Consider the following 57,153-nt stretch of genomic DNA (forward strand, 5'->3'; position numbering starts at 1 on the left):
GGGGTTGCTGCTACGTATGCAGTGACATGACCTTCCCGGTGGGGCTGCGGTGAAAAATGCAATCCGCGCTGTACTTGCTATGCTTTGTGAGTCAATAGCGTTGCATGTGTGGCGCTGGCGACGTTGTTGGCGGGATTGGGTATCTATGCCTGAGCGCTTGTGTCATGTCGCTAGGCAAGAGGTGTGGCCCGCCTATCTATACCGACAAGGAGACCATGATGGGTTTGATCCGGTATGGGCTGTTATTGAGCCTAGTGGCGCCTGCGATGGCAGAAGAGGCTTTGAAGGCTTACAACACCTATCAGTCACAGCCTTTTGTGGTGGGGCAAGGTGGCTTGGCGGCAGATGTGGTGTCTTACCTGAATGGCAAACTGAAGGGGCGGTATCAGTTCACGTTAAGCACTGTGCCGCGTGAGCGCCTGAATAGTACGGTAATCAATGACCCCAAATTCAAAGGGGTGGTGTTGTTCATGAGCCCGCAATTTGTAGGGGATGCGGACAAGACACGCTTCAGATGGTCTGCCGTACTGATGGAAGATGCCAACGGGGTGCTCTCGCACCCTGCGAAAAAGATTGAATACGTCAATCCGGATACGCTGAAGGGTAAGCGCTTTGCCGGCATACTGGGTAACAAGTATGCCGGTCTGGAGGAGCGCTTCGGCAAGGATATCTATCGTGACGACGTGGCTACCGAACTGGCCAATCTGCAGAAGGTTGCCTCAGGGCGTTCGGATGTAACCATCATGTCGCAGTCCATGTACCGCTACCTTATCAAGCACAATGGACTCGATGGCAAATTGCATGTTTCTGCTACGCCGCACATGAGTTTTAGCCGGCATATCTTTGCAGCCAAGGCAGAAGACAAGCTGGTGGCTGCGCTGGACGAAGTCATGGCCGCGAGTAAGTCAGACCCGGCCTGGAAGGCGCTGTTGGCTAAGTACAGCCTCAACTGATTTTTTTGGGGGGGGCTGTATGGCCCATGCCTTGCAGGCGCAATTATCTGGCCACACTGGGTAGCCAAGCTGGTTGCGGGCGTGGCACGGGCCTGTAGATCTGGTCGTGCTCAGCCTTGCTCGATACAGTGCTTGAGCTGCTGCAGGGATAGCTGTGATTCCCGTTCCACCCGCCGTCGTGCAATCAGGTAGTTGTAGAGCCGCCAACCGAGACCTGGCAGTCGATAGTCCAGTTTGCGCTCAAATACGGTGCGAGTGGGGTCGCCATGGGCTGGTGAGCAGTTATAAGCCAGATGCAGCGTCAAGCCATGGTCACCTTGCGCCTGAGCAGACCAATGTTCGCCAGGCTGGTGAGCGATTACCTGCCAGCGGAGTTTGCCACGTCGGCCGCCGGCATGAATGTCCTCATTGAAATGGCAGCCAGCGGCCAAGGGGCCTGGCGTCGCATATACCGCCAGCGAGGACGGGTGCCATTGCGGCCAAGCCGTGGCCGTCGAGGCATAGTTGAGTACAGCCATGGGCGAGGCCGCGACGTCGATGGTGTGTCGCATCCGAGTCAGGCCTGGCACGATCGCCGCGCCATTTTTTTCTTCCCGGTAGAGACTGCCATATAGCCAGTCCATCAAGGGGAACACGATATTCAGGTTGTGATCGCGCATCAGTCCGTGGCGATGGTGTAGGGCGTGCAGCTGGCGCATTGTGCGGATGCCAGGCAGGCGGGCCAGTACGTGGCTATCGGGCAGATGCTCACAAGCATGGGTAAACTCATAGAGCAGATAGCTACCCATCAGCATGCCTGCGAACAAGGCAGCAAAGTTGGCGCTGAGAGCATGCAGCAGTGCCCAGGCTGGTAGTGCCAGACCGGCACTGACCAGCACGATCAGCCAGGGTGGGAACAGGATCACTCGCCAGTCATGTGGGCTGTCGGGTTGCATTGCATGCTCAGCAAAGAAACTGTGGTGGTCGCCGGTGTGGCGTTTGTAGAAGAGCCTGCCTAGCCGTGTCTTATGGTGACCAAGGTGGCGGTGGATGGTGTATTCGCCCCAGTTGGCGAGCAGCAGCGCTATAGGCAGTGCCAGCCAATCGAGCGGACGCAGCGGCGCCTCAATACGGCTCCAGAAGAATGCCATGCACACCAGGCCATAGGTGAGTACGAAGCCGCCATGCAGCCAAGGCGAATAATGTGGCGAAATGCTTGCTCGATACCGCGCACGAAAATCGGCTACGTCATGGTCGAGGTGGCTGGGAGAAATAGCGCTAGCTGATGGCTGTGGAAGCATTTCTGGCATCCTCTGGTGTGGTGATGCCTAGACTAGCTGCGCTAAGATTATCTTTCTAATGGATATTCATGCGTACAATTATTCATGAACGTGAAATTACATCAGCTGGATTTGAACCTGCTCCGTGTGTTTGATGCATTGGTGTTGGAGCGTAACCTGACGCGTGCGGCGCTGCGGCTGCACATGAGCCAGCCTGCGGTCAGCAACGCCTTGGCACGGTTACGCCTGCAGCTGGGAGAACCGTTGTTTGTGCGCACCGCCCGTGGCATGACACCGACGCCAAGCGCCCAGTCGCTGCATGGGCCTATACGTGCGGCGTTGAAGCTACTGCAGGACAGCCTGGCTCCGCCGCCCGCTTTTGACCCCGCCAAGGCCGAACAAGGTTTTGCGCTGTCCATGAATGATTATGCCCAGTTCGCCTTGCTACCGCGCCTGTGGGCTCGCGTCCGTAGCCAGGCACCAGGGGTACGCCTGGGGGTGCAGCCTGATGTGGCTGATGAGTTGCCGGTGCGTCTGGCCGCGGGCAGCTTGGATCTGGCTATCGATTATCTGCATTTTGATGAGTCGGAACTGGCTTATATACCCTTGCTAGAGGAGCAACTGGTGGTGATCGCCCGGCGCGATCACCCTGCGCTGGCAGGGGGTAGTCTGGACATGGCCGCTTACGAGGCAGCCGAGCATGTGACCATACCCGCAAGGGCAGGCCGTGGTTCGCCGCTGGAAATTGTGCTCGGATCGGCCAAGGTCCGACGCCGCGTGGCACTCCATGTTCCCTTTTACATGAGCATACCGGCCGTGGTGGCGGGCTCTGAATTACTGGGTACTATGCCCTTACGCTTGGCCCAGCATTTCGCCACCTACCTGCCGATTACGCTACATCCCCTACCTATGTCGGTGCCACCCGTGCAGGTTAGCCTGATCTGGCACCGAAGCCGAGATGCGGATAGCGGCTTGCGCTGGCTGCGTAGGCAGATCACCGAAACCGTTGCGGTACTAGTTGAGGAGGGTGGTGAGTGAGGCGATGGCTGCAATTATCGCGGGAATCTTCGTATATGCAGAGTATGATTTGGCATGGGGTCGTTTCTGGTACGACACTTTTTGCATTGTCTGCTTCGTTTGGTTTGCTAGAATTTGCATCGTCGCAAGTAGTTCCGGGCTATTGCTGTTTTCACAATAGTGGCTAGATATATAGGTATTCATCATGCAAAGTAGGAGTCGGGGTAATATATGCCCTAACTGTGGCGTTGGGCTTGTCGAGAAGGGGCTTGTTTCTAAGCAGAGACGTATTTTGTTTTTTACGCTGAATAAGCCGTATTGTGCCAACTGTGGTATTGCTCTGCGGAGTAATTATCTTTCATTGCTTGTAGGTGCGGTTTTTGTGATTTCGGGCTCTTTGTTATTTGGCGGGGCTGATGTAGCGTGGCAACGTACTCTCGCCATTGTTATTATGGTCTTTGGTGGGGTGCTTGCCAAGATTTTGCACAAATACGTGATTGTCTCTGAGTCTTAGGCGTTAATTGCCTGAGCAAGAACTAGTTCGCCCTCGACTCAGATGCTCTGTTTGGGCTTTGTTGCACAACGCATCTGAAGGTTGAGTCTCCCCAAACCCCAGATGGATTTATGTAATGACCCGGCGAAACCTGCACAGGTTATGCGGCTAATGTATACATGGTGCACTCAGTCTTGCACTGGCCGGGTGTAGTGCCTTCGGCGGTTCTTGGATCGTAAGGTGTGATATGGTATATTTTTTAAGCAATTTACTCAGCGAGAATATAAGTGGTTTGGAGTTCCTGCTCCGGTCATTGGCTTTTTCATCTTTTACGGTGTTTCCAATGGCTCTGGTTCGCGGAAGGCTGAAGTGGTTGAATAAGATAACCTTTACGGCTTGTTGTGCTCAGGTGCTAGCGGCGGGTGTTTGTATTGGAGGTGGGGAGACCAACGGATGGGCATTCTTTGTTGTAATTGGAATTGGCGTGGTGCCGGTGGTGGGTGCGGTTCTTTTCAGGATGGAATCGTATATTGTTGAGCCTTTTTGGACCTTTCCGGTGATGTGGTTTAGTGCTTGGTTGATGCTGTTTAATGCGCTTGCGAGTAAGGCGGATGTGATAATACGTGCTCTGGGCGGCTAGGGGTGCAGATTCAAGGAATTAATATGCTAAATTGAATCTGCTTAGTTAAAGTCATGTGCTGCATTGCCTGGTTTTGACTGAGTGCCGGCATCATGGTTGATTACAGCATAACATGGTATGGTGTATTGCAATTGGCCAGTACTTTGCTTGTACCTCTTTTCGTTAATTTGGCCTTCTTTTTCAAGGTGGCTCTGTCTGCGCTGGTTGTATGCGCACACACCCTCTCAACTTCTATCGTGGAGGTCGAGCGCCAACTGTATTTTCTAATACTGTTCAGTTACAGTGGTGAATTTAACGGTTATTGGTTGTTTTAAAGGAGGTTGAATGGAAAAGAGTAAATTTTCTTTTATGAAATGTTTTTCGCGCGAAACATCTACGCTTTGGGTGGCGTGTATTATTATAGTAATAGTGTTCTTGCTGAGCTATGCAAAGGTGGGGCTGATTGAAGATGTTGCGGGGCTTCGATTTATTATGGATAACCCTTTTGTCAGCGCATTGCATATGGGGGCTTTTGCCGCTATTCCGATTTCATTGGGATTTTCCAAGGATGGTGGTGATCCTTATGTAAACTATTTGTGTGGAATGATGTTTGCGTTTGGCACGTGCTCGGCATTGTTTTTCAATATTGCCACCGGTTTGGTGTTGTTGCTTTCTTCGTCTCAAATTTTAATCAGGTTTGGAATTCCGTTTGATGATTAACGGAATTACCAATTATTTTTGGGTGCGGTGCGGTGCGGTGCGGTGCGGTGCGGTGCGGCAGCGCCGTGCACCCGTGCTCGTTAAGACATGCGTCCCCCAAGCGGTCATTGAAAGACTCGACATAGGCGCTCTGGTTCGCAGCCCAATCGGTGCCCAGCGCGCAAGGCGGGGGCTTCCCGCCTGACCTAAGTATTTACCTATCGAAAATCTAATCTCCATAATTTATCCACAATCTCTCCCTAATCTGCCGCCGTCAGCCGCAGTCGTGGCTGGTGCAATGCGACGTCATAAAGACACACAGACAAAGGAGAGAACAATGAAGAGGAATCTGTTGCAACTGAGCCTGGCCGGTTTGATCGCCGCAGGGCTGAGCGGTGGCTCGGCCTGGGCGGATGGTATAGGCGATTTCCAGCAGAGCTGGAGCGGCAAGGCGCTGTCGCTGCAGCGCTCGCTGGAGGTCTACTCGCCCCTGGCGGACAACAGCATGATGGGCACCCATAACAGCTTCAATTCCACTGTTTACGAGGCGTGCGATCTCAAGGTGGGGTGCCGCTACCAGGACCCGCAGCAAAAGCACTCGATCTACGACCAGTTGCGCATGGGTGCTCGTTTTATCGAGATGGATGCGCACTGGACCACCAAGATGGAAAGCCTGATCAGCTACCCCAAGCGTTTGCTGTTGTGCCATAACGGCGGCAAGGGGGTATGCAGCGTCAACGACAAATATCTGACCGAGGGCCTGGATGAGCTGAAGAAGTGGCTCAACAGCAGTGACAGCGATAACCAGGTGGTGATTCTCTATATCGAGGACCATATGGATGGGCGCCATCAGGATGCCTACAACCAGGTCAACCAGCGTATAGGCAACTGGGTCTACACCAGCAATGGCTGCGCGGCGATACCGGCTAGCCTGACCAAGGCTCAGGTGATGGCGGCCGGCAAGAAGGTGCTGATCTTCAGCGGCAAGAGCTGCAGCAGCAATGGATCGTGGGCCAATATGGTCTACACCGGCCTGGGCGATATTGGCCGTGTGTGGGAAGACAGGACCATGGTGGGTTCCTTGAACAGCTATGTGAGCGGCGGCAGTGTGGATCACCTCAATGCCAGCGAAGTGAGCACGGCATTGCGGGAGGGGGCCAATATCGTGGCGCTGGACAATATGGTGACCAGTGATGGCCGCTTGGCTGCGGGGGTGTGGAGCTGGGCTGAGGGCGAGCCCAATAACAACGGCGGTAACCAGGACTGTGCCGTGCAGTTTGGTAGCGGACGCTGGGATGACCGTGCCTGCAGCAACAGCCTGCCCTATGCCTGCCAGAACAGCACCGCTGGCTGGGTGGTGACCCGCGCCGCAGGTGCATTTGCGGGTGGCCAGGCGGCCTGCCAGGCCGAATATGGCAATGGCGCCAATTTCCGGGTGCCAGCCAATGCGCTGGACAACCAGAAGCTGAAGCTTGCCAGGGCAGCTGCAGGCCATGAGGCGGTGTGGCTCAACCATGACGATCAGGCGGATGAAGGCGACTGGCGGGTTAATGGCCTCAGCGGCGCCAACCCGGCGGGCTTGAGCAGCGAAGTGCAAGTTGCGGCGGGCGGCCTGACCCTGCGGGCCAATCAATCCATCAACACCCGTCGGCGCCAACTGGTGATGCAGGGCGATGGCAACCTGGTGTTGTATCGCCTGGATCGTGGCGTATTGGTGGGCGATGCGCTGTGGGCCAGCTCAACCCAGGGTAGCGGCAACTATGCCGTATTCCAGCAGGACGGCAATCTGGTGGTGTATAGCAGCGCCAACAAGGCCAAATGGGATAGCAATACCCACGGTAGCGGTACACGGCTGGTGTTGCAGTCTGATGGCAACCTGGTGATCTATGATGGCGCGGGCAGGGCCAAGTGGGATAGTGGTACCAACCGCTGAGCGGATGGCACACCGACAGCCCCTGTCTTTCTGGCAGGGGCTGTTTTACGTTTGCAGTTTATTGGGAAGTGCTGCGGACGCTATCGGCCACCGCTGACCTCGATAAAGCTGCCGGTGGTGTAGGAGGCGGCGTCGGATAGCAGCCAGAGTATGGCCTCGGCCACCTCTGCGGCCTGGCCGCCACGCTGCATGGGGATTTGCGGGGCGAGCCGGTCCACCCGGCCGGGCTCGCCGCCATCGGCATGCATGTCGGTATAGATAAAACCAGGGCGCACGGCATTGACCCGTATGCCCTCGGCGGCGACCTCGCGTGCCAGGCCCAAGGTCAGGGTGTCGATAGCCCCCTTGCAGGCTGCGTAGTCTATGTACTCGTTGGCTGAGCCCAAGCGTGCTGCGGCAGACGATACATTGACGATGGCGCCACCCTTGCCGCCATGGCGCGTGGACAGGCGTTTGACCGCTTCGCGCGCGCATAAAAGGCTGCCGATGACATTGGTGGCAAAGACCCGCTGCAGGCGGTCTGCCCCCATCTGGTCCAAGCGCATCTGGGTTTCCAGTGTGGCGGCGTTGTTGACCAGACCGCGCAAGGGCCCCAGCGTCTGTTCCGCCTGCTGGAAAAGCCGCAGTACCTCGTTCTCTTGTGCGATATCGGCCTGGATGGCTTTAGCCTTGCCCCCTGCCGTACAAATCTGCGCAACAAGCGCTTCGGCCACTGCCTGCTGGCGCAGGTAGTTCACCGCAACGGCATAGCCGTGGCGAGCGGCCAGCAAGGCGGTGGCTGCGCCTATGCCTCGGCTGGCGCCGGTAATGATGACGGTATGGCCCATGCGCTTCCTTGCTGTCAGGGCAGATATGAAAAACGGCCCCGCAGGGCCGTTGGTCTTGGCTGTATCAGGCCAGCTTGTCCACGCCGCCCATATAGGGGCGCAGCGCCTGCGGTACAGTTACCGTGCCGTCGGCATTCTGGTAGTTCTCCAGCACTGCAACCAGGGTACGGCCTACTGCCAGGCCCGAGCCGTTGAGCGTATGCACCAGCTCGTTCTTGCCCGCTTCGTTCTTGACGCGGGTCTGCATGCGGCGCGCCTGGAAGGCTTCGCAGTTCGATACCGAGCTGATCTCGCGGTAGGTGTTCTGTGCCGGCAGCCAGACTTCCAGATCGTAGGTCTTGGTGGCACCAAAACCCATGTCGCCGGTACACAGGGTGACGACGCGGTAGGGTAGCTCAAGCTTTTGCAGGATAGCCTCGGCATGGCCGCGCATCTGCTCCAGCGCTTGATACGACTGCTCGGGCGCCACGATCTGCACCATCTCCACCTTGTCGAACTGATGCTGGCGGATCAGGCCACGGGTATCGCGGCCGTAGCTGCCGGCCTCCGAGCGGAAGCAAGGCGAGTGGGCAGTGAGCCTGATGGGCAGTTCGTCGGCCTTCAGCACGCTGTCGCGCACGGTATTGGTCAGCGAAATCTCCGAGGTCGAGATCAGGTACTGGGTCTGGCCGTCTTCGCCGCCGCGCTCAACCCGGAACATATCATCGGCAAACTTGGGTAGCTGGCCGGTGCCGAACAGGACTTCCGGGTTGACGATGTAGGGGGTGTAGACCTCGGTATAGCCATGCTCGTCGGTCTGGGTGTCGATCATGAACTGCGCCAGGGCACGGTGCAACTTGGCGATCTGGCCCTTGAGCACGGTAAAGCGTGCACCCGACAGCTTGGCGCCGGTCTCGAAATCCAGGCCCAGCGGCGTACCGATATCCACATGGTCTTTGACTTCAAAGTCAAAGCTGCGTGGCGTGCCCCAGCGTAGCAGTTCCACGTTGCCGCTTTCATCCTTGCCCACCGGTACCGACTCGTGCGGCAGGTTGGGGATGTGCAGCAGCATGTCGTTGAGTTTGTCTTGCAGCGCCGCCAGGCTTTGCTCGGCCGCTTTCAGCTCGTCGCCCAGATTGGCCACGCTGGCCATGATGGGAGCGACATCCTCGCCGCGCGACTTGGCTTGGCCTATGGCCTTCGATTTGGCATTGCGCTCGGCCTGCAGGTCTTGGGTGCGGGTCTGCAGGGCTTTGCGCTCGTGTTCCAGGGCAGCAAAGGCTGCGGTATCGAGCGCGTAGCCGCGCTGGGCCAGGCGTGCTGCGACGCCGTCGAGATCGTTACGGAGTTGTTGTATGTCTAGCATGACGAGCCTGTTCTGTATTCGGTATGCAATAAACGGCAAATAGCGGGTTTGGGGCGGATTCTAACCGCCAGCGCGCCGGGCATGAATGATTTTCAACGCTTTACATGGCCGGACGGCCAGAAAGGTGGGACAGCGTGGCATCCGGCATACGCCAGGTGCTTACACGCCGTCCTTGCTAGATCGCGCCACTTGATCGCGTTGGCGCAGGTGGGCCAGTTTCTCGCTGATCTTGGCTTCCAGACCCCGCGCTACGGGCTGATACCAACCAGGTTCGGCCATGCCGTCCGGCAGGTAGCGCTCGCCTGCGGCGTAACCATCGTCCTCGTCATGGGCGTAGCGGTACTCGGCGCCATAGCCCAGCTGCTTCATCAGCTTGGTTGGGGCATTGCGCAGGTGCTCCGGCACGGGCTGTGATTGATCCTTGGCCACAAAGGCCCGGGCGGCCTTGTAAGCCATGTAGCCGGCGTTGCTCTTGGGGGCCACGGCCAGGTAGATCACTGCCTGGGCGAGCGCCAACTCACCCTCGGGCGAACCCAATCGCTCGTAGGTGTCGGCTGCCTGCAGGGTGATCTGTGCTGCGCGTGGATCGGCCAAGCCGATGTCCTCCCATGCCATGCGTATGATGCGACGGGCCAGGTAGCGTGGGTCAGTGCCGCCATCCAGCATGCGGCAGAACCAGTACAGGGCACCATCCGGGTTCGAGCCCCGCACCGATTTGTGCAGCGCGGAGATCTGATCGTAAAAAGCATCGCCGCCTTTGTCAAAGCGTCGTGTGTTCAGGCTTAGGGCATTCTGCAGAAACTCGCCGTCGATCTGGCTGACACCCGCTGTGCTGGCCGCCGTATCGGTCTGCTCCAGCAGGTTGAGCAGGCGGCGTGCGTCGCCATCGGCGTAGCCCACCAGGGTGGCCAGCGCGGTATCGTCAAATTGCAGATGGCCCAGCGACTTGTTTTGCGCACGTGCCACCAGTAGACGCAACTCGGCTTCGGTCAGGGCTTTGAGTACATAGACCTGGGCGCGTGACAGCAGGGCTGAATTGACCTCGAACGAGGGATTCTCGGTGGTGGCGCCGATAAAGGTGATCAGGCCGGACTCCACAAACGGGAGAAAGGCATCTTGCTGGCTTTTGTTGAAGCGATGGACTTCATCGACAAACAAGATGGTGGATCTGCCGCGCTGCAGGTAGCGCTCAGCCTCATCCATGGCCGCCCGTATATCCTTCACGCCGGAGAAAACCGCCGACAGCGGAATGAATTCGGCGTCAAAACCCGAGGCCATCAACCTTGCCAGGGTGGTTTTCCCTACCCCTGGCGGGCCCCACAGGATCATGGAGTGTGGCTTGCCTGCATCAAATGCGAGCCGCAGCGGCTTGCCTGCGCCCAGCAGATGGGTCTGGCCTATCACCTCTGCCAGGGTGGCTGGCCGCAAGGATTCGGCCAGGGGAGGGCGCGGGGTCTGGGTAAACAGGTCTGACATGGGTGCTGCTTGGTTTCCCGATGAGGTAGGGGCTGGTTCGAAACGCGATCTGCAATGTTTTGCCAGGCACTATGGCCTCAACGAGCCATGGACGTTGTCTGCTTCCCCGCACCCGCCGCCTGCACCGTCCTGGTGTCGTGGCGCTTGAGAGAGGCCAGCAGGGTTTGATCAATCAGCCGCCACCACATCCGCGCCCTTGGGCGGCACGAAGTTGAAGCGGTTGGCGTCCAGCTTGGGGTTGCGGCTGATATTGCTGAAGCGTATCAGGGTAGTCTGGCCAAAGCTGTCAGCCAGTTCCATGGCCATGGGTTGGGCATCCTTGAAGCCCATGCGCACCTTCTCGAAGCCACTGTCGCGGTTCTTGGGGGTGGCTTCTATCCATTCCAGCCCGTCGCGGCTGCCCATATCGGTCAGCTTGTAGGATTTTTCTAGATCGTTGCTGCCGGCCAGCAGGGCGGCCGGGCTGTCGCCCAGGGCTTGGTCCAGGCGTTTGCGGGTGACCTGGTTGAGGTCGGGGTCGTAGATCCACAGCTGCTTGCCATCACCAACGACACGCTGCTCGTACGGCTTGACGTAGTTCCAGTCAAAGCGACCAGGCCGCTGGATGGCCATGGTGCCGCTGGCTTGCTGCTGCTTGCCGCTTTTCTGGCTGACAGTTTGCTGGAAGCTGGCGGTAAAGGCCTGGGTCTGGGACAAAAAGCCCTTGAGCTGTTCCAGGCCACCGGCGAAGGCGGGCAGGGTCAGCAATAGCAGTAGTAAGGGGCGCATGGGTGGCCTGATGGCGAGCTGATAACAGGCTGCCAGTCTACCACGGGTGCCTGAACCGGCCTTGAATGCCCCTGTGGGCAGCGCTGTGGCAGAAAAGACAAAGCCCCGCACGAGGCGGGGCTTGGCGCTACAGTAGGCTAAGGCTTACTGTTGAACGGTTGCGTAGATTTCGACTTCCACGCGACGGTCAGGTGCGTAGCACTCAACCAGCTTCTTCTTGTTCTTCAGCACCTTCTTGCAATCTTCAGGCTGGGTAACCGGGCTGGATTCGCCCTTGCCTTCGGAGGTGATCATGCCTTCAGGAATACCCTTTTCAACCAGGTGGGCACGGGCGGAGGCAGCGCGCTCTTCCGACAGCTTCTGGTTGTACTCATCCTTGCCGATGCGGTCGGTGTGACCCACGACATTGATGCGAGTCTTGCTGGCATCGTACTTGCGCTCAAGCAGCACGCCGGCAACAGCGTCCAGTGCCTGCTTGCCTTCGTCCTTCAGGGTGGCCTTGTTCAGATCGAACAGGGCGGCGGCGTTCAGGGTCAGGCTTTCCATCTTCACCGGAACGGCGGGCTTGGGGGCCTCAACCACAGGTGCTACGGGTGCCGGAGCAGGGGCGACCACTTCCTTCTTGGGCATCAGATCGGCATCGCACTCTTCGATGGCCTTGTCCTTGCTCCAGGAACTGGTGCGCCAGCATTCGCCATAGTTGTTCTTTACAACGGCGGCACGCGGGTCGGTGGCATAGCCATCCTTGCCAGCGTAAGCCGAAACGGCGATTGCGCTCATAGCGAGGGCGACCAGGGTACGCTTCATCTTCTGCATAGTTATTCTCCGTTAAGACAGGATGGAATTTAGCGACGGTCATACGAACCGAACCGACGTCGGGGCCGAGTTTACTTGACGCTGCAAGCGCGCCGCAATCAGGAGAATATGACAATTGACGCCAAATTGGAGACGGATAGCTGCGCGTGGTAAAATTTTTGCTTAATTCGCCCGCCCTAGACGCCCAAAAATGACCGATTTGCAACAATTTGCCAAAGAAACCATCCCGGTAAGCCTCGAAGAGGAAATGCGTCGCTCCTATCTCGACTACGCCATGAGCGTCATCGTGGGGCGGGCGTTGCCTGATGTGAGGGATGGCCTCAAGCCCGTACACCGCCGCGTGCTGTTCGCCATGCAGGAGGCCAACAACGTCTGGAACCGGCCTTATGTGAAGTGCGCCCGTATCGTCGGTGACGTCATGGGTAAGTATCACCCGCACGGCGATACGGCCATCTACGACACCCTGGTGCGTATGGCCCAGGACTTCTCGTTGCGCTACACGCTGGTGGATGGCCAGGGTAACTTCGGCTCCATTGATGGCGATAACGCGGCAGCCATGCGTTACACCGAGTGCCGCATGGAGAAGATCTCGGTCGAACTGATGGCCGATATCGACAAGGAAACCGTCGACTTCGTCCCCAACTATGACGGCAAGGAGCTGGAGCCTTCGGTTCTGCCCACCCGTCTGCCCAATTTGCTGGTCAACGGCTCCACCGGTATCGCCGTGGGCATGGCCACCAATATCCCGCCCCATAACCTGGGCGAGGTGATCAATGGTGCGCTGGCGCTGCTGCATAACAGCGACATGAGCATAGACGAGCTGATCGATCTGATCCCGGCGCCGGATTTCCCCACCGCTGGCATTATTTACGGCATTGCCGGGGTGCGCGAAGGCTACCGCACCGGCCGTGGCCGTGTGGTGATGCGTGCCCGTACCCATATCGAGGAAGTCAGCCGCGACAAGCAGGCCATCATTGTCGATGAGCTGCCTTACCAGGTGAACAAGAAGACCCTGATCGAGAAGATTGCGGACCTGGTGCGCAATAAGCAGATCGAGGGGATTTCCGATCTGCGCGATGAGTCCGACAAGTCGGGCATGCGTATCTATATCGAACTCAAGCGCAACGAGATGCCCGAGGTGGTGCTGAACCATCTCTACAAGCAGACCGAGCTGCAATCGAGCTTTGGTATGAATATGGTGGCCTTGGTCGATGGCCAGCCGCGCTTGCTGAACCTGAAGCAGATACTGGAAGCCTTCCTGCGCCACCGCCGTGAAGTGGTAACCCGCCGTACCGTGTACGAGCTGAAGAAGGCCCGCGAGCGTGCACACACCCTGGAGGGCCTGGCTGTTGCGCTGTCCAATGTGGATGAGGTGATCGCGCTGATCAAGGCTGCCGCTACGCCGCCAGAGGCCAAGGTTGCGCTGATGAGCCGCGAGTGGCGCTCCACCCTGGTGGAAGAATTGCTCTCCCGCGTTGCCAGCGACGAGGCCAGGCCAGAATGGCTGTCGGCCGAGTTTGGCCTGAAGGCCAATGGCTATCGTCTGTCTGAGGCCCAGGCTCAGGCCATCCTGGACATGCGCCTGCAGCGCCTGACTGGGCTGGAGCAGGACAAGCTGGAAGCCGAATACCGCGAGATCATGGAAAAGATCGTCGACCTGCTCGATATCCTGGCCAAGTCCGAGCGGATTACCGACATCATTGCCAATGAGCTGAACGAGCTGAAGACCCAATTTGGTGACGGCCGCAAGTCCGAGATCGTGCCGTTTGGCGAGGATATCAGCCTGGAAGACCTGATCACACCGCAAGAAATGGTAGTGACCCTGTCGCATACAGGCTACATGAAGGCACAGCCGTTGGATGAATACCGCGCTCAGAAGCGCGGTGGCCGTGGCAAGCAGGCGACGGCGACCAAGGACGATGATTTCATCGACAACCTGTTCGTGGCCAATACCCACGACTATGTGCTCTGCTTCTCCTCGCTGGGACGGGTTTACTGGCTCAAGGTCTACGATGTGCCGCAAGGCGGCCGTGCCTCGCGCGGGCGCCCCATCGTCAACCTGCTGCCGCTGCAGGACGGTGAGAAGATCAATGCCATCCTGCCGGTAAAAGCCTTTACCGACGACCATTATGTGTTCATGGCGACCCAGTGCGGTACTGTGAAGAAGACGCCGTTGTCGGCCTTCTCCAACCCGCGCAAGCTGGGCATCATCGCGGTCAACCTTGATGAGGGTGACCAACTGGTTGGGGTGGCTATTACCTCGGGCAGTCATCAGGTCATGCTGTTCTCCGACGGCGGCAAGGCCGTGCGCTTCGACGAGGATGATGTACGCCCGATGGGCCGTGATACCCGTGGTGTGCGTGGCATGTCGCTGGCGGAGGATCAGAAGGTGATCTCGCTGCTGGTGGCCGATTCGGAAGACTGGCAAGTGCTGACCGCCAGCGACGGCGGCTATGGTAAGCGCACGGCGATTGCCGAGTTCCGCCATACCAGCCGTGGTACCCAGGGTGTGATCGCCATGGACCTGACCGAGAAAACCGGCTTCAAGCTGGTGGCCGCCAGCTTGGTTACCGAGACCGATGGCCTGATGCTGATCACCACCGGCGGCGTGCTGATACGCACCTCGGTGGCCGAAGTACGCGAGACTGGCCGCAGCGCCCAGGGTGTGCGCCTGATCAATCTGGACGAGGGTGAGAAGCTCTCGGGTATTGAAAAAGTAGTAGAAACAGAAGAAGAAGCCGAAGAAGAAGGCATGGAGGATCTGGGTACAGACGTGGGTGGCGAAACCGCTGCTGGCGACGAGGCCTGATCTTGTAATCGGGGTGCCGCGAGGGCGGGTGATGGCTATGCTTGATGCAAGGCCAGCCCGCCGTGCCCACCCTGTGGAGCTTTCTGATGCAAAACCTGCCCCTGCCGGTACTCAATCCGGCATTGTTCGAGGATGTGGCCAACTGGTTCTGCCAGATACCGCACTCGGCCACCATAGGCCTTGAATTCGTCATGGGCGAACGGGGCCATGCGACCTTGCGCGTACCCTACAACACTGCACTGGTGGGTAACCCGCGCTCGGGCGTATTGCACGGCGGGGTGATGACTTCGCTGATCGATACCACCAGTGCGCTGTCGGTGTTCTCCATGCTCAATGAGCGTGAGGCCATTGCCACCCTGGACCTGCGCATCGACTACCTGCGCGGCGCCACACCGGGCCAGCCGGTGTACTGCACGGCCGAATGCTACCGCTTGGGCCGGCAGATTGCCTTTACCCGGGCTACGGCCTACCAGGAAGGCAACGACCAGCCCATCGCCCACGGTGTGGCAACGTTTATGCGTGAATCCAGCCAGGCCCAACTGGGCAGCAAGAAGGAAGGGGCCTGACCATGGTGCAACTGGAAATCCTGCATGCCGCCAAGGAAAGCGGTAACTACGACAGCATCATCGACCAGATACCCTATGCCAAGCTGCTGGGTGTGGTGATGCGTGAAGAAAACGGCCAGCCCTTGTTTGAGCTGCCTTTCAGTGACCACAATATCGGCAATGTGCATCTGCCGGCGCTGCATGGCGGCGCTATAGGCGGCTTTATGGAAAATGCCGCACTGCTGCATCTGGTTTGGGCGCGCGAGTCGGCCGAAGTGCCACGTACCATTGATTTCTCGCTGGACTTCCTGCGCTCGGGCAAGGCCCAGAGCCTGTATGCCCGTTGCGATATCACCAAGCAGGGCAAGCGTGTTGCCAATGTGCGCATGACAGCCTGGCAGGAAGATGAAAACAAGCCAGTAGCGGTGGCGCGTGCGCATTTCCTGCTGTCTTGAAGCCTGTGATGAACCCGGTCGCTGCTGGCGGGGACGGACTGAGCCTGTGTCGGGGACGGCCTGGCGCTAGACATCAGCGTAGCCTGGCGTCCTTCCCCCCGTTGGCTTCTTGAGAGAACCTGGGCCGACGGGTGTGGGTTGGCTGGCAGGCCGGCACCCAGCAGGGTGATGCGCTGTATCTTTCAGGAAGGGCTGCTGCATGCTGCAGAGGCCTGGTGCTGCAACATGATGAGGCTGGCTCCTGGTTGTACACGATAGCTTGCCTCGCGGTTAAACTCGGCTGCCTTTGGGCAGTCTGAATATGGTCCCCACTTTCTGGAGCATTCATGTCCCCTGTCTTCAATTTCAGCGCCGGTCCTGCCGTTTTGCCACGTGAAGTCCTGCTAGAAGTGCAGGGAGAACTGCTCAACTGGCACGGTAGCGGCATGTCGGTGATGGAGATGAGCCATCGTGGCAAGGAATTCATGCAGATCGCGGCCGAGGCCGAGGAAGACCTGCGCGCTGTCATGGGTATCCCTGCCAACTACAAGGTGCTGTTCCTGCAAGGCGGGGCCACCACCCAGTTCGCCATGGTGCCGATGAATCTGATACGTGGTCACACCAGCATCGATTTTGTCGACACCGGCCATTGGTCCAAGCTGGCCATGAAGGAAGCACGCAAGTTCGGGGTGAGCACCCATGTGGTCGCCAGTGCCGAAGACCGTGGCTATTGCTACGTGCCGGCACAGGATAGCTGGCAGCGCGACCCGCAGGCCGCCTATCTGCACTACACCTCCAACGAGACCCTGGGTGGCGTGGAATTCCCCTTCATTCCTGATAGCGATGGCGTGCCGCTGGTCTGCGATATGTCGTCCAACTTCCTGTCGCGGCCGACAGATGTCAGCCGCTTCGGGCTGATCTATGGCGGCGCCCAGAAGAACATCGGCCCGGCCGGCCTGACCATCGTCATCGTGCGCGAAGATTTGCTTGGGCAGACCGTACCCGGTACCCCCACCATGTTTGATTACAAGATCCAGGCGGAGGGCGACTCGATGTATAACACGCCCCCCACCTTCGCCATCTATGTGGCGGGCCTGGTGTTCAAGTGGATGCAGCGCCAGGGCGGGCTCAAGGCCATAGAGCAGCGCAATATCGAAAAAGCAGCGCTACTGTATGAAACCATCGACACCTCGAATGGCTTCTACCACTGCCCGGTGGAAAAGACCTATCGCTCACGCATGAATGTGCCGTTCAAGCTGGCAGAAGAACGGCTGGATGAGGACTTCATCAAGGAGGCTCGTGCCCGCAACCTGCTGCAGCTCAAGGGCCACCGCTCGACCGGCGGTATGCGTGCCAGCATCTACAACGCCATGCCGCTGGAAGGCGTGAAAGCGCTGACGGCTTTCATGCAGGACTTTGCCCGGCATCACGGTTGAACGAACGTCAGTCTTCCCCAACAACAAAGCCGGCATTGCCGGCTTTGTTGTTGGAGGAGGTGGGGCGAGAGGATAGCGCTATGGAGTGCGAATCCTTGAACAAGCTATCAGGCGATGTTACGCATGAATCGCTCCCGATAAGCCTGTGGCGCAACACCAAACTGGCGCATGAAGGCTCGACGCAGGGCTTGTTCGTCGCCGAAGCCGCAGAGGGCCGCGATGGTCTTGATGGGCTGCGGGCCGGCTGCGAGTGCCTGGCTGGCGGCTTCCAGTCGCATGGCGGCGACGGCCTTGGCGGGGGAGAGGCCCACTTTTTCGCTGTAGTGGCGAGCGAAGCTGCGGGGGCTCATGCTGGCGCGGCGTGCCAGGCTGGGAACGCTCAGGTCGGCCTGCAGATTGGCCGCCATCCAGCCATGCAGATCGGCCAGCCGGCCATCCAGTGTCTGTATGCGCAGTGGCGTGCTGAACTGCGATTGCCCACCGGGACGCTTGAGGAATACCACCAGCCTTTGCGCCACCTGCATGGCGGCCTGATGGCCCAGGTCGGCCTCCAGCAAGGCCAGGGCCAGGTCTATGCCAGACGACACGCCGGCCGCTGTCCAGAACTTGCCATCCTGTACAAACAAGGCGTTCTCCTCCAGCTGTATGGTGGCATCCAGCTTGAGCAAGGCCTCGCCTGCCAGCCAATGGGTGGTTGCCCGGCGGCCAGAGAGCAAGCCGGTGGCGGCCAGTGTGAAGGCGCCGGTACAGGTGGAGCAGATGCGGCGTATCTGTGGGGCGTGCATGCTGATCCAGTCGACCATGGTTTGCGGGGCAAACGGGACAAAGCCTGCGCCGCCACCGGGCAAGATCAAGGTATCAATGTCGTCCAGCGGGATCTCGCTGATCGCAGTGGTATCCAGCCGCACCCCGGCCGAGGTGGTGATAAGGCCGCCTTTAAGCGAGGCAACGCTGATGTGGTAGGGCGGGGTGTCGGGATGGATGCGATTGGGTTGCGACAGGACTTCCAGCGGGCCGGTGATGTCGAGCAGATTCATCCTGTCGCACAGCAGGAAGAGTATGTGGCGGGGCGGGCGTGGCATGCTGACGACTCCCGAAGGACAAGGTGGGTTTCGCGGCGCTTAGTACTTTGAACGGGCGCTAACATCCTGCCGCATGCCAGCGTGGCATGAATGCCAATCTACCATCACTTTCTGCCAAACAGGTGGGCCGGGCTGCTGTGATGGTGTATTTGCGCTGTGCTGTCTCTTGGCGAGCCGGCGGCTTAGGCGCACATTGCAGCCATTCCAATGGGAGTCATACCATGTTCAATGGCACCGCCCGCCGGGTGCTGATCTGCGCCGGCATCATCGTCTCCCTCTCCATGGGCATACGCCATGGCTTTGGTTTCTTCCTGCAGCCCATCACCCAGGATTTTGGCTGGAACCGCGAGGTGTTTGCACTGGCGCTGGGTCTGCAGAACCTGGTATGGGGGGCGGCCCAACCCTTCACCGGCGCCCTGGCTGACCGCTACGGCGCGATGCGGGTGCTGGTGGTCGGCGCCTTGCTCTATGCCGCAGGGCTGGCCTTGATGACGGTATCGAGCAGCGGCTGGATGTTCTCTGGTTCTGCCGGTGTGCTGCTGGGGCTGGCTTTGTCGGGCTCGACCTATAGCATCGTCTTTGGGGTGATTGGTCGCGCCGTGCCCGAGTCGCAGCGCTCGCAAGCCATGGGCATCGCCTCGGCGGCAGGCAGTTTTGGCCAGTTCATGATGGTGCCGGTGGAGCAGCAACTGATCTCCGGCCTAGGCTGGATACCGACCCTGTTGATCCTGTCCGCCATGTCGCTGTTGATCATCCCAGCCGCCAGGGGCTTGAAGGAAGAGGCACCTGCGGCAGGGCATGGTACCGGGCAAAGCGTTTGGGCGGCCGCGCGGGAGGCTTTTCGCTATCCCAGCTTCCAGATGCTGATGGCAGGGTATTTTGTCTGTGGTTTCCAGGTGGTGTTCATCGGCGTGCATCTGCCGGCTTATCTGAAGGATTTTGGCCTGCCGGGCAGTGTGGCGGCGGTCGCCTTGGCCTTGATTGGCTTGTTCAATGTGTTTGGCACCTATACCGCCGGGCAGTTGGGCGCGCGTTTCAGTAAAAAGTATCTGCTGTCGATGATCTATCTTGCGCGGGCGGTGGCTATCTCGGTGTTCCTGCTGGCGCCGCTGACGGCCTGGAGCGTCTGGATATTTGCTGCCGTCATCGGTTTTCTGTGGCTCTCCACCGTGCCGCTGACCAATGGCGTGATTGCCACCATCTTTGGCGTCAAGCACCTGGGGATGCTGTCGGGCTTTGTCTTCTTCTCGCACCAGATAGGCAGCTTTCTTGGCGTGTGGCTGGGCGGCTGGCTGTATGACCACACAGGCTCCTACAACCTGGTCTGGTACATCTCTATCGGCCTGGGCATCGGTGCGGCCCTGATCAACTGGCCCATACGCGAGCAGGCCATAGGCCGGCCGACGGCCATGGCAGCTACATGAGACCCTGGATGCGCTGGTGCCTGGTGGTGGCCGTGCTGGCGGCGGTGTTTGCGGCCTATATCCGGCCCGAATCCCAGGTGGTGCTGGCCAATCTATGGGCCATGTGCGGTTTTTGAGCAGATGGCAGGGGCGAAGCACAGTAACGCCTTATAGGCCCAGCCGGCATAAAGCAGCACCGCCGAGGCATGCTATGCTCATCCGTCCCGCACCACCCTATGCTTGGTGCGCTTTCGCCAAGGTGCAGCATGTCTGATGAACAACTCAAATCCCACCGCGACGCCATCGATGCACTCGATACCCGCATTCTTGAACTGCTGAACGAGCGCGCCAGCCATGCCCGTGCCATAGGCGAGATCAAGGGCGGCGGGCTGGTCTACCGGCCCGAGCGTGAGGCGCAGGTGCTGTCGCGCATCAAAGCGACCAATCGGGGGCCGCTGCCGGATGAATCGGTCGCCAAGCTGTTCCGCGAAATCATGTCGGCCTGCCTCAGCATAGAGCGGCCGCTGACTATCGCCTATCTGGGCCCCGAGGGTACATTCAGCCAGTCTGCCGCCATCAAGCATTTTGGCCATGCTGCCGTTACCCAGGCCTGTGCCAGCATAGACGAAGCCTTCCGGGTGGTAGAGGCGCGTAGTGCCGACTACGTGGTGGCGCCGGTCGAGAATTCTACCGAGGGGGCGGTGGGCCGTACCCTGGATCTGATGGTGAATACCCCCTTGCAGGTCTGTGGTGAAGTGGTGCTACGCATCCACCACCACCTCTTGCGCAAGGACCCAAGCTTTGACGGCATACGCCGGGTTTATTCGCATGCCCAATCACTGGCCCAATGCCATGAGTGGCTGAACAAGAACCTGCCCGCCGAGGTGGAGCGCATCTCGGTGTCATCCAACGCCGAAGCCGCACGCCTGGCCAGCCTGGACGCCCAATGTGCTGCCATTGCCGGCGATGCTGCAGCGGAGAAGTTCGGCATGCTCAAACTGGCCGAGAATATCGAAGACGAGCCCAATAACACCACCCGATTCCTGGTGCTGGGTTACCACCATACGACGGCCAGTGGCCGCGACAAGACCAGCCTGGTGATGTCCGCCCAGAACAAGCCTGGCGCGGTCCACCAATTGCTGAGCCCCCTGGCCGAGCATGGCGTCTCCATGACCAAGTTCGAGTCGCGCCCGTCGCGTACCGGCTTGTGGGAATACGTCTTCTTTGTCGACATCGAAGGCCATACCGGTGAAGCACGGGTGCAGCAGACGCTGGATGCCTTGCGTGAACGTGCGGCCTTCGTGAAGGTGCTGGGCGCCTATCCGGTGGCGGTGCTCTGATAGCCAGCACAAGCGGCAGGGCTCGGCCGGCAGGCTAGTCGCTGGATTCTTCGCTCGCATAGACACAGGCCTCCCATGCGCTGCTGCGTTATGGGGCTGGTCAAGACGGCGCCACAACCGAGGCGGCCGGCTATGCCGCATTGCCGCTTGGCCTGTACGGCGGGTCTCGCGGATGCAGGTTTTCAAGGTGGCGGCAGATGCGCTCGCCACGCTTCCCCAATTAGACAGAGAGTCATGAAATGAAGTCGGTTTGCGTATTCTGTGGTTCATCGTTCGGCAAGCGGCCTGCCTATCGCGAGGCGGCCAGCCTGCTGGGGCAGACATTGGCCGAGCAGGCATTAACGCTGGTATGGGGTGGGGGAAGAGTCGGCTTGATGGGCACGGTTGCCGATGCCGTATTGGCTGCAGGCGGCGAGACGGTGGGGGTGATACCGGGGTTTATGGTGGCCAAGGAGCTGGCGCACCCGGATTCCACCGAGCTGATTGAAGTCGACAGCATGCACACCCGTAAGGCGCTGATGGCCGAGCGCTCTGATGGCTTTGTCGCCTTGCCCGGCGGTTTTGGTACGCTGGACGAGATGTTCGAGATACTGACCTGGGCGCAGTTGCATATCCACGGCAAGCCCGTGGGCCTGCTCAACGTGGCAGGCTACTTCGACCCGTTGCTGGCCTGGATACACCATGCCGAGCAGGAGGGCTTTATCAAGTCTGGCCACCTGGCCTTGTTCCATGTTGCAGACAACCCGGCCGAGCTGCTGGACAAGATGCGGCAGCATCAGGCACCCGAGGGTGACTGGGCGACCAAGGTGTCGCTGGCGCAAAGCTGAGCCATGCAGCCGGATCTGGCGGCCCGCCTGCTGGCCCTGGTTGCCGCTACCCCATGGCTGATGGCGGCCTTGCGTGCCGCACGTACGCTGGATCTGCCTGATTGGTGCCTGGCGGCTGGGGTGGTGCGCAATATGGTATGGGACGCGGCACATGGCCGCACGCCGCAACCCTGGCCTGAATCCGATGTGGACCTGGTTTACTTCGATGCATCGGTAACCGATGCAGCACATGATGCGGACTTGCAGGCACGGCTGACCGGACTGATGCCGTCGCTGGTGTGGGAGGTTAGCAACCAGGCGCAGGTGCATTCCTGGTTCGAGCCTTATTTTGGCTACCCGGCGGCACCCATCACCAGCCTGGTGGAGGGTATCGCGACCTGGCCGGAGACGGCGACGGCAGTCGGTGTCTGGCTCGATCACGCCGACCAGCTGCAGCTTGTCGCTCCCCTGGGGCTGGAGGATTTGTTCGGTCTGCTGGTGCGGCGCAACACGGCACATGTCAGTATCGAAACCTATCGCCAGCGTTTAGCCGACAAGCGTTATGCCGAGCGCTGGCCCATGCTCACCATCCTGCCCGAGTAGTCCACCGAGAGCCTTATGTCATCCAGCCCCTTCGCTCCCCAGCATATCCGTGACCTTGCGCCTTACCAGGGCGGCAAGCCCATTGCTGATCTGGCACGAGAACTGAACCTGGACCCGGCCGGCATCATCAAGCTGGCCTCCAACGAGAATCCGCAAGGCCTTAGCCCCAAGGCGCGCGAGGCCATGCTGTTGGCCATGGATAGCCTGACGCGCTACCCGGACGACAATGGCTATGCGCTCAAAGCCGCCATTGCCCGGCGTTTTGCCGTACAGCCGTCGCAGATTGTATTGGGCAACGGCTCCAACGATATCCTGGAACTCGCTGCTCGCACCTTCGTGACAGCGGCCGACACGGTAGTCTATTCACAGTATGCGTTCGCCTACTACAGCCTGGCGACCCAGGCCGCCGGTGCGAGAGGCCTGGCGGTTCGGGCCGTGGAGTATGGCCATGACCTGGGGGCCATGCTGGCGGCCATCCAGCCCGACACCAAGCTGGTGTTTATCGCCAATCCCAACAATCCCACAGGCACGCTGTGCCGGCCAGGCGATGTGTTGGAGTTTCTGGAAAACTGCCCATCGCATGTGCTGGTGGTGCTGGATGAGGCGTATGTCGAGTTTTTGCCGCCGGAGAAACGCAGCGATACCCTGGCGCTCTTGCAGCGTTTTCCGAATCTGCTGGTGTGCAGGACGCTCTCCAAGGCCTATGGCCTGGCAGGGTTGCGTATTGGCTTTGGTATCGCCAGCCCAGCCGTGGCTGAGCTGCTGAACCGGGTACGCCGGCCATTTAATGTCAATGCCCTCGCTCAAGCAGCGGCGCTCGCTGCACTGGACGACGCCGAATACCTGCGGGAGACCGTACGCATCAATACCGCTGGTATGCAACAGCTGACCGAGGCATTCATCCGGCTCGGCATTCCCTTTATACCCAGCCACGCCAACTTCATTACCTTCCATGTCGGCGACGGGGCTTTGTTGAACCAGTATATGCTGGAACACGGGGTCATCATTCGGCCGCTGACGAGCTATGGTATGAGAGACAGCCTGCGTGTTTCCATCGGCCTGCCTGAGGAGAACGCGCGTTTTATTGCCGTGCTGGAAGCGGCGCTGGGGGGCTGAGCCCTGCTGGCGCAGGAGACTGGCAGATGGTTTTTGCGCTTTGTTTCGATACCAATACCCTGCATTGCTTTATGAGTGAGCGCTTGGCAGCCGACTATTGCCGGCAGCATGGCGGTGACTGGCAGTTGTGCGATGAGCAGGGCAGGGCGGTGTATCCGCCGGGTTTTGCCCCAAGGGTGCAGATGGGTTTGCTGGCAGCGCACCTATGGCTGGCGGAGGCCCATGATGCCGAGGGCGTGCTGCCGCTTGATCCATCCTCTACCGGCTGGCTGGGGCAGAGTTAGGGGGGCCTTCAGCCGCTGTACCGCGGTGGTGTGTGGCTTGGTCGAGGGTGCAACAGCGGCCCCGGGCTTGGTGGGCTATCGCTGGGGGCCTGCCACGAGGCGTATCCGTGCCGCTGCCGATGTTGGCAACCATAGGCTCTGGCCGCTGCCGAAATGCACCAGCCTGGCCTCGTATTCGTTGCGCGCATTCCGCCGCAAGTCGGCGCTCCAGTAGGGGAAGCGACCGGTATGCGGGAAGAAGCCGGTAGCGATGCGTGGATTGCCGATAAAGCCGGTATCGAACTGCAATCCCTGCAGTTCTGCTGTGCTGGGCAGCCGCCAGTCGCTGCGCTGGCACCAGCCTTCACGCCTGGCCTGGGCTATCAGATCGCTGCTGTCGCAGGGGATGACCTGCAGCCTGGTATTGATGCAACTGCCGGACTTGGACTTACCGGTGCCGCTGGCGGCATCGAACCAGGAGTAGGTGGCAGCGTCCAGGTGGGTGCCTTCGTTGTCGCTCTTGTTCTCCCATACCAGGCCTGTCTGCCTGTCCACAATACAGGCCCAGGGGCCGAGATGGGGAGGCAGTGCCGCGCCTTGGTCTGTCAGTTTCTGGTAGCGGGATTCGTCGGCGGCTGCGGCGGTGCAGGCCAGCCAGGCCAGGAGCGGGAGCAGGCGTTGCATGGTGGGCCTCAATCGAAGCGCAGCCGCAAGGGCCGCAGGTGGTAGCTATGGCGGATCTGGGCGTGGTCGAACACGGCTACCCACAGGTAGAGGCCGTCCACCAGATCAAGATCGAAAGCCGAGGCGGATTGGATGCCCCGGGCGGCTTCCAGGGTCCACCGGCCCTGCTGCCACTGCGCGGCGGCCTGTACGTCGCCCCTGTCGCCTTCGAAGACGGTCTTCCACAGTACCGAAGGCATCACGGTGCCTACAGGGTAGTGATCGTCCTTGTTGTCGTAGGGGATGGACTCATACCAGGACATACCCCAGTACACGCCGGGGTCATCTGCCTTGGCCTCTTGGAAGCGGTCCAACAGGGCGGGATCGCGCGGCAGGCGCTTGGGGCGGATGTTGCCTTCGCCCGGCCAGGCCCAGTTCTCGGTATAGCCGCCGGCCTGCAGCGGGTCGGATTTATAGCCGGCGGTGTAGCGCGTATCGCCGGGGACTACCGGGTAGGGCGAGCCGAAATGGCTGTCATCCAGTTGGTTGAAGCCATGGGTGCGGACGGCCTTCCAATGCCATACATCGATCAGGCCGCCACGTTGGGCTGCGTGATAGCCCCTGCCCGTAGCATGGGGTGGCGCCTGGTGTACCGGTTGCTGGCCCAATTGCATGCTGCCGCTGCCTGCAGCGGCGGCATCCCTGGCAAACATGATGGCCAGCTTGTCTTCGTAGTACAGGGTTTCATCGTGCTGGTTCAGGCCGCGCTGCTTGATCTGCCAGCCAGTGGACGTCTTGATCAAGGGCAGGTGTTGCAGGCTGGGGGTGGGGTCGGGCCAGCTGAATCGGAAGTACATGACTTCTCCCTGCCTGAGCGCCTGCACTGTCACTGGTATGGCGGCCTGTTCGCGGCCTACGCCCAGTGTGTCGACGGTGCGGGCGGCTGCATGTTGCCAAGCGGCTTCGGTGCTGGCGCCATCCACGGTGATGGTCTCGGACAAGGCGATACTGCTGACGGGCAGTACGGTAGTCGTGGCCTGCTGCCAAATGGGACGCATTAGCCAGGTGGCGGTGCTGATGCCCAGTGCCGCCAGCAGTGTGACGATGCAGGCCTGCCATGTCAGCCGTGGCAGGACGATGGCACGTAGCTGGTTCCAGGGCGTCCAGCCGGCCTGCATGACCATATGCAGGATGAAGCAGGCCAGCAAGGTGAAGGCCAGCCAGCGGTGTGCCCACAGCAACCAGCCACCCGCCGCTGCGCTGCCCGCCAGATAGATTGCCAGCCCCAGCAGCAGCAAGGCCAGCAGCAGCCAGCGCAGGGCCTGGATCAATCCACGGTTGTAGGGTGCCATCCGGCCCGCAGCGCTGTAGGGGCGAGCGGCGCGGTTCAGCCACAGGTGGGTGCCATAGGCACAGGCCAATGCCAGCCAGGCACAAGCGAGTAGCAGGTGCAGGCCATAGACATCACCTTGCGGCAACCAATGGGCGACACCCGGGAACAGGTCGTCCAGGCGGCTGCTGATATGGATGCGTAGGCCGCTGGCCAGGCTGGCCAGCAGCAAGGGCAGGGCCAGCCAGTGCAGGATGACGATGCGGGTAAGGGGTTTGTGCAGGGGCATGGCGGTGAAGGAGAAAGGCCCGCAATGCGTCGGCATTGCGGGCCGCTAGGTCGAATAGTGCGTTGCCGCTAGGCTAGGGGTTTAGCGCAGTGTGGGTACGGTGAAGTTCAGCAAAAGCTGCGCGCCATTGCCACTTTCACGCGAACTGAAATCTACCCCATTGCTGCTACCGCCACTGGACAGGACCACACCGTGGTTGACCATGCTGCCATTGAGCCAGCCTTGCACCATGGCCACGCCAGCCGCATTGAGGGTGATGCTGGCGCTGCCATTGCTGGAGGGCACCACGCTGCCTATCAGCGTACCGCCCGAGGTCTGGGCATAGCTTGCGGCAGTTTCGCTCCAGCTGCTGTTCATGGCATGGAGGTTGTAGCTACCACTGGATGGATCGACCACATTGAGCTTGATCGAGGCGCTTTGCACCGTTGCGCCGGCGGGGACGCTGGTTAGCCCCCAGCCCAGCAGGGCGCGCAACTGCTTGCCTGCATCGTCGCCATCGGCCAGCACGGTGTTGCCATTTTGCAGGGTGCCGCTGCTGGCGACGGTGACGTCGCGGGTGGCGCTCAGGCTGATGGTTTGGCCGGGCACACTGGTGCTCTCGTTCAGCTCGGTCAGGTTGTTGGCGGCACGCTTGAGGCTGAATACATTGCCGACGGCGGCTGAGTCCCACAGGCTCCAGCCGCTGGGCAGGGCCAGCGGGTCGGCATCGCGGCTTGCTTTGCTCAGCGTGCTGGTATTCGGTTCGCTGGATAGGTACACCGTACGGATATCGATATTGCTTGTCGTTGCCTGTATCACGTTCAGGTGGGCAAAGCTGCCCTGGTCGACTATCCAGGGTGAGCTGCGGTCTGCCGTCCGCACCGGTGCACCCCAAGCGCCCTCGCCGATGTAGACAGTGCCGGCGCTGACCTCTTGGTAATCGCTGCCGTTGGGCCTTACTGGCTTGGTGTACTTGGCGATATGGGTGTCGGACTCATTGACCAGATTCATGCGGTAGTCGTAGAAGACCTGTGCCCAATCCAGTGCGATCTGGTGCACTGCTGGCTTGGACGAGCTGCGCGGGAACATGGGCTTGTGGTATTGGGCCAAGCGCCATTGGGCGCTCGAGCCATTGGCCGGCAGGTCGCCGTTCAGCCAGTTGCGCTGGGCAGTACGATCATTGGCCTGGGCGGAGCCGAACTCGGTATTGAGGGTGTAGATACGCAGCAGATTGCCGACATTGAGTGCGTAATAGCTGTCGCGCAGCGAGCAGCTGCCGTTGCGATCGGCATCCACGCCAAACACCGAACACATGAAGTTCATGTCCGATGCTTCGTGGTTGCCCACTGTGGGGATGAGCGGATAGGCTTGCTTGTAAGCCACGCCGTTGATGGTGGTCGGGGTGTAGGTCAGCAGCCAGTCGGTGAGCCAGGTATCCATCTCACTGGCGCTATGGTTATCGGTGTAGTCGCCACTGAACATGACAAAGTGAGGCCGGACCTTCTGTACCAGCCGGTTGCCCTGCTGACGCTGGCTGCGGTTGGTGCGCGAATCGCCGCCCGCGATGAAGGTGAGTCCTTGCGGGGCGCTGGGGGCCGTGCGGAAGAAGTAGGGCTCGGTGCAGCCGGTGCTATCGCAGGCGCGGAAGTAGTACTCGGTATTGGCGCTCAGGCCGGTGAGCCGGACAAAGTAGTTGTCCAGGCTGCTCTTGAAGGTACGCTTGATGGCCGTGCCGCTGTTTTGCCAGCTGCTTTCCGTGGTACTGCTACCGTACTTGACGTATTGGCCGCTGGAGGCGGCAGAGCCACTGCGCGAGAAGCCGATGATGGCTTCGCTGCTTGGGTTGGCTTCCCACACGACACGCACATTCTTGACGGCTGCTTCTGCCTGGCTGGCCAGTGCGAGTCCAAGGCACAGCCAGCCGATTCTCCTATACACCTTCATTTCCGCCTCCTTTATGGGTTTTGATGCTGTCTTCAGACTGAAGGGGACTGCCATCCACTGCGCTTGCGTCTTGATACGGCGCGGCTAGGGGTATCTCTCGCTAGCGAGCCGGCCGACAGGGTGTCGCAGTTGTGCGTGCGCCTTGTCTGGCCTTGGCAAATCGGTTTGCTGGCAAGTCCACTGAGGTCGCTGGAATGTAGTAGGGAAATATGACGAATAAAAGTCGGCGCTGCCAAAGTGGGGCGTAGGCGCCGATTTGTTGTACCGCTGACGCATATCCGTGGGCCGGTCTGGTGCTCATTGATATGCCTGGCGGTGGTACTGGGCTGCGCTTACCGGCATTCACGGACTGGGCGTCGCGGACTGCGTGTCCCTGACCGGGCGTCGCGGACTGCGCGTCCCGGATTGAACAATGGTTTCGATCGGGTATCGTTCGGCGCCGTGTGCGGATCGCCGGCGCCTGCCCCTGCTTGGCACAATCAATGCCAGAAGGGCTTTCAGGCGGCGCTTGGCGACGCCTCATGCTGACTTGGCGTCAACACCAATCATGGGCTTAGGGTCATGCCTGGCTCGTACAGCTGGGCTAGCCATTACCGCTACGCTGGGTTTTGTTAGCAGCGCTTAGTCTTTGTGCTTTTCCAGCGTCTTGTTGGCCATCAACAGATCCTGCCAGGCTTTGTACTTGTCGGGCATATTGCGCAGCAGATAGGCTGGGTGATAGCTCACTACCACTGGGGTGCCGCGGTAGTCATGCAGCTTGCCGCGCAGGCTGGCAATGCTGGCCTCGCGGCCCAGCAAGGTCTGCACAGCGAAGCGTCCGACGGCAAAGATGACCTTGGGCTTGATCAGTTCAACCTGGCGGTGCAGGAAGGGTGCACACAGGGCCAGTTCGTCCGGGTGGGGATTGCGGTTCTGCGGGGGACGGCACTTGAGCGTGTTGAGGATAAACACATTCTCCTGGCGCGAGCGATCCACGCTGGCCAGCATGGCATCCAGCAACTTGCCCGCCTGGCCCACAAAGGGCTCGCCTTGGCGGTCTTCCTCGGCGCCGGGCGCTTCGCCCACGACCAGCCAGTCGGCATCGGGCTTGCCAACGCCAAACACGGTCTTGCTGCGGCTCTTGCATAGGCTGCAGGCAGTACAGGCCGCCACTTCGGCTTGTAGCGCTGGCCAGTCCAGCTGCGCGATGGCCAGTGCCCGATGGTCCGGGCTGGTTACAAGGGCGGCGGGTTGCGCTGCCGGCACTTCGGCCGGCTTCTCGGCGGGCATGACCTGGGCCATGCGCGATGGCCGACCCCCTGCCGCCTGAGTTGGCGCTGCTACGGTTTCCATTGCGGCATCGATAGCAGCACTAGGCGGGGGGGCGGTGATAACAGGCGTGAGCTCGACGGGGGCAGGGTCGGCAGTCAGCAGTTCGCGCCGTACCCAGCAGGGGGCCAGGCCCAGCTCTTCCAGTATCAGTTCTCGCCTGCCGTCGCTCATCGTCCGCCTTCATCCAGTATCAGCGCCATCAAGACCGCATCCTCCCGCCCTTCGGCGGCACGGTAGTAGCCCTTGCGCAGGCCATTTTCCACGAAGCCCAGCCTGCGGTACAGCGAGCGTGCTGCTGAGTTGCTCTTGCGCACTTCCAGTATCATCACGGCCGCGCCTTCCTCTCTGCCTTGCTCTGCCACCGTTTCGACCAGTTGTCGGGCAATGCCACGGCGCTGGCAATCCTGGCGTACACCCAAGGTAAGCAGTGACAGCTCGTCCAGCACTTGGCTGGTGACGGCAAAGCCGATCACCTCGCCGGCCTGTTCGGCTATCCAGCCACGGTGTCCCTCGGCGTAGGACTGGATGAACTGTAGGGCGGTCCAGGGGAAAGCCTGCAGCGCTGCCTCAATGGCGGCCATGGCGGGCAGATCGGCTTCTGTCAGGGGGCGGATAAGCGGTGGCGTAGCGGAATTCACGGGATATTCGTTAAAAGTAACAGGGTTTTCGCTGAAAATACGCTCTCGGCATACGGCTTGGTGCGCATAATTTCAGCAAATCATTGTGGACGGCCAAGGCCATGACTAATAGTGCTGAAGGTATTGCTGTCGTTGTCAATCTGGACTACCTCACCTTGCCTTATGACGTCTGCCGCATGCTCTGGGTGGTGGTCGAACGGGCCATGGTGGAGGCGGGTTTTGTCCTTGATGGCCGGGTGTTCCTGGCCCAGAACGACTCCACGGCGGCAGAGCGTGCCCGGGCGGTAATGAAGTCGCTGGAGCCGACGTTTGAATCGCTAGGGGTATCGCAGTTCGATGCCGTCCGTGAATTCTACTGCTACGATCTGGCCGCCCGGATAGACCTGAATATGATAGACACCGCTGAAGTGGTGGAGTTGATAGAAACCCTGGCCTGAGCTACTCAGACCTTCTTCTCCCGCTCACTGGTCTTGAGTGCTACCTTGTCGCGGATGTAAAGCAGCTCCAGTTGCTCGGCCCGGGTGGCGCGGCCAGCAGCGAACTCCCGTTGCGCCAGCTTGAGTACGCCGCGTGCATGTGGAAAGCGCGTGCTTTCCACGCCTGCCAATTGCGCACCATATTGCCGGGCCAATGCCTCGCCCTGTACTGCAAAACCACTGCCTACACCCTGCCAGCTGCCATCGGGCAACGCGGGCAAGGCCTGTGGGCCGCAGACCGTGGTTGCCACACTTTCCACCCAGTCATCGCCCTGCCGGGTAAAGCCGGCCAGGTAAAGCTCGCCCATGCGGGCATCCAGTACGGCCAATGTCTGCGCGCTATCGGTATCCGCTGCCAGCGCAGCCAGGGTATTGACCCCAACGGTGGGGATATCCAACCCGAATGCCAGGCCCTGGACGATGCCGCAACCTATGCGCAAGCCGGTAAACGAGCCAGGGCCGATGGACAAGGCCAGGCCGTCCAGTTGGCTGAAGCTGGCGCCCGCGTCTGCCAGCAACGCCTGCATCATGGGCAGCGTCAGCTCGGCATGGCGCTGCTGGGCATGCCAGTCGCGCGCCAGTACCTCGCCCTTGTACAAAAGGCAAAGCGACAGGTATTCGGTTGAGGTGTCTAGCGTGAGCAGGTTCATGGTTAGTCTGGCCGAGAGCAGGGGGCGAATTCTAACATGGGGCCTATTCATGCCCATGCTGCTCTGCGAGGACATTGCTCGCACTCTCCGGGAACACTGGCTGCTATCGGTGGCGATGGGCCTATAGGGATAATTGATCAAAAATATTGATGCATATGCCCTATTTTTTCCGCTTTCTACCCGTGATGTCTTGGTAAAGAATGGCATACACAAGATCGGTAAACGATCAGAATTCCTGAAAGGATTATCACCATGTCTACTACTGTCTTCGCTCCGCGTGAAATCGAACGCATCGTCAATGGCATGCCAACATCGGATGGCGCAGGAGTAAAGCTGCTGCGTGTGCTGACTCAGGATCTGCAGCAACGGCTGGACCCCTTTCTGATGTTGGACTACTTCCATAGCGACGACCCGCAGGATTACCTGGCTGGTTTTCCTGATCACCCCCATCGTGGCTTCGAGACCGTGACCTATATGCTGAATGGCCGCATGCGTCACCGTGACAATGCGGGCAACGAAGGGCTGTTGACGGCGGGCGGCGTGCAATGGATGACAGCGGGCCGAGGTATCGTGCACTCGGAACTGCCGGAGCAGGAGGCGGGCCTGATGCAAGGCTTCCAGCTTTGGGTGAACCTGCCTGGCAAGCATAAGCTCACAACACCGGGTTACCGTGATATACCGGCTGGCGAAATACCGGTGCTGCTGACGGAGCAGGGTGTCACCGTCAAGGTGATCGCAGGGCAGAGCGGGGAAGTGGCCGGTGCGGTGCAGAAGGACGATACCGAACCGCTCTACCTGGACCTGCATCTGCCTGCCCATGCCGAGTTCAAACAGGCCCTGCCTGCTGGCTTCAATGGCTTTGTCTATGTTTACGAAGGCACCGCCTTGCTGGGTGGCCGTGCCCAGGCCGTGCAGGCCAGGCAAATGGGCGTGCTGGAAACCCGTGCCGAGCGCGATGGGGTACGGATCAAGGGCGGCGAGGCTGGCGCCAAGCTGTTGCTGATAGCCGGCAAGCCCTTGCGTGAACCCATTGCGCAATGGGGCCCGTTTGTCATGAATACGCGTGAGGAAGTCATGCAGGCAGTCGAAGACTTCCGTGCCGGTGCATTTTGAATTCACGCCCTGCTGCCTTGGCAGGGCGTTCCGCTTACCGAGGAAATAGCATGTCCAGCATCCAATACCTGCTCAAGCCGCATGAGCGCGACCTTGGCGGTTTCAGCGTAAAGCGGCTGTTGCCGTCCTTGCCCAAGCAGGCGGTGGGGCCTTTCATCTTCTTTGACCATATGGGGCCATCTGCACAGGCGCCAGGTGAGGGCATGGATGTGCGCCCTCATCCGCATATCGGCCTGGCGACAGTGACCTATCTGTATGAGGGAGAGATACTGCACCGCGATAGCCTGGGCAGCGTGCAGGTGATACGGCCAGGGGATGTGAACTGGATGACTGCGGGAAGTGGTGTGGTGCATTCGGAGCGCACCCCACCCGAGGCCCGCGCCCAGGGCCAGACGCTGCACGGTTTGCAGACCTGGTTTGCCCTACCCAGAGAGCATGAGGATACGGCTCCCGGTTTTTGGCACCACCCGGCGGCGACGCTGCCTCTGCTGGAGGAGCCGGGCCTGAGCCTGCGGGTGATACTGGGGACGGCCTATGGCCAGACTTCGCCCGTGCATACCTATGGTGATACCTTGTACGTGGCAGGAGAGTTGGCCGCTGGGGCGAGTTTTGAGATACCGCCCGAGCATGCCGAGCGAGGTGTCTATCTGGCCAGTGGGAGCCTGGAGATCGATGGGGTTGCCATCCAGCCAGGGCAATTGGCTGTGCTGGTGCCGGAGGTGACGGTCAGCGTCAGGGCCACGAGTGATACGCGTTTGCTGGTATTGGGTGGCGAGCCGCTGGATGGCCCACGTTATATCTGGTGGAACTTCGTGGCGTCGAGCCGGGAGCGGATCGAGGCCGCCAAGCAACGCTGGCAGGCTGGCGAGTTTCCACAGGTGCCTGGCGAGACCGAGCGCATTCCCTTGCCGGAAAAATAAGCAAGCGGGGCGGTGTCAGCCTGTGTGCCTGCACAGTGGCGCCGGGTGTCTCTCACTACGCTGGATGGGCTGTGAGGCCTTTGAACAGGCTCTTAGACAAGCGGTGGGTTTATACAGGCTATAGTGTCATCAGATTGTTGCCTGGAGGCATGGACATGTCGCTTGCCCACCTTGGTCTGCTTGGTCTGTTGTTGCTGGCGATGCCTGCCTTGGCGGCCCCCTGGGTGGTTGCCAGCGACGAGGCTTTCCCGCCTTATGCCTACCTGGATACGAAAACACGGCAGCCGGCCGGCATGGATACCGAGATTGTGCGGGCTGTGCTGGAAGCCGCCAGCCAGCCTTATCAAATCCAGTTGTACCCGTGGGAACGGGTCAAGAAGATGCTGGATTTCAAGCAGGTAGACATGGCCTACCAGTTTGTTGGCACGCCGGAGCGTATGGAAAAGTATCGGCTGGTTGGCCCCATACGGAATGGGGTGACGGTGCTGATGACGCGTAGAGATGGTCCGGCTGATTACCAGACGCTGGAGGATCTATCGCCTTACATCGTGGGGACGGTGTTGGGGTTCTCCTACACCGAGACCTTCGACAAGGCGGCGCTCAAGAAGGATGCGGGCGCGACCAGCCCACTGCAATTGGTACAGAAGCTGATAGCCCGACGGGTGGATGTGATCATAGGCGACAAGGCACAGCTGCTCTACTTGGCGCGCGAATTGGGTGCGGAGAAGGATTTACGGATACTTGGGCAGCCCCTGGCCGAAGTGCCACGCTATGTCGGCTTCCCCAAGGACGAGGCGATCAAGGCGCAACGCTTTGCCGATGGACTGGAAAAGATACGCCGCGACGGCACCTTGGACAAGATTCTAAGCAAATGGCAGTAGGCCAGACCGGCAGGGTAGGCATGCACAGCCGCGCTGGTCCAGCAACTGCCGGTGCTTCGTCGGTCAGTTGTCTTCTGGGTTGCCAACCCATTGCGGGATATCGGCAGCACATAGTCGCCATGCCATGCCTGTGAAGGTATGCGCACCTGATTATTTGCCATTGTCACGTCGGGTTTGCCGCCTCGATCTGCTGGTATGCATGATTGCGAGGGGCAGGAACAAAAAAAGCCGACCTGCATAAACAGGTCGGCTTTTTGTTACGGATTGGGACAAGGCTTACTGCAGTGTCTTCCACAGGAAGCTGTATTCCAGTGCAGTCATGTCGGCTTTCTGCTTGTTATCAGCCGCGCCTGCATGGCCACCTTCCATGTTCTCGTAGTACCAGACTGACTTGACACCCATCTCCTGGAACTTGGCCATCATCTTGCGGGCGTGGCCAGGGTGGACGCGGTCATCGCGGGTCGAGGTGGTGAAGAGGATATTGGGGTAGCGGCTACCCTTCTTGATGTTGTGGTAAGGCGAATACTTGCGGATATAGGCCCATTCGGCGGGGATATCCGGGTTGCCGTATTCACCCATCCACGAGGCACCGGCCAGCAGCTGATTGAAGCGCTTCATGTCCAGCAGCGGTACCTGGCAGACCACGGCGCCGAACAGGTCGGGCCGCTGGGTCATCATCACGCCCATCAGCAAGCCACCGTTGCTGCCCCCCATGATGCCGAGCTTGGCAGGCTTGGTGATCTTGCGCTTGACCAGGTCCTCGCCCACGGCGATGAAATCGTCATAGGATTTCTGGCGCTTGGACTTGAGTGCGGCCTGATGCCAGCGCGGGCCGAATTCGCCACCGCCACGGATGTTGGCCACTACGTAGACGCCACCCTTCTCCAGCCATGCCTTGCCCACACCGGCCGAATACCAGGGCGTCATGCTCTGCTCGAATCCGCCATAGCCGTAGAGCAGGGTGGGGTTGCTGCCATCCAGCTTGAGATTTTTGGCCTTGACGATGAAGTAAGGCACCTTGGTGCCATCCTTGGAGGTGGCTTCGTTCTGGGCGATCTCGAAGCCGCTGGCATCGAAGAAGGCGGGGCGCTGCTTCAGCATCTCGCGCTTGTCGCTACCGGCCGTGCCCAGATAGAGCGAGTCCGGGGTCAGGAAGTCCACATGGGTGAGGAAGTAATCATCCGACTCATCGGCATCCACCCCGGTGACGCCCAGGCTACCAAAGGCCGGTGCATCCACCTTGCGGCTGACCCACTTGCCGTTTTCGAAGCGCCATTCGTCGATACGACCCTTGACGTTGTCCAGCACGGTGACCAGCACATGGTTACGGGTCATGGTCATGCCGTCCATGGCTGTGGTGGGCGTGGGGGTAAACAGGGGCGTGAAATCACGCTTGCCAGCCTGGAAGGCGGCAAAATCCACGGCCAGTAGGCTGCCGGACGGCCAGGTCTTGTCGCCAAGCTGCCACGGCTCGCGCAGGCTGATCAGCATTTGTGGACCGAAGAAGCTGATGGTGGCGCCAGCCGGCTTGGCAATCGGGGTGAGCTTGTCGCCCTCGCGCAGGAAATCCTCGCTGGTGTAGAAGGTCACGCCACGGCTGATGATTTCGCGGCGGAAACCGGGCTGCTCGCTGACATAGGCCGATACGGAGATATCGGCCTTCTGGCCTTCGAATACGGTCTTGGCGGCCGCCAAGGGGGTGCCGCGCTGCCACAGCTTGACCACGCGTGGGTAGCCGGAGTCGGTCAGCGAACCGGCACCAAAGTCGGTAGCGATAAACAAGGCATCCTTGCCTTGCCAGCTGATATCCATCTTGGCTTCGGGCAGGGTGTAGCCGTCCTTGACGAAAGACTTGCTGGCGAGGTCGAACTCACGGGATACCACCGCATCTGCGCCGCCGCGTGACAGGGCCAGCATGCAGCGGTCGTAGGCGGGCTGGCGACAATTACTGCCCTTGAATACCCAGTTCTCGTTCTCGGACTTGGCCAGGCTGTCGAGGTCCAGCACGGTTTCCCATTCCGGCTCGGCGGTGCGATAGCTGGCCAGGGTGGTGCGGCGCCATACACCGCGTGGGTGCTCGGCATCGCGCCAGAAGTTGTAGTAGTAAGCCCCCATTTTGTTGATATAGGGGATACGTGCCTTGGAGTTCAGGATATCCAGCACTTGGCCACGCAGGGCCTCGAAGCCCGGTTGTTGCTCCAGCATGGCGCGGCTTACGGCGTTCTGGGCCTTGACCCAGGCCAGCGATTTTTCGCCGGCTACGTCTTCCAGCCATTGATGGGGGTCGGCGGGCTTGCCTGCCAGGGTGACGGTACTGGTGCCCAGCAGGGCCAGCGATAACAGCAACTTTTTCATGGTGCTCCTCGTGAGAGACGGTGCGCTGATGGATGATTCGACGCGCGGCAGCATAAGCATCTGCGCTCGGCAGGGCGAGTTTTCTGCGATGGGCTGTTGTATTTCAGGACGGACGGGGAAGCAGGCGTCGTACCGCCAGCGCGATGCCGACACCAAGCAGGGCGCCCAGTGCATTGGCCAGCATGTCGAGCGGGTCGAAGCTGCGATAGGGGGTCATGGCCTGCAGGCATTCGATCAGCACACCGTAGGTGCTGCAGGCCAGCAGGATGCGGCCGTAGCGCGCCGGGAAGCACCCGGCCCACCAAGCGGCAAGCACACCATAGCCCAGTAGGTGCATGAGCTTGTCGCCCTGTGCCACCTCAGGCATGGGCGGGCCGGGCATGAGTGAGCCGACCGCCAGCGCCAAGCCCAGCAACAGCCCCACGACAACCTCAGTCTTCATCCAACCCACCCAGTACCTTGCGTATGGTGTCGTAAGCAAAGCCACGCGCCTGCATGAAGCGGGCTTGCCGTGCACGCTCTGCGGGGTCGGCGGGCATCTCGCGAAACTTCTTGCGCCAGACTTCGCGAGCCCGGCTCAGTTCGTCGTCTTCAGCAGGTAATTGCGCCAGCGCATCGGCGATCAGGGCGTCGGCCACGCCACGCTCACGCAACTCGTTCTGCAGGCGGTAGCGGCCAAAGCGGGCGGCATTGGCATCGACATAGGCGATGGCGAAGCGGGCGTCGGATTGCCAGTTGCGCTCCACCAGCTCGTCTAGCAGGGCGTCGAGTTCCTCGCGCGCCACATCGGTGCCGCCGAGCTTGCGGCGTAGCTCGGTGCGGGAGTGCTCGCGCTGCGACAGCAGTTTGAGCGCCTTGCCACGCAGATCCATCAAGCCTTGCGCCCGTAAAGCCAGTCGATATAGCGACCTACGCCCTCGTCGACAGTCAGGAAGGGATGTTCGTAACCTGTGTCACGCAGACGGGCGATATCGGCTTCGGTAAAGCTCTGGTACTTGCCGACCAAGGCATCGGGGAAGGGGATGTACTCGATGATGCCCTGCGCCACCAGCTCGTCCAGGGACAGAGCCGGCTTGCCATCATGGCGGCGACAGGCGTTGACATTGGCGGCGGCCAGCTCGTTGAAGCTCTGTGCCCGCCCCGTGCCCAGGTTGAATATGCCCGACTGCTTGGGGTGATCCAGGAAGTGCAGGTTGACCCGTACCACGTCCTCTACCGAGACGAAATCGCGCTTCTGTTCGCCATTGTCGTAACCGTCGCATCCCGCAAACAACTTGACCTTGCCATGCTCCCGATACTGATGGAAATGGTGGTAGGCGACCGAGGCCATGCGGCCCTTGTGATTTTCACGGGGGCCATAGACGTTGAAGTAACGCAGCCCCACCACCTGGGCGCTCAGGTCATCCCAGCGACGGCGGACGATCTGGTCGAACAGGAACTTGGAATAGCCGTAGACGTTGAGCGGTGCCTCGAATTCACGCTCTTCGCGAAAAACCGAACCACCGCCGTACACGGATGCGCTGGAGGCGTAGATGAAGGGGATTTCCTCGATCTGGCAGTAATCAAGCAAGGCCAGCGAATACTGGTAATTGTTGTCCAGCATATAGCGACCGTCCTGCTCCATGGTGTCGGAACAGGCACCCTGATGCAGCACGGCGTCGATTTCGCCGTCGAAGTCACCGGCATCCAGTTGCTCGATGAAATCATCCTTGTCGATGTAGTGCGCAATCTCGCAATCGACCAGGTTCTTGAACTTGTCGCCCTGCTTGAGATCGTCCACCGCGATGATCTCGCTGATGCCGCGCTCATTGAGTGCCTTGACGAGGTTGGAGCCGATAAAGCCGGCGGCGCCGGTGACGACGATAAACATAGGGTGGTCCGAGTAAGGTGGGGCGGGTATAGGGCGCACGCGGCATGGCCAGATGATCAGGCGGATAGCCCAGCCTGGGCACCGGCGGCCATGAGACGCCTAGCATGAGCTGATTTTAGCCTTGTTTACGGCAACTGGCTGCCCACGGTCGCTAAATCCACACTCTCGTGCAGCGTGGTTCCCCATTGGCGGGCTGGGCGCGGGGATGCTCCGCAGTTGGCCAGGCCGTGCGGTAAAGCGGTTCTATCGCAGCTACTTACTCCAGCGTGAAACGCTGCATCAGATTGCCGGGATAGCGCACATACAGGCTGCCATCGGCAGCGACCCAGAAGGCATCAAACAGATTGCTCATGTTGCCGCTGGTGGCCTGGACCTGATAATCCGGCCGTAACTGATACTCGACACCTGCGGCATTGCTGAGTGTCAGCCGGCCCTCACCGGAAGGTGAGACAAACCAGCCGCCTTTTTCTGCCGCCTCGGTGATAAAGGCAAGATCATGAAAAACCGGGTAGATCAGTTGCGAAGCACCTTGGCCGTTGTGCCAGTGCACGATGCCTTGGCCATCGACCGCTATGCTGGTGGGCACGATGGCAGGAACCGTGCTGTAACCCAGCTGTGGCCTGCCCAGCAGGAAGGTGCCGGCTGAGTCTGGATTGCTGCTGTGTAGCTGCAACAGGCCGTTGCTGGTTATCTGTGTCTGCAGGCCACCCTGTTGTAGCAGGGGGGCGAAGCGGTTGATGTCCTGCAGCACGGAGGTGACGTCCAGTTGCAGCAGGGGGCTGCTGAAATGGTAGCTGCCATCGGTGTTGAACTGGCTGAGGCCGGTACTGATGGCAGCCAGGTTGCCTTGCGGAAAAACCGACAGGCTGGTGCCGGGAATATCCAGCTTGAGTGTGCCATCAGCCTGCTGGCTTACGCTGGCGCCCAGCTGCGTTGCGAGGTAGTCCTGTGGGCTCATGCCCAGCCGGGCTGGTATGTTGCTGCCGCTAAGGCGCGGTGCCCAGAGGGGGTAAGCCGTCAACCCATCCGGGCGTTCCAGCCGGATGGGGTCGCCGGCTTTGCCGAGCTTGCCGCTGAGCGAACCGTAGTAGACCCCCAGCAGCTGGCCGTCACCGTCGAAGCGTGCAACTTCACCGGCTTTCAACTGCAGTGTGGTTGCCGCAGCAGTGACATTCTTGGGTGGGTAGAGGGTGAGGGTAACATCGCCGTTTTCCAGCGAGATCGCGGCAGTGTCGCTCTGCCGGCTGATGTGGGCAGTGGCGCCTGCGCTGCCCGTGCGTACCGTGACTTCCCGCAGCAGGGTTTCGCTGCCGAGCAAAAAGCCGCCCAGCAGGCTGTTGCTAGCCGTATTGCGCAACATGGCCTCGCCTTGGGTCAACAGCAGGCCGGCCTGGGTGCCGCCTGCGGGTTGGCGCAAAGCGTAGGTGGCGAGGAAGGTATTGCGCTGTTTGGTCAGGGTCTCGGGGTTGGTCTGTACGGTCAGTGTCTGTCCACCCAGCTGCAGCTGGGTTAGGGCTTGCGGCGCAAAGCTAATGAATACCCGGGTGCTGGCACTCTGTGCAAACTGCAGGGGGGCAGCTGGGGCGCTCAACAGGACCAGCAGGCCGTTCTCGGCCACGCCCACCTGGCCGGAGAGGCTGCCGATATTGCTGACCATGTCCAAGGTGGCGGGCTGGGCGGTAAAGCCGGTGGCATCGTCCAACTGCCCTGCTGCCAGGTCGCCTTCGAACTCGAACGGCTCCGCTGGAGAGCTATTGTCGTTGAAGTCGATGCGCAGTGACTCCTGGGCATGGCCGCTTACCTTGGTGGCATTGCCACTGTGCACTGCACTGTCTGCCAGTGTGATGCTCAGGTTGTAGACATCGTGCCGGTCTTCATGGCTGGCGGCGCTGCCGCTCAGGCTGAGTGTGGCTTCCGTTGCGCTGCTCACCAGCAGGCTGGCACTCAGGCCGGCTGGCAGGTGGGCGATGCTGGCACGGCCAGTGCTGAGCAGGTTGGTGCCCACCGGGGCATTGAAGCTGTCGCCACTCAGTTGCAGTGTCAGTGCATTGCCCAGCGCGCCATTGTTGCTTGCCGCTTCGGTGAATACCGTGCCGGAGTAAACCAGGCTGGCTGCCTGTGCGCAGGGTTGCAGCAGGGCAAGCAGCAGGCAAAGGGTAAGCGGCGTGTGGCGTGAGCGGGGTGTTTGCATGTCAGCCGGACTTTGGTTCTAGGTTGATGGACGCCGAATTGACGCAATAGCGCAGGCCATCGGGGCCAGGGCCATCGGGGAAGACATGGCCCAGATGGGCATCACAGGCTGCGCATAGTATCTCGGTGCGTATCATGCCATGAGTCGTATCCCGGCGTTCGTTCACGGCGCCGGGGATGGCCTGCCAGAAGCTGGGCCAGCCGCAACCGGCGTCGAATTTGGTGGTCGAAACAAACAAGGGCGTAGCGCAGCAGATGCAGCGATAGGTACCCTCGGTGGTGGTATCCCAGTAGATGCCGCTGAACGGTGGCTCGGTATGGGCGTGGCGGGTGACGCGGTACTGGGTTTCATTGAGCTGAGCGCGCCATTCGGCATCGGTTTTGCTTACTTTGGCCATGGTGGCTTCCTCGGTGTATACACTGGAAATACTTGAATACGAGTAAGTTGGGTGAAGCGGGGCGTAAATGCAAGGGCTTGCCCTGGCGCAATAAGCGCTGGATTACCTCATGCTAGACTCCGCACCCTTGGTCGAACTCAACTCCGCAGGCTGACAATGCAACCCTGGCAAGATTTCAATGCTCCTTCCGATTACCTGAAAGACCGCGTCATCATTGTGACGGGCGCCGGTCAGGGCATAGGCGAGGTGGCCGCCATGAGCCTGGCTGCGCATGGTGCAACCATGGTGCTGGTAGGGCGTAACGACAAGAAACTGGCCAAGGTCTACGATGCCATCGAAGCTGCCGGTGGCGCCAAGCCCGCGGCCGTGCCGGTAGATCTGGCCGCCATGAGCGATCAGGACTGCGTCAACTTCGCCAACTTGATCTGGAAAGAGTTTGATCGGCTCGATGGCATAGTCCACTGTGCCAATGGCTTCAATCATCTGTCGCCGCTGACCAACCAGAAGCTGGAAGAGTGGGTCAGCATGTACCGGGTGAATGTGGCTGCGCCGTTTGCCATTACGCGGGCCTGCCTGCCCTTGCTCAAGCGGGCGGAGGATGCCAGTGTGCTGTTCGTGGGCGAGCAGCATGCGTTTGATCCCAAGGCCTATTGGGGTGGTTTTGCCACTACCCGTGCCGGCCAGGCTGCGCTGGCCAAGGTGGCGGCAGATGAATGGGACAAGGCGCCCATGCCGCGGGTGAACCTGCTGGTGCCAGGGCCAGTAAAGAGCCCTTTCCGGACCAAAACCCATCCTGCCGAGGATAAGGAAGCCATCCCGGCTGCGGCCGATATGGCCAGTGCTTTCCTGTGGCTGATGGGCCCCGCCAGTGCCGAACTGCGTGGCCAGACCTTGCGCTTCAATCCTATGGACACCAGCGGATGGGCAGGCGACTGATCGCCCTGTTGGCTAGCTTGCTGCTGTCGTCTGCCGGGGCGGCAGTAGAGGGGATAGTGACTGCCGACATCCTGCCCATGGCCTACCACCAGGACGGCAAGGTGCGCGGCATGATGTATGAGATGGTGCAGGAAATGGCACCCCGCCTGGGTTTCCACGGCGACATCAAGTTTTATCCGTGGCCACGCGCCCAGGCAACGGCGCGCTCGGGTGCAGCCATGCTGATCTTTCCGGTATCGCGCACGCCGGAGCGGGAAAAGCTGTACACCTGGGTAGCGCCGTTTGGTGCCATCCGGCATCTGATGCTGACCCGCCGCGACCTGAATTTGCCGCTGGACAGCCATGCGGTCATGGGCAAGTTACCGGTAGGGGTGTTGCGCGGTTCACCGCACCGCGCCATGTTGGAAAACTTGGGCTACCGACGCATTCTGGAAGAACCCAGCAATGAGGCATTGCTGCGCTTGCTGGATCAGAACATGGTCGCCGCCATCGTTAGTGGCGACTGGGTGATACGGGCCACCTTGCAGCAGGCTGGGCGGGACGAGCGGCAGTTTGTGTTCGGGACACCGTTGTCCAGCACCGATATATACATAGCCGCCTCTTTGACCACGCCGGAGGTGGAGGTGCTGGCTTGGCGCCAGGCCATTGAGGCTGCCCGCCGCGATGGGGTGATAGATCGCCTGATGAAGAAGTACGGGGTGACCACGCCATGAGCCGCAAGCCTGACGATACGAGCAGCGCGGATATACGGCTGGACAAATGGCTGTGGGCTGCACGGTTTTTCAAGACGCGCAGCCTGGCGGGCACCGCCATCGATGGCGGTCATGTGCACCTGAATGGTGAGCGCGCCAAACCCGCTCGCCACCTCAAGCCCGGCGACCGATTGCGGATACGGACGCAGACTGAAGAGTACGAAGTGCAGGTCTTGGCATTGAGCGAGAAGCGCGGGCCGGCTACTGAGGCGCGTTTGCTGTATGTGGAGACGGCAGAGAGCGAGGCGGCACGCCAGTCCCGGCGCGAGGCACAGGCGCTGGCGCCGGTGTTTGATCACCCCGATGTGAGAGGCCGGCCGACCAAGAAATGGCGGCGGCAGTTGCACTACTTTGAACGCAAGCTGGCTGGCAGCGAGTAGGCCGCCGGCATCGAAACACAACAGGCCACCTACAACGGTGGCCTGCTGCATATTGCAAAGTGGTTCCAGCTATACCCATGGCGCGATTTACCGCTTGGCGTGCATCCGCGCCACCCCAGATTTCACCTTGGGCTTGAGGGCTGCGTCGGCCGATCCGGCTGGTTGTTTTGTGCCCACTCGAGCCTGCCCATGCCATCTGCTGCTTCTCTGCTGAGACAAAGCCAGCGGCCATGCGCTGAGCGACAGTAAGTCGCGAACCATCTGTCTCTGACGGGCAAAGTCGAGCTGATTCGGGATACGCGCTTGCGACCCTCAGATTCTGACACGACGTAGTCGCATGCCTTGCTGGCGTGTCTGTTTATGGGAATTCCGGCGGGTCTGTCGCTTTACCGCCACGCTTCGCAAAGAAATCGCAACGCAAGGCTGCTAATTTGAGCACTTGCTCGATACATTGCCGTTACGGCTCCCCCGGCCGGGGGTTTACGACCCGGCTGGCTTCCCGATAACTATTAGGAGAACACGATGGATAGAAGACAGTTTATGAAGGCCGGTGGTTTTGTCACTGTGTCGGCCGCGACCGTGGGTTTGCCCGGTTGTGGCGGCAGCAGTGCTTCCACCGGCCCGGACACGCCACCTGCCAGCGGTACCAGCTACAAGTTTCCCCAGAGTGTGGCCTCGGGCGATCCCAAGCCTGATGGCATCATGCTGTGGACGCGCGTGGTGCCCAGCAGCGCGGATGATGTCACGACGTCTTCTAGCGCAAGCAATTTCAGCGTTCGGGTGCTGGTCACCGAAGCCGACAACGCTGCGGCCCTGGGCAGCAATACCGCGCTGAGCGGCACGACGGTGGTGGATACCGCCATCCCGGTGCTGGCCGAGTTCGATAATACCGTACGCCACAAGGTCACCGGCCTGAGCGCCGGCAAGACTTACTACTATCAGTTTGTGGCGGGCGATGTGCGCTCCAAGGTAGGCCGGTTCAAGACTGCGCCAGCCAAGGATGCCGATGTGGCCCAACTGAAGTTTGCCTTCCTCAGCTGCCAGGATTGGAGCATCAACCACTGGGGTGCATACAGCGACCTGGCCAGCCAGAACCTGGACTTCATCATTCACCTGGGCGACTACATCTACGAAACCGTGGGTGAGGCCTTCCAGACCGGCGCGGTGGAAACGCGCCACACGGCATTGAGCCTGCCCAATGGCACCTTCAAGAATGGGGTGAGTGGCGCCAAGTACGCAACCACCCTGGCAGACTACCGCTACCTCTACAAGCAGTATCGTACCGACAGCCGCCTGCAGGCCGTGCATGAGCGTTTTGCCTTTGTGGCGGTGTGGGATGACCATGAGTTCAGCGATGACTGCTGGAACGATGCCGAGACCTATAGCAACGGCAGCTATAACGCTACGGGCGGTGACAACAATCACCAGACCACGCGTCGCCGCAGTGCCAACCAGGCCTGGTTTGAATTTATGCCGGCCGATATCTACTTCAACAACACCACGCCAGACGGCTATTTCAATATCCGCATCTACCGCGAATTGCAGTTCGGCAAGCTGGCGCATCTGGTGATGACCGACGAGCGGTTGTACCGCTCCGACCATATCATTCCAGAGGCCGCACCCAACCCAGCCACGGGTACCGCCATAGGCAGCATAGGCAGCCGCTATATGGCGCCGGAGACCACCCTGCTGGCCATCGAGGCGCAGAAGATGGCGGGTGCCAAGGCGGTGGGGCTGGATGAGCTGGTGTTCACCTCCATCCTGGGCCAGGTGCAGCGTGACTGGTGGAAGGACACGATGAAGAACTCCACGGCGACCTGGAAGCTGTGGGGCAACGAGGTATCGCTGTTGAAGATGGGCGTGGACGGTACCAATGCCATCGCCACCCTGTTGGCCTTGCAGGCAGTACCGACCCTGGCTGCCGGCATACAGACTGCGCTGGCATCGACCGGTGGCAATGCAGCCATTGCGGCCGTCATCGTGACGGCCCTGACTGCTGGCGCAAGCCAGGCTACGGCAGGCGCTGCCGGCATGGCTCTGGCCACGGCCGATGCCATGGGCACCAGCTTGCCCGCGGCCGGGGTGGATGCGGGCCTGAGCTCGGCTGACGCGGCCATTGCGGCAGCGGCCTATATGGCAGCCAAGGCGGCAGCGGCGGGTGGTTTGGCCGCGCAGGTAGCGGCCGGGGCGCAGACCATCGCCTTTGGCATGATCAAACCCGATGTGGTGGCCAAGAAGGCGAACTCAAACTTCATCCCCGCCAACATGAAGGCAGGCCTGGCCCCGTTCTTCACCAAGTTCGTGATCAACGCCGACCAGTGGGATGGCTACAACGCTGAGCGCAAGCTGTTGATGAAGCACCTGAAGGACAACAGCATCAAGAACGTAGTGGCGCTGACCGGGGATATCCATGCCTTCTATGCCGGTACCGTGCATGACGACTACAACGGCGCTGGCGGCGGCACACCGGTCATGGTGGACCTGGTCACTGCAGGTGTCAGTTCGGATTCTTTCTTCAGCTACCTGAAGGATGCCGTGGGCAGCCTATCGGCCAGCCTCGCTACCTTGGTGTACTACCCCCTGACCGTGCCCGTCACCGGCTTGGGTGATGTGATGCTTAACGTCAATCTGCTGGACTACACCCTGGGCAAGGCCGCGCCTACGGCAGCCAGCCTGGCCGAGAGTCTGCGCGTACAACTGCGCGGTGCCCTGGCTGCCAAGGGGGTGCCCGAGACGCAGCTGGATGGCTTTACGACTGCAGTGTTGACCGGTTTACAGGCTGCGCCGGCGTTTACTGGCCAGCTGTTGCCGCTGGCAGGGCAGTTGTCCAGCCTGAACAGCAACCCTTGGCTGAAGTTGGCCAATACGGATGCGCAGGGCTATGCCGTGGTGACGCTGACGACGGCTGGCCTGAGCTGCGAGTTCCGCCAGGTGAACAAGCTGGTGGGCGGCAATGCGCCCTCGGCTGGGCTGCTGGTGGCCAAGACCACCACCGCTACGGTGAGCAAGGATGTGGCGGCGGTAACGGTCAGCGGTAGCTGATAGCCAGTTTGACGGCTACGACAGCCCCGCTTTAGCGGGGCTGTCGCTTTGTGGAAGGCTGCTTTGCGTACCCTGCAAGATGACCGTTCAGCGCTTGGCCCGGATTTCGCTTAAGGAGAGAGCCTGCCATGCCGATAAGGCCTTATCCCACCGAGAGCTGCCGCCATGAATCTGTCCTCGCTCCATCAATCATTACCCAGCCTGTATCAGCAGCCGGCCAATGGCAGTGCGCAGGGGGCCACGCGCCAGCAGGAGGCGGGCGGCAAGGCCAGGGATGCCAGTGATCCCTTGATACGTGCCAGCGATATCATGCAAAAGCGGGTAGACCAGATGCAGGGTGCCATGGGCGACATGGCGCTTGGCCTGGCTCAGGGCTTTGCGCAAAGCTTGCTGGGCAGTGCGGCCGAGGGTGCCAGCATACAGTTTGATGAGACAGCCATAGCCAGCCGATCACGCTTCAGTGCAGCTGCATTCAATCGTACCGATGAGAATGGCCAGTTGCGTGCAGCCGGCTTCCAACTGGAGGACACCAGCGAGTTTACCGGCCGAGGCACCATTACCACGGCCGATGGTCGGACCTTTGAGTTCGAGCTGGAAATTCGCTACAGCGCATCGCTTACCTCGCTGGCGGCTGAACGTCGCAGTGGCGGAGAGGCGGTGCCGACGACTGTCGGTGGCGGCAACCGTCCACCGCTATCGGCAGACTTTGCCGGCTCGGCGGTGGACCTGCTCGACAGGCTGACCAGCGAGCCGGTGCGCCTGCCCTTTGCGCTAAGCTGGAACCCGGCAAGCGAAGATCAATCTGCGCTGGCCGGCGACATGGCCATGCGTATCCTGGGTTTGCCGGGCGGCGAACGCTATCTCGACTGGCTGCCAGACTGGCAGGGCGATCAGGGCGGCGTGGATATGCGGGTGTGAGCCGGGTAGGGCTTTGAACAGGCTCTTACGTATGGCAGCTATTTGCTGCGCTTGGCTGCTTTCGACTTTACGCTCGCGCCATTGAGTTCGATAGCGGCCAGTATCAGCGCCTTGAACGCGCTTGCGTCCACCACCTCGCCCTCGCGTATATCGATTGCCCGCCTGGTATTGCCCTCCAGGCTGGCGTTGAAGAGCTTGTCGGGGTCGCTCAGCGCCGCACCCTTGATGAAGGTCAGCTTCACAACCGACTTGTAGGACTCGCCGGTACAGATGATCCCATCGTGCGACCATACCGGCGTGCCCATCCACTTCCATTCCTCGACGACATCGGGGTCGGCTTCCTTGATCAGCGCGCGCATTCTGGCTAGCGTCTCTCCACGCCAGCAGCCGAGCTCGGCGAGCTTGTTGTCTATCAGTTCGGACGCCAACTGGCTTTCCATCGTGTGCGACGGCTTCATGTTTTCCTCCTGAGCGATCCGTTTTTTCCTCGTCTTTTCCAGAGCTAGCCTAACCCAGATTCTCTGGCCATGGCAGACGCCATGCTTCCCTGGCCTGGGCTACTCTGCCTATTGTGCCAGTGTCCTATCGCTAAACACTGCCACGGCTGGTGTGAGCAGGCGGGGTTGCGGCGTAGCCTGCCTATCGACAGGGCTCCTGCATTACCCTGCGCCTAGGTCTTGTTGCCACAGATCGCAGGCACTGCCTGCGGGGTTTTGGTAGCAATCCGGTGTAGGCTGTGCTTTATACCCCATGCCTAGTTACGTTTCAGATATGCACAACTGGCGCCGACTAGGTGAAAGACATTGGACAGGAATTTGAATATGCAGCTGACGAGAGCGATGATATTTCGGTGGGTACGATGGGTATTCCTAAGCTGGGCCTTGGTCTCTACAGCTTGGTTGGCCAACTCCGTACGTACCCAGGGTGTGGATGATGCTTTGCTGAGCAGTTCAAGTACCGTGACGGTAGCCGATACGGAGGCTCAGCTGTCCTTCATTCCTACCAGGCCATCTGGCCGTTCGGCACTGGTTTTCTATTGTGGGTCGGGTGTTGCGGCAGCCGCCTATGCACCTTTGCTGCGGCCACTGGCCGATGCGGGGTATCCGGTCTTTATCATCAAGTTGCCTTACCGTTTTGCACCCCTGCAGTCACACCGTGAAATAGCCTTGGAACGGGCACGCCAGTTGATGGTGGTACAGCCTGCAGGCTTGCGCTGGGTGGTGGCGGGCCATTCGCTGGGCGGCGCACTGGCAGCCCGTATGGCAGGCTCAGACCAGGCCGGGTTGGCGGGCCTGGTGCTTATCGCGACGACCCATCCCAAGGAGGAGGACTTGTCCCACCTGGCCCTGCCCGTCACCAAGATATATGGTACCCAGGATGGTGTGGCCGAACCGGCCACCATATTGGCCAATCGAAGGCTGCTGCCTGCACATACCCGCTGGATCGCGGTACAGGGCGGCAATCATGCACAGTTCGGACACTATGGCAGGCAGTTGCTGGACGGCAAAGCCGAGATCAGTCGTACGGCTCAGCAGGCCGTTGCCAGGTCAGCGCTGTTACAGATGTTGGAGCAACTGCGATAACAGACCTTGGGCCTTTTTTAACAAATATCGTTCTATGGCTGCCGTGTTGTGAGTTAGGTGCCAGAGGTGGCTACCTCTTCACCATACTCGGTATCACGAAAGCTCACCCCTCATTGCTGGAGTCCCTATGCCCGGTTCGACCTTGTTCGGTACTCGCTATCCCCTGATACAAGCCCCCTTGGCAGGCGTACAGGCCAGCGCCATGGCTATTGCGGTGAGCCGTGCCGGTGGCCTGGGTTCCTTGCCTGCAGCCATGCTGTCGCTGGCGTCGCTGCGTACCGAGCTGGCGGCGATACAGGCCGGCACCGACCAGCCTTACAACGTGAATTTCTTCTGCCATACGCCACCTAGCCCAGTGGCAGAACGGGAGGCTGTCTGGCGGGCTGCCTTGTCGCCGTACTACCGCGAGCTGGGGCTGGATATCGACAGCGTGCCGGCAGGGGCGGGGCGCATGCCATTTACGCAGGAGGCTGCCGCGGTGCTGGCCGAATTCAGGCCTCCGGTGGTGAGTTTTCATTTCGGCTTGCCGTCAGATGACTTGCTGGCACGCGTACGGAGTTGGGGTGCCAAGGTGATTTCCTCGGCCACTACCGTGGCCGAGGCACGCTGGCTGGAAGCGCACGGCGTCGATGCCATCATTGCCCAAGGGCTGGAGGCAGGCGGGCACAGGGGCATGTTTCTGTCAGATGACCTCAGCACCCAACAAGGTACCTTTGCCTTGCTGCCGCAAGTGGTGGCAGCGGTGCAAGTGCCGGTGATCGCGGCGGGTGGCATAGCAGATGCCCAGGGTGTACGGGCGGCGCTGGCGCTGGGGGCTGCCGCCGTGCAGGTCGGTACGGCCTATATGCTGTGCCATGAAGCCACCACCAGCGTGGTGCACCGGGCGGCCTTGCAGAGCGAGGCGGCGCAGCATACGGCACTGACCAATCTGTTCACCGGACGGCCTGCGCGTGGCATCGTCAACCGGGTGATGCGTGAACTGGGGGCGATCAACGAGGCAGTGCCTGCATTCCCGCTGGCCACGGCGGCCATGGCGCCTTTGCGCAGCCAAGCCGAGGCGGCGGGGAGCGGTGATTTCTCGCCTTTATGGTCGGGCCAGAATCCAACGGGTTGCCGGGCGATACCGGCGGCAGAGATGACCAGGCTGCTGGCGGTGGGTTGCGGGCCCAGTGAGGGGTGATTGGCGGTTGTACCGTCTTTGGCACGACAGACTCACGAATGCCCCTCAAGATCGCTACTGCAGCATGAAGGTTTCGTATTCCAGGGTTTCCAGCTTGCGATCCAGTACCAGCATGGCCACTGTCACCGTCAGCAGCATGGCGGCGGCAAAACCGTAGCCGTAGAAGGCTGCCCCCAGGTAGAGGCTGATGGAGGTGAACAGCACGTTGCTGACCACCAGCAAGCCGGTCAGCATCAGCACGATACGGCGGCGATCGAGGTAGAAGAACACGTTCAGCAAACCGAGGAACACCACCTGCAAGCCGGCAGACACTACATCGACATAGAGCAGAGGCAGGTGCAGACGGCTGATGTGCAAGGCGTCGAGCAGGATGGGGCCGAGGGCAAATACCAGCAGGATGGCGATGCCCTGGATCTTGACGATCTCGGCGATGCCCTGGCGTATGGTGGCCACCATCTCGTTGCGCATTTCCTCGATGTACTGCAGCGTTTCGCCCTCGCGCACCGCGTTGTAGAACTTCTCGTAGTATTCGACGAAGTCGGTCTCCATCCGCACCAGGAACACCGCCATGCCTGGGATGATGCTGAGGTAGGCCAGAAAGATGGGGAAGTCGTAGATTTCGGATGCGCGCAGTGGGCCTATGACCTGGTTGGAGGTATAGGGGTAGTACCAGAAGATGAACTTGTCTGCCCAGGCCGCCAGGTTGTAGAAGAAACCGGTCCAGATCAGGCTGGGGTAGACCTTGCGTACTTCCAGCCAGTCGAAGCGGACAAAGTCTGCGCCTGGGAACTCATACAGGACCAGCGCCACCATGCCCCACAGCAGCACGCTTTGACCGATGAAGAACCCCCCCATCAGGCCTTCCAGGCCGAAAGGACGCATCAGCAGCGCGGCCGCGACGGTGATGCTGTAGCCCAGGAAGAACAGCAGCACGATGGCTTTGTAGCGCTTCATGCCGCTGAGGAAGATGGCGGCGATCCAGATATCGGACATGACCACGAAGGAGCCGGCCAGCAGCAGGCGGTAGAGCACGCTCTCCTCGGGGAACAGGAACAAGGCAGAGAGACCGCCAAGCAGGCCTGCGGCCAGGGTGACTGCCAATAGCACGCCATTGAAGTTGGCGAGCACGATGTAATCCTTGTGCTCGAACAGGCGGTCGGCAATAAAGCGGGTGAAGCCTAGCTGGATAAACCCTGTCAGTATCAGGCTGACCGCCATGATATAGGTCACGGTGACCTGGAACTGGGCAATGAGGAAATCCGGTACCACCACGGCAATGCTGAAAAAACCGATCAGCAGCACCCCCAGGATGGACAGCACCCAGGGGCCGGAGCTGATCAGGCCGGCGTAGAAATAGCCCTGCAGCAGGCCCAGATAGCCTTTTTTGTTCAGGAGCTTACGCAGCTCGAAGCCTATCCCCGCCATCAGGCCACCGTCTCGGTATCGGTGGTGTCCGGTGTGGCGGCCTCACCCAGCAGTTCCTGGTATAGCGTGCGATAGCGGCCGAACATCAGGTCATCGGTATAGAAGCGCTCCACCCGGGCGACGGCCGCGGCCTGGCAGGCCTGCCAGACGTCGAAGTGTGACAGCAGGCGCAGGCAGGCCCGGCCCAGGGCCTCGGGGTTGGCAATGGGTACGACTTCGCCGGAGGGCCCCAGGGCCTTGTCTTCGTCTGTCAGGCCGTAGATCAGCTGGCTGCAGGAGCCTACATCGGTCGTTACCGCCGGGATGCCGGCGGCGTAGCCTTCCAGCAAGGAAAGCGGCAGCGCCTCGGAGATAGAGGAGAGGATCAGCAGCTTGACCTTGGGGAAGATGTCCTCAGGCTTCTGGAAACCCAGGAACTTGACGTTGTTGCTGAGTCCCAGGCTTTCCACCAGGTCGCGGCATTCCTGTGCGTAGGCCGGGTCTTCGTTGTCGGGGCCGACTATCCAGCCTTCTGCATTGGGCAGTTCGTTGGCGACGGTACGCATGCCGCGGATAAAGGTCTTGATATCCTTGATGGGCACCACCCGGCCCAGCAGGCAGAGTATGGGTGGGCTCTTGGGGCTGTCGTCGCGGTTGGGCCGTATGGGGGCGAAGCGCGTCAGCTTGATGCCGTTGGGGATATTCAGGGTGCGCTCGGTCGGGGCGCCGTCCTCTACCTGCCGCAGGCGGTTGTTCTCGTACAGTGCCACGATCTTGTCTGAGGCATCGTAGCAGGCCAGGCCCAGGCCCTGGAAGAAGCGTATCCACAGGCTGCGGAAGTAGCTCAGTTCGCTGGCGTGCTTCTGGAAGGCATCGCGGTTGTCGCGCACCCAGTTGCTCTGGAACAGGTCTATCTTGCGTTCCTTGGTATAGATGCCGTGCTCGCTGGTGAGCAGGGGCTTGAGCCGCTTGTTCTTGAGCAGCGCGCCCAGGTAGCCGGCATAGCCGGTGGATACCGTGTGGAACAAGCGCACCGGTATCAGGTTCTGGGTGACACGGGCCAATGTCCACAAGGGCTCGTGCATGGAGCGGACGGTCCAGAAGTAATCAACAAAGGAGGGGTCGGTACACCGCTCGCGGTACTGCTGGCAGATGTACTCCCAACTGGTCTTGGCATAGAGGAATTCGGCCTCGCCCACATCCTTGCTGTCGAGCAACATGCTGGCCAGCGCCTTGAATACGGCATCGCCGCCCTCGGTGCTGCCGGAACGGAACCAATCGTGTAGCTCACGCACGGTCTGCATGGTCTGCGGGTCGCCCTTGCGGGGCTTGGTTTCGGATTCGCCGTGCTTCTCGTGCAGGAAGTGGGTTTCCAGGTGCACCACGTTGTCGGGCATCTGGTAGCGTGGCTGGCCGTATTCATCAGGGTTGGAGCCGATGAAGACGATGGCGTAGCGATATTCAGGGAAGGCCGTCACCATCTGGTGTACCCAGCTGGAGACACCGCCCGAGATATAGGGATAGGTACCCTCCAGCAGCAGGGCAATATCGGCGGAATCGGCTTTACGTATGATGGCCATCAGGCTGTTTGCGTCCAGTAGCGTTGCAGGGCGTTGACCAGGGGTGATTGCCCCTCGGCAGGCAGTTGCGCCATCAAGCGCCTTACTTCTTGGTAGTTTTTCTTGCGCCAGGCCAGTTCGGCCAGGTAGGGCACCACACTGCTCACCGGCTGGCCAAATGCCTGGGCCGCCATGAAGCAAGGCAGGGCGGCGTCGGCCTGGTTGTTCTCCAGCCGTATCTTGCCCAGCAGCATCCACAGTCCGGCATCCTCTGCCATGCGGTCCAGGCAGCTCAGCGCATAGCGCTCGGCCTGGGCCAGTGTGTGGCGGCGCATGTCGCCCTGGACCAGCCGGTTGTGCACCAGCTCCCAGTTCAGCTGTGCCAGCGAACGGTCGCGATCCAGCCTGGCCTTGTCGTCAGCCGGCTCCTCGTGGTTGAGCCGGTGGATATGTTCGGCGATTTCGCGCTCCTGGTTAGCCAGGATGCCGTAGGCTACCAGTCGGATATCATCGACATCACCAGATAGCGCCTCGTGCAGCAAGGGGTTGGCCAGGCGGCGGGGCATGGCCTGGGTGGTCAGCAGTGCCTTCATGCGGATATCGGTGCGGGCGCTGGGATTGAACATCAGCGCCTTGACCCCGCCGGCAGCGTAGGCGCGTGGGCTCTGACCCCGGCCGGAACGGTAGTTGGGCGGTTCGACCTCGCCAAAGGGGGCGAAGACTTCTTCGCGCTTGACGAAGCGGGCCAGGATTACGGCCAACAGGATGCCGAGCACGCTGATGCCAGGGATGAAGAAGCAAAGCGAAAAGAACAGCAACAACGGTGCACGCGCCGGAAAGCGGTAGTGTGGCGGCAGGAAGTGCAGCCCGGTGAACGAGAACACCACGCAGGCCAGGGCATGGCTGGCCAGCAGCAGGGTGACCCGCAAGGGCTCGGCCTCACCGGTGATCAGCGCCCCCAGGGCACCGATATCGAGACTGGCAGCAAACAGCAGCCGACCGCCTATCACGTGCGATCCCTCAGTGGTGCCAGCGCCTTGCGTACCAGGCTGGCTGGGTCTACCCCCAGCAGGGGCTCGGTATGGATGGTACGGTGCTGCATGCTGAAGTTCTGGCCGTACAGGTCATCGGCCCATTTGCCTATGCGCTCGATATAGCCATCCACGCCGGCATCGTTGGTCATGGGTAGCAGGGTCAGGACTGCATGGTAGCCCTCGCCGGTCAGCAGCCAGACGCCATCCAGGCCCCGCCGCATGCGGCGTATGCCTTCTATGGTGTCGGCGCCGCGCTCGGTGTTATGGAATACCTGCAGCACCAGCCAGCTTTCCACCTTGCCGGCATTGGCCAGGTGCAAGAGGCGGCCCAGCTCTTCGGCGAATTCGGCCGGGCAGTCGGGCGTGCCTTCGCGCAACTTGCGTGTGCTCTCGGGCGTGGCCAGTGAGTCGGCCAGATAGCCTACCAGGGCCGCCAGCATCACCAGGGTTTCCTCGTGCAGGGCGAAGAAGCCGATGCGCCTGACGGTGATCAGCCCCAAAATGCGGTCATCGGCAGTCAGCAGCGGAGCGACCAATTGGTACTCGCTGGGCTGGCGGCGGCCTATGCCTTCCATGGAGAGGTGGGTCAGCAGATGGTTTTCCAGTGCATGCGCTACCATCGGGTCGTCCTGGTTCATGTTTGGACGTACCGGCTTGCCATCGGGGCCGGGCAGGCTGCCTACATAGGCGATGGCCTCATTGCGGCCATTGGGCAGGGCGTACAGGCCGGCTTCTTCCACACCACAGAACTGGGCCAGCAAGCGCAGGAAGCTCTCGGCGTCGGCCTCGGCTATCCAGCCCGTGGTGGCGGCCTGCTGCCCCATGCGGCGGGTGTCGATCAGCGTCTTGAGCGATGCCAGGGCATCACGCATGGTGGTGGGTTTGAGCAGGAACTCATGTTCCAGCCGGTCGTGCGAGAGTCGCATCAGGTAGTACTGGTTGGAAACACGGCGCAGGCGTTCATACAGGTAGGCATTGGTCTCCTGCACCCGGCGCAGCTGGATATTCCAGTTGCCGGCAAACTCACCCGCCAGCATGGTGGCGATCAAGCCACCCAGGAAGTACAGCTTGGGGAAAGGGCCAAAGGCCGCAGCATCGCCTTGTCCGCCCAGCCACCACCAGGCCAGTATCATGCAGGTGGAGCCCAGGCCGGCGGTGACGCCATAGCGCAAGGCGAGCAGCAAGGGGGCAAACCAGGGCCAGGGAAACTGGGCTTGTTGTGCCAGGGGGTCGGCCGGGTCTATCCAGCGTGACAAGGCCAGCATGAGGCCGGTCAACACGATGGTTTCAATGGCAACCCAGGAGACCGTGGACTGTTCAGCCGGCTTCAGCCGCGCCAGCAGGGCGGCACGAAGCCAGTGCAGGTGATAGGCAAAGCGCATCGGTCAGCGGCTGGGCAGGTCGGCGTCGTCAAGCAGATCGTCGATCAGCTTCTGGGCGGTGACGGCGATGGACGAGCGGCTCCAGCCACTCTTGCCGGCCACACCGCTCCACACCACATTGCCGCTGGTGACATCGATGATGTTGAGGCTGATGCCGACGGCGGGTTCGCCATCGACGCCGACCTTGTAGCGCCATTCCTCCACGCTGCCCTGCACCGCGTAACGCACGCCGGCCTGCTTGGCCCAATCCAGCGCCGCTGTCTGGCTCTTGCGGTCTGCTGTTTCAAACAGCGCTTCGGGATTGAGCTCGGCCGGGTAGCGTGCCACTTGTTGCAGGCCCTGTGCCTGCATCAAGGCGAATACGATGGATTCGGCGGCCAGGCCGGCCTGGGGCGTATCGCTGTGGTTGGCCATGGGCAGCAGCGCCCATTTGGCATCGGGCTGCCATTGCGGCGCCCGGCTGCTGTCCAGCGTGGCGCAAGCACCCAGCCATACGGTGGCTGCCAGGGTGAGCAGGGTTTGCACGGTGCGTTTCATGTTTGTTTCCTCATCGCTTGTAGGCCGTTGGGTCGCTTGATCTATTGTCTCAGCGGGGCAGTTTGTCGAACCAGTATTGCCAGCTGACCACCACACTGCGGGTTTGCTCATTGGGTTGGCTACGGGTACCGCTGGCCTGCACCAGTTCCAGCCGCAGCCTGTCTACCCCGCCCGGCAGGGCGCCGAACAGGCTGCCGCCCATACCGATACGCACATCGTAGCCGCTGCCCGAGACCGTGTTGTGGGATAGGGCCAGGGTGGCATGGGGCGCCCATGCCTGCCGATAGGGCTCGCGGCCGGTCTCGTTGTAGCCGAAGGCTAGGCCATACTGGGTGCTGGATTGCGGCATGAAGGAGGCGAGATAGGGGCGCGGGTCACCGGTCTCGCTGAAATCGGCCACGGCGCCTGGCAGCAGGTAGAGATAGCGCAGGGGCACTTCGCCGTCTGCCTTGTAGCGCCCCCGGCTGGCGGTGAGCCGCAGGTTGATGTCGGGCTCATCCAGCCTGAAGCGATGGCCCAGCTCGGCTTCCAGCACCTTGCCGGAACCGAAATACTCGCCCCGCTGGGCGCGGTAACGCCAATCGCCGTAATCCAGCCGCAGGTATTCGCGGCGGCCTATCTTCCAGTCCAGCCCCAGGCTACCGCCATCGCGTTTGCCCGCCACGATCAGGGTTGCGGCATCACTGGTGGCTTGGCCATAGTGCGCCCCGGCACGCAGGCCCAGATGGCCATCGACCTGCCAGCCGGTCTCCAGCTTGCCGGTATAGAAGGTATCGAAGCCATAGCGCCGGCCGCCTTCGATGGCGAGATCCAGTTTTTCGCCTTGATAGCGCCAACCCAGGCTGGCGCTGCGATCATGCGGCGGTACATTGATGAGCGTACCGTCCTGCACTTGTTGCTTACGGTCTTCGCTCAAGGTGCTAAGGCTGTGGTGGCGGTTGAGCGACAACTGCGTCTTGCCTATCCAGGCAACGGTTTGCAGCACGCCCCGTTCGCTAGCTTCAATGCCGCCAGCCACCTGGTGGGCATCGGGGAAGTAGGCCTCGGTCAGCAACTGGTGCAGGATGGGGTCGCGGTCACGGTAGCGCAGGCCCTCGGCAGCCCAGCCCAGCTCACGGCCGTGATCATCCAGCATGCGGGCGCCGTAGATGCGATCGTAGATGGGCATGGCGGCACCGGCGCCACCTTCGCCACCCGGTACGCCACCACGGCCCAGCAGGCGTGCGAGCTCGGCGGTGTCTTCGTTGGCCAGCGCGGTATTGAGACGCAGGTAATCGGGCGTGGCCAGCCTTTGTGCCTTGCGGCGCAGCAGGAAGTAACGTGCTGACAGCGGCTGGTCGCGGCTGTTGAGCCAGCTGGCCAGCAGTTCAGCACGCGCCAGGGTATCGCCCTGCTGG

General features: G+C 60.7%; 52 protein-coding genes (1 of these 52 only partly in view). 26 read left to right on the top strand and 26 right to left on the bottom strand.

The genetic code is table 11. The annotated features are described in order from the left end of the window. Window positions 1–215 precede the first annotated feature (215 nt). Entirely contained in the window at window positions 216–953 is a 738-nt protein-coding gene (locus V7714_RS00005) for a substrate-binding periplasmic protein (protein ID WP_335387189.1), read from the top strand. Between the two features lie 110 nt (window positions 954–1,063). Here V7714_RS00005 and V7714_RS00010 read toward each other — a convergent pair whose 3' ends face one another. Next, window positions 1,064–2,083, bottom strand: a complete 1,020-nt coding sequence (locus V7714_RS00010; protein ID WP_335387190.1) for a sterol desaturase/SRPBCC family protein — start codon at window positions 2,081–2,083, stop codon at window positions 1,064–1,066. A gap of 234 nt (window positions 2,084–2,317) precedes the next feature. On the opposite strand from V7714_RS00010, the gene bsrA reads away from it, so the two are divergent. The 4 genes from bsrA (at window position 2,318) to V7714_RS00030 (ending at window position 6,973) form a co-directional block, all read left to right on the top strand. Next, entirely contained in the window at window positions 2,318–3,250 is a 933-nt protein-coding gene (bsrA, locus tag V7714_RS00015; RefSeq protein ID WP_335387191.1) for a LysR family transcriptional regulator BsrA, read from the top strand. 719 nt (window positions 3,251–3,969) lie between these two features. After that, on the top strand, window positions 3,970–4,362 hold the full coding sequence (locus V7714_RS00020; protein WP_335387192.1) for a hypothetical protein: 393 nt from the start codon (window positions 3,970–3,972) through the stop codon (window positions 4,360–4,362). Between the two features lie 324 nt (window positions 4,363–4,686). After that, on the top strand, window positions 4,687–5,061 hold the full coding sequence (locus V7714_RS00025) for a hypothetical protein (RefSeq protein ID WP_335387193.1): 375 nt from the start codon (window positions 4,687–4,689) through the stop codon (window positions 5,059–5,061). Window positions 5,062–5,377: 316 nt separating this feature from the next. Then, complete coding sequence (locus V7714_RS00030) at window positions 5,378–6,973, top strand: lectin-like protein (protein WP_335387194.1); 1,596 nt, start codon at window positions 5,378–5,380, stop codon at window positions 6,971–6,973. 80 nt (window positions 6,974–7,053) lie between these two features. Here V7714_RS00030 and V7714_RS00035 read toward each other — a convergent pair whose 3' ends face one another. The 5 genes from V7714_RS00035 to V7714_RS00055 form a co-directional block, all read right to left on the bottom strand. Continuing rightward, window positions 7,054–7,800 (bottom strand): SDR family oxidoreductase, encoded by a 747-nt coding sequence (locus tag V7714_RS00035; protein ID WP_335387195.1) that lies wholly within the window; start codon window positions 7,798–7,800, stop codon window positions 7,054–7,056. Window positions 7,801–7,864: 64 nt separating this feature from the next. Next, the gene (serS, locus tag V7714_RS00040; protein WP_335387196.1) at window positions 7,865–9,145 is read right to left on the bottom strand and encodes a serine--tRNA ligase; all 1,281 of its coding nucleotides are present in this window, start codon (window positions 9,143–9,145) and stop codon (window positions 7,865–7,867) included. 159 nt (window positions 9,146–9,304) lie between these two features. Further along, a complete protein-coding gene (locus V7714_RS00045) occupies window positions 9,305–10,621 on the bottom strand; it encodes a replication-associated recombination protein A (protein ID WP_335387197.1) in 1,317 nt (438 codons plus the stop codon). Window positions 10,622–10,789: 168 nt separating this feature from the next. After that, on the bottom strand, window positions 10,790–11,389 hold the full coding sequence (gene lolA, locus V7714_RS00050) for an outer membrane lipoprotein chaperone LolA (protein WP_335387198.1): 600 nt from the start codon (window positions 11,387–11,389) through the stop codon (window positions 10,790–10,792). A 144-nt stretch (window positions 11,390–11,533) separates the two neighbouring features. After that, complete coding sequence (locus tag V7714_RS00055; RefSeq protein ID WP_335387199.1) at window positions 11,534–12,205, bottom strand: OmpA family protein; 672 nt, start codon at window positions 12,203–12,205, stop codon at window positions 11,534–11,536. A 190-nt stretch (window positions 12,206–12,395) separates the two neighbouring features. Between V7714_RS00055 and gyrA the strand changes: the two genes are divergently transcribed. The 4 genes from gyrA (at window position 12,396) to serC (ending at window position 17,429) form a co-directional block, all read left to right on the top strand. After that, window positions 12,396–15,014 (top strand): DNA gyrase subunit A, encoded by a 2,619-nt coding sequence (gene gyrA / locus V7714_RS00060; RefSeq protein WP_335387200.1) that lies wholly within the window; start codon window positions 12,396–12,398, stop codon window positions 15,012–15,014. 44 nt (window positions 15,015–15,058) lie between these two features. Further along, window positions 15,059–15,580, top strand: a complete 522-nt coding sequence (locus V7714_RS00065; protein ID WP_284196900.1) for a PaaI family thioesterase — start codon at window positions 15,059–15,061, stop codon at window positions 15,578–15,580. Between the two features lie 2 nt (window positions 15,581–15,582). Continuing rightward, a complete protein-coding gene (locus V7714_RS00070) occupies window positions 15,583–16,014 on the top strand; it encodes a PaaI family thioesterase (RefSeq protein WP_335387201.1) in 432 nt (143 codons plus the stop codon). 326 nt (window positions 16,015–16,340) lie between these two features. Beyond that, window positions 16,341–17,429, top strand: coding sequence for a 3-phosphoserine/phosphohydroxythreonine transaminase (gene serC, locus V7714_RS00075; RefSeq protein WP_335387202.1), 1,089 nt, complete (start codon window positions 16,341–16,343; stop codon window positions 17,427–17,429). 107 nt (window positions 17,430–17,536) lie between these two features. Here the strand turns inward: serC and V7714_RS00080 are convergent, their stop codons facing one another. Beyond that, window positions 17,537–18,511, bottom strand: a complete 975-nt coding sequence (locus tag V7714_RS00080; RefSeq protein ID WP_335387203.1) for a GlxA family transcriptional regulator — start codon at window positions 18,509–18,511, stop codon at window positions 17,537–17,539. 221 nt (window positions 18,512–18,732) lie between these two features. Between V7714_RS00080 and V7714_RS00085 the strand changes: the two genes are divergently transcribed. The 6 genes from V7714_RS00085 (at window position 18,733) to V7714_RS00110 (ending at window position 24,063) form a co-directional block, all read left to right on the top strand. Continuing rightward, window positions 18,733–19,935: an MFS transporter gene (locus V7714_RS00085; protein WP_335387204.1), complete on the top strand. Its 1,203-nt coding sequence runs from the start codon at window positions 18,733–18,735 to the stop codon at window positions 19,933–19,935. Between the two features lie 245 nt (window positions 19,936–20,180). Next, on the top strand, window positions 20,181–21,254 hold the full coding sequence (gene pheA, locus V7714_RS00090; RefSeq protein ID WP_335387205.1) for a prephenate dehydratase: 1,074 nt from the start codon (window positions 20,181–20,183) through the stop codon (window positions 21,252–21,254). Between the two features lie 239 nt (window positions 21,255–21,493). Continuing rightward, window positions 21,494–22,081, top strand: coding sequence for a TIGR00730 family Rossman fold protein (locus V7714_RS00095; RefSeq protein ID WP_335387206.1), 588 nt, complete (start codon window positions 21,494–21,496; stop codon window positions 22,079–22,081). A 3-nt stretch (window positions 22,082–22,084) separates the two neighbouring features. Next, window positions 22,085–22,663, top strand: coding sequence for a nucleotidyltransferase family protein (locus V7714_RS00100; protein ID WP_335387207.1), 579 nt, complete (start codon window positions 22,085–22,087; stop codon window positions 22,661–22,663). Between the two features lie 15 nt (window positions 22,664–22,678). Then, window positions 22,679–23,779 carry a histidinol-phosphate transaminase gene (hisC, locus tag V7714_RS00105; RefSeq protein ID WP_335387208.1) on the top strand — a complete coding sequence of 367 codons (1,101 nt, stop codon included), beginning with the start codon at window positions 22,679–22,681 and terminating at the stop codon, window positions 23,777–23,779. Between the two features lie 26 nt (window positions 23,780–23,805). Beyond that, window positions 23,806–24,063 (top strand): hypothetical protein, encoded by a 258-nt coding sequence (locus tag V7714_RS00110; protein WP_335387209.1) that lies wholly within the window; start codon window positions 23,806–23,808, stop codon window positions 24,061–24,063. Window positions 24,064–24,138: 75 nt separating this feature from the next. Here the strand turns inward: V7714_RS00110 and V7714_RS00115 are convergent, their stop codons facing one another. The 5 genes from V7714_RS00115 to rimI all read right to left on the bottom strand — a co-directional run bounded on the left by V7714_RS00115 (window position 24,139) and on the right by rimI (window position 30,196). Continuing rightward, window positions 24,139–24,726, bottom strand: coding sequence for an Lcl C-terminal domain-containing protein (locus V7714_RS00115; protein WP_335387210.1), 588 nt, complete (start codon window positions 24,724–24,726; stop codon window positions 24,139–24,141). A gap of 8 nt (window positions 24,727–24,734) precedes the next feature. Next, a complete protein-coding gene (locus V7714_RS00120) occupies window positions 24,735–26,360 on the bottom strand; it encodes an ethylbenzene dehydrogenase-related protein (RefSeq protein ID WP_335387211.1) in 1,626 nt (541 codons plus the stop codon). A 45-nt stretch (window positions 26,361–26,405) separates the two neighbouring features. Continuing rightward, window positions 26,406–28,247: a DNRLRE domain-containing protein gene (locus V7714_RS00125; protein ID WP_335387212.1), complete on the bottom strand. Its 1,842-nt coding sequence runs from the start codon at window positions 28,245–28,247 to the stop codon at window positions 26,406–26,408. 621 nt (window positions 28,248–28,868) lie between these two features. Further along, entirely contained in the window at window positions 28,869–29,729 is an 861-nt protein-coding gene (locus V7714_RS00130) for a uracil-DNA glycosylase (protein ID WP_335387213.1), read from the bottom strand. Beyond that, the gene (rimI, locus tag V7714_RS00135) at window positions 29,726–30,196 is read right to left on the bottom strand and encodes a ribosomal protein S18-alanine N-acetyltransferase (protein ID WP_335387214.1); all 471 of its coding nucleotides are present in this window, start codon (window positions 30,194–30,196) and stop codon (window positions 29,726–29,728) included. The genes V7714_RS00130 and rimI overlap by 4 nt, the downstream gene beginning before the upstream one ends. A gap of 101 nt (window positions 30,197–30,297) precedes the next feature. On the opposite strand from rimI, the gene V7714_RS00140 reads away from it, so the two are divergent. After that, window positions 30,298–30,633 carry a hypothetical protein gene (locus V7714_RS00140; protein WP_335387215.1) on the top strand — a complete coding sequence of 112 codons (336 nt, stop codon included), beginning with the start codon at window positions 30,298–30,300 and terminating at the stop codon, window positions 30,631–30,633. Window positions 30,634–30,638: 5 nt separating this feature from the next. Here V7714_RS00140 and tsaB read toward each other — a convergent pair whose 3' ends face one another. Then, entirely contained in the window at window positions 30,639–31,373 is a 735-nt protein-coding gene (gene tsaB, locus V7714_RS00145) for a tRNA (adenosine(37)-N6)-threonylcarbamoyltransferase complex dimerization subunit type 1 TsaB (protein WP_335387216.1), read from the bottom strand. Between the two features lie 201 nt (window positions 31,374–31,574). On the opposite strand from tsaB, the gene V7714_RS00150 reads away from it, so the two are divergent. From V7714_RS00150 to V7714_RS00160, 3 genes are all read left to right on the top strand, one after another. After that, window positions 31,575–32,435, top strand: a complete 861-nt coding sequence (locus V7714_RS00150; RefSeq protein ID WP_335387217.1) for a pirin family protein — start codon at window positions 31,575–31,577, stop codon at window positions 32,433–32,435. 50 nt (window positions 32,436–32,485) lie between these two features. Continuing rightward, window positions 32,486–33,355, top strand: a complete 870-nt coding sequence (locus V7714_RS00155; RefSeq protein ID WP_335387218.1) for a pirin family protein — start codon at window positions 32,486–32,488, stop codon at window positions 33,353–33,355. 155 nt (window positions 33,356–33,510) lie between these two features. Beyond that, window positions 33,511–34,236, top strand: a complete 726-nt coding sequence (locus tag V7714_RS00160) for a substrate-binding periplasmic protein (protein WP_335387219.1) — start codon at window positions 33,511–33,513, stop codon at window positions 34,234–34,236. Between the two features lie 276 nt (window positions 34,237–34,512). Here V7714_RS00160 and V7714_RS00165 read toward each other — a convergent pair whose 3' ends face one another. From V7714_RS00165 to msrB, 6 genes are all read right to left on the bottom strand, one after another. Continuing rightward, window positions 34,513–36,591, bottom strand: a complete 2,079-nt coding sequence (locus V7714_RS00165) for a prolyl oligopeptidase family serine peptidase (protein ID WP_335387220.1) — start codon at window positions 36,589–36,591, stop codon at window positions 34,513–34,515. Window positions 36,592–36,694: 103 nt separating this feature from the next. Then, on the bottom strand, window positions 36,695–37,033 hold the full coding sequence (locus tag V7714_RS00170; RefSeq protein ID WP_335387221.1) for a VanZ family protein: 339 nt from the start codon (window positions 37,031–37,033) through the stop codon (window positions 36,695–36,697). Beyond that, window positions 37,023–37,463: a recombination regulator RecX gene (gene recX, locus V7714_RS00175; protein ID WP_335387222.1), complete on the bottom strand. Its 441-nt coding sequence runs from the start codon at window positions 37,461–37,463 to the stop codon at window positions 37,023–37,025. The genes V7714_RS00170 and recX overlap by 11 nt, the downstream gene beginning before the upstream one ends. Continuing rightward, entirely contained in the window at window positions 37,463–38,461 is a 999-nt protein-coding gene (gene rfaD / locus V7714_RS00180) for an ADP-glyceromanno-heptose 6-epimerase (RefSeq protein ID WP_335387223.1), read from the bottom strand. The genes recX and rfaD overlap by 1 nt, the downstream gene beginning before the upstream one ends. 256 nt (window positions 38,462–38,717) lie before the next feature. Then, a complete protein-coding gene (locus V7714_RS00185) occupies window positions 38,718–40,652 on the bottom strand; it encodes a hypothetical protein (RefSeq protein ID WP_335387224.1) in 1,935 nt (644 codons plus the stop codon). Between the two features lies 1 nt (window position 40,653). Continuing rightward, window positions 40,654–41,049, bottom strand: coding sequence for a peptide-methionine (R)-S-oxide reductase MsrB (msrB, locus tag V7714_RS00190; protein WP_290332374.1), 396 nt, complete (start codon window positions 41,047–41,049; stop codon window positions 40,654–40,656). Window positions 41,050–41,205: 156 nt separating this feature from the next. On the opposite strand from msrB, the gene V7714_RS00195 reads away from it, so the two are divergent. The 5 genes from V7714_RS00195 (at window position 41,206) to V7714_RS00215 (ending at window position 47,077) form a co-directional block, all read left to right on the top strand. Further along, window positions 41,206–41,985 (top strand): SDR family NAD(P)-dependent oxidoreductase, encoded by a 780-nt coding sequence (locus V7714_RS00195; RefSeq protein WP_335387225.1) that lies wholly within the window; start codon window positions 41,206–41,208, stop codon window positions 41,983–41,985. Further along, the gene (locus V7714_RS00200) at window positions 41,970–42,698 is read left to right on the top strand and encodes a substrate-binding periplasmic protein (RefSeq protein WP_335387226.1); all 729 of its coding nucleotides are present in this window, start codon (window positions 41,970–41,972) and stop codon (window positions 42,696–42,698) included. Before V7714_RS00195 ends, V7714_RS00200 begins: the two co-directional genes overlap by 16 nt. Then, window positions 42,695–43,117: an RNA-binding S4 domain-containing protein gene (locus V7714_RS00205; RefSeq protein ID WP_335387227.1), complete on the top strand. Its 423-nt coding sequence runs from the start codon at window positions 42,695–42,697 to the stop codon at window positions 43,115–43,117. Before V7714_RS00200 ends, V7714_RS00205 begins: the two co-directional genes overlap by 4 nt. 522 nt (window positions 43,118–43,639) lie before the next feature. Beyond that, window positions 43,640–46,159 (top strand): alkaline phosphatase D family protein, encoded by a 2,520-nt coding sequence (locus tag V7714_RS00210; protein ID WP_335387228.1) that lies wholly within the window; start codon window positions 43,640–43,642, stop codon window positions 46,157–46,159. A gap of 165 nt (window positions 46,160–46,324) precedes the next feature. Beyond that, on the top strand, window positions 46,325–47,077 hold the full coding sequence (locus tag V7714_RS00215; RefSeq protein ID WP_335387229.1) for a hypothetical protein: 753 nt from the start codon (window positions 46,325–46,327) through the stop codon (window positions 47,075–47,077). A gap of 38 nt (window positions 47,078–47,115) precedes the next feature. On the opposite strand, the gene V7714_RS00220 is transcribed toward V7714_RS00215, so the two are convergent. Then, window positions 47,116–47,535: a DUF1801 domain-containing protein gene (locus tag V7714_RS00220; protein WP_335387230.1), complete on the bottom strand. Its 420-nt coding sequence runs from the start codon at window positions 47,533–47,535 to the stop codon at window positions 47,116–47,118. Window positions 47,536–47,976: 441 nt separating this feature from the next. Between V7714_RS00220 and V7714_RS00225 the strand changes: the two genes are divergently transcribed. Further along, window positions 47,977–48,660 (top strand): alpha/beta hydrolase, encoded by a 684-nt coding sequence (locus V7714_RS00225; protein WP_335387231.1) that lies wholly within the window; start codon window positions 47,977–47,979, stop codon window positions 48,658–48,660. Window positions 48,661–48,787: 127 nt separating this feature from the next. Beyond that, window positions 48,788–49,840, top strand: coding sequence for an NAD(P)H-dependent flavin oxidoreductase (locus V7714_RS00230; protein ID WP_335387232.1), 1,053 nt, complete (start codon window positions 48,788–48,790; stop codon window positions 49,838–49,840). A 54-nt stretch (window positions 49,841–49,894) separates the two neighbouring features. Here V7714_RS00230 and pelG read toward each other — a convergent pair whose 3' ends face one another. The 6 genes in view from pelG to V7714_RS00260 are tightly spaced (at most 49 nt apart) and all read right to left on the bottom strand, a layout consistent with a single transcriptional unit that may run on beyond the window. After that, window positions 49,895–51,265 carry an exopolysaccharide Pel transporter PelG gene (pelG, locus tag V7714_RS00235; protein WP_284196865.1) on the bottom strand — a complete coding sequence of 457 codons (1,371 nt, stop codon included), beginning with the start codon at window positions 51,263–51,265 and terminating at the stop codon, window positions 49,895–49,897. Continuing rightward, a complete protein-coding gene (gene pelF / locus V7714_RS00240; RefSeq protein ID WP_335387233.1) occupies window positions 51,265–52,824 on the bottom strand; it encodes a GT4 family glycosyltransferase PelF in 1,560 nt (519 codons plus the stop codon). Before pelF ends, pelG begins: the two co-directional genes overlap by 1 nt. Continuing rightward, entirely contained in the window at window positions 52,824–53,813 is a 990-nt protein-coding gene (locus V7714_RS00245; RefSeq protein ID WP_290332383.1) for a hypothetical protein, read from the bottom strand. The genes pelF and V7714_RS00245 overlap by 1 nt, the downstream gene beginning before the upstream one ends. After that, a complete protein-coding gene (locus tag V7714_RS00250; protein WP_335387234.1) occupies window positions 53,810–55,219 on the bottom strand; it encodes a PelD GGDEF domain-containing protein in 1,410 nt (469 codons plus the stop codon). The genes V7714_RS00245 and V7714_RS00250 overlap by 4 nt, the downstream gene beginning before the upstream one ends. Window positions 55,220–55,222: 3 nt before the next feature. After that, window positions 55,223–55,756, bottom strand: a complete 534-nt coding sequence (locus V7714_RS00255; RefSeq protein WP_335387235.1) for a hypothetical protein — start codon at window positions 55,754–55,756, stop codon at window positions 55,223–55,225. A 49-nt stretch (window positions 55,757–55,805) separates the two neighbouring features. Next, window positions 55,806–57,153: the final stretch of a tetratricopeptide repeat protein gene (locus tag V7714_RS00260; RefSeq protein WP_335387236.1), read on the bottom strand. The gene runs 2,504 nt beyond the window's last position; 1,348 of the gene's 3,852 nt are visible here — the last part of the coding sequence; the start codon falls outside the window, past its right edge — the gene reads right to left on this strand; it ends in the stop codon at window positions 55,806–55,808.

Source organism: Chitinimonas sp. JJ19 (assembly GCF_036961565.1).
Classification (GTDB): domain Bacteria; phylum Pseudomonadota; class Gammaproteobacteria; order Burkholderiales; family Chitinimonadaceae; genus Chitinimonas.

Bases quoted from the DNA above. Each gene is read 5' to 3' on its own strand.
- V7714_RS00140 (WP_335387215.1), top strand. From the start codon at position 30,298: ATGACTAATAGTGCTGAAGGTATTGCTGTCGTTGTCAATCTGGACTAC.
- serS (WP_335387196.1), bottom strand. From the start codon at position 9,145: ATGCTAGACATACAACAACTCCGTAACGATCTCGACGGCGTCGCAGCA.
- V7714_RS00115 (WP_335387210.1), bottom strand. From the start codon at position 24,726: ATGCAACGCCTGCTCCCGCTCCTGGCCTGGCTGGCCTGCACCGCCGCA.
- V7714_RS00095 (WP_335387206.1), top strand. From the start codon at position 21,494: ATGAAGTCGGTTTGCGTATTCTGTGGTTCATCGTTCGGCAAGCGGCCT.
- V7714_RS00255 (WP_335387235.1), bottom strand. From the start codon at position 55,756: ATGAAACGCACCGTGCAAACCCTGCTCACCCTGGCAGCCACCGTATGG.
- V7714_RS00025 (WP_335387193.1), top strand. From the start codon at position 4,687: ATGGAAAAGAGTAAATTTTCTTTTATGAAATGTTTTTCGCGCGAAACA.
- V7714_RS00130 (WP_335387213.1), bottom strand. From the start codon at position 29,729: ATGAGCGACGGCAGGCGAGAACTGATACTGGAAGAGCTGGGCCTGGCC.
- V7714_RS00085 (WP_335387204.1), top strand. From the start codon at position 18,733: ATGTTCAATGGCACCGCCCGCCGGGTGCTGATCTGCGCCGGCATCATC.
- V7714_RS00170 (WP_335387221.1), bottom strand. From the start codon at position 37,033: ATGAAGACTGAGGTTGTCGTGGGGCTGTTGCTGGGCTTGGCGCTGGCG.
- V7714_RS00155 (WP_335387218.1), top strand. From the start codon at position 32,486: ATGTCCAGCATCCAATACCTGCTCAAGCCGCATGAGCGCGACCTTGGC.
- pheA (WP_335387205.1), top strand. From the start codon at position 20,181: ATGTCTGATGAACAACTCAAATCCCACCGCGACGCCATCGATGCACTC.
- V7714_RS00195 (WP_335387225.1), top strand. From the start codon at position 41,206: ATGCAACCCTGGCAAGATTTCAATGCTCCTTCCGATTACCTGAAAGAC.
- V7714_RS00125 (WP_335387212.1), bottom strand. From the start codon at position 28,247: ATGAAGGTGTATAGGAGAATCGGCTGGCTGTGCCTTGGACTCGCACTG.
- V7714_RS00070 (WP_335387201.1), top strand. From the start codon at position 15,583: ATGGTGCAACTGGAAATCCTGCATGCCGCCAAGGAAAGCGGTAACTAC.
- V7714_RS00100 (WP_335387207.1), top strand. From the start codon at position 22,085: ATGCAGCCGGATCTGGCGGCCCGCCTGCTGGCCCTGGTTGCCGCTACC.
- V7714_RS00065 (WP_284196900.1), top strand. From the start codon at position 15,059: ATGCAAGGCCAGCCCGCCGTGCCCACCCTGTGGAGCTTTCTGATGCAA.
- V7714_RS00020 (WP_335387192.1), top strand. From the start codon at position 3,970: ATGGTATATTTTTTAAGCAATTTACTCAGCGAGAATATAAGTGGTTTG.
- V7714_RS00110 (WP_335387209.1), top strand. From the start codon at position 23,806: ATGGTTTTTGCGCTTTGTTTCGATACCAATACCCTGCATTGCTTTATG.
- hisC (WP_335387208.1), top strand. From the start codon at position 22,679: ATGTCATCCAGCCCCTTCGCTCCCCAGCATATCCGTGACCTTGCGCCT.
- msrB (WP_290332374.1), bottom strand. From the start codon at position 41,049: ATGGCCAAAGTAAGCAAAACCGATGCCGAATGGCGCGCTCAGCTCAAT.
- serC (WP_335387202.1), top strand. From the start codon at position 16,341: ATGTCCCCTGTCTTCAATTTCAGCGCCGGTCCTGCCGTTTTGCCACGT.
- V7714_RS00080 (WP_335387203.1), bottom strand. From the start codon at position 18,511: ATGCCACGCCCGCCCCGCCACATACTCTTCCTGCTGTGCGACAGGATG.
- V7714_RS00035 (WP_335387195.1), bottom strand. From the start codon at position 7,800: ATGGGCCATACCGTCATCATTACCGGCGCCAGCCGAGGCATAGGCGCA.
- lolA (WP_335387198.1), bottom strand. From the start codon at position 11,389: ATGCGCCCCTTACTACTGCTATTGCTGACCCTGCCCGCCTTCGCCGGT.
- pelF (WP_335387233.1), bottom strand. From the start codon at position 52,824: ATGGCCATCATACGTAAAGCCGATTCCGCCGATATTGCCCTGCTGCTG.
- V7714_RS00030 (WP_335387194.1), top strand. From the start codon at position 5,378: ATGAAGAGGAATCTGTTGCAACTGAGCCTGGCCGGTTTGATCGCCGCA.
- V7714_RS00005 (WP_335387189.1), top strand. From the start codon at position 216: ATGATGGGTTTGATCCGGTATGGGCTGTTATTGAGCCTAGTGGCGCCT.
- V7714_RS00230 (WP_335387232.1), top strand. From the start codon at position 48,788: ATGCCCGGTTCGACCTTGTTCGGTACTCGCTATCCCCTGATACAAGCC.
- gyrA (WP_335387200.1), top strand. From the start codon at position 12,396: ATGACCGATTTGCAACAATTTGCCAAAGAAACCATCCCGGTAAGCCTC.
- V7714_RS00205 (WP_335387227.1), top strand. From the start codon at position 42,695: ATGAGCCGCAAGCCTGACGATACGAGCAGCGCGGATATACGGCTGGAC.
- V7714_RS00160 (WP_335387219.1), top strand. From the start codon at position 33,511: ATGTCGCTTGCCCACCTTGGTCTGCTTGGTCTGTTGTTGCTGGCGATG.
- V7714_RS00250 (WP_335387234.1), bottom strand. From the start codon at position 55,219: ATGCGCTTTGCCTATCACCTGCACTGGCTTCGTGCCGCCCTGCTGGCG.
- V7714_RS00185 (WP_335387224.1), bottom strand. From the start codon at position 40,652: ATGCAAACACCCCGCTCACGCCACACGCCGCTTACCCTTTGCCTGCTG.
- rfaD (WP_335387223.1), bottom strand. From the start codon at position 38,461: ATGTTTATCGTCGTCACCGGCGCCGCCGGCTTTATCGGCTCCAACCTC.
- V7714_RS00215 (WP_335387229.1), top strand. From the start codon at position 46,325: ATGAATCTGTCCTCGCTCCATCAATCATTACCCAGCCTGTATCAGCAG.
- V7714_RS00055 (WP_335387199.1), bottom strand. From the start codon at position 12,205: ATGCAGAAGATGAAGCGTACCCTGGTCGCCCTCGCTATGAGCGCAATC.
- V7714_RS00210 (WP_335387228.1), top strand. From the start codon at position 43,640: ATGGATAGAAGACAGTTTATGAAGGCCGGTGGTTTTGTCACTGTGTCG.
- V7714_RS00200 (WP_335387226.1), top strand. From the start codon at position 41,970: ATGGGCAGGCGACTGATCGCCCTGTTGGCTAGCTTGCTGCTGTCGTCT.
- V7714_RS00120 (WP_335387211.1), bottom strand. From the start codon at position 26,360: ATGCCGACGCATTGCGGGCCTTTCTCCTTCACCGCCATGCCCCTGCAC.
- V7714_RS00010 (WP_335387190.1), bottom strand. From the start codon at position 2,083: ATGGCATTCTTCTGGAGCCGTATTGAGGCGCCGCTGCGTCCGCTCGAT.
- V7714_RS00165 (WP_335387220.1), bottom strand. From the start codon at position 36,591: ATGAAAAAGTTGCTGTTATCGCTGGCCCTGCTGGGCACCAGTACCGTC.
- tsaB (WP_335387216.1), bottom strand. From the start codon at position 31,373: ATGAATAGGCCCCATGTTAGAATTCGCCCCCTGCTCTCGGCCAGACTA.
- V7714_RS00045 (WP_335387197.1), bottom strand. From the start codon at position 10,621: ATGTCAGACCTGTTTACCCAGACCCCGCGCCCTCCCCTGGCCGAATCC.
- bsrA (WP_335387191.1), top strand. From the start codon at position 2,318: ATGAACGTGAAATTACATCAGCTGGATTTGAACCTGCTCCGTGTGTTT.
- recX (WP_335387222.1), bottom strand. From the start codon at position 37,463: ATGGATCTGCGTGGCAAGGCGCTCAAACTGCTGTCGCAGCGCGAGCAC.
- V7714_RS00150 (WP_335387217.1), top strand. From the start codon at position 31,575: ATGTCTACTACTGTCTTCGCTCCGCGTGAAATCGAACGCATCGTCAAT.
- pelG (WP_284196865.1), bottom strand. From the start codon at position 51,265: ATGGCGGGGATAGGCTTCGAGCTGCGTAAGCTCCTGAACAAAAAAGGC.
- V7714_RS00220 (WP_335387230.1), bottom strand. From the start codon at position 47,535: ATGAAGCCGTCGCACACGATGGAAAGCCAGTTGGCGTCCGAACTGATA.